Source organism: Niveibacterium sp. COAC-50 (genome assembly GCF_013184235.1).
Taxonomy (GTDB): domain Bacteria; phylum Pseudomonadota; class Gammaproteobacteria; order Burkholderiales; family Rhodocyclaceae; genus Niveibacterium; species Niveibacterium microcysteis.
Window position 1 is genome coordinate 399,060 of sequence record NZ_JABCJM010000001.1, and the last position, 56,504, is coordinate 455,563.

The 56,504-nt window shown below is 65.2% G+C and carries 52 protein-coding genes and 1 pseudogene (2 of these 53 cut by a window edge); 21 read left to right on the plus strand and 32 right to left on the minus strand.

Going from position 1 to position 56,504, the window contains the following annotated elements:
- Positions 1-388, minus strand: partial view of a pyrimidine 5'-nucleotidase gene (locus HH302_RS01765; protein ID WP_172197321.1) — the 5' portion only. 275 nt of this gene lie to the left of the window's left edge; only the first 388 of its 663 coding nucleotides appear in the window; the start codon lies at positions 386-388; its stop codon lies off the left edge, out of view.
- Positions 388-1,284, minus strand: coding sequence for a methyltransferase domain-containing protein (locus HH302_RS01770; RefSeq protein WP_172197324.1), 897 nt, complete (start codon positions 1,282-1,284; stop codon positions 388-390). The genes HH302_RS01765 and HH302_RS01770 overlap by 1 nt, the downstream gene beginning before the upstream one ends.
- 52 nt (positions 1,285-1,336) lie before the next feature.
- Here HH302_RS01770 and HH302_RS01775 point away from each other — a divergent pair, with 52 nt between their 5' ends.
- The 5 genes from HH302_RS01775 to HH302_RS01795 all read left to right on the plus strand — a co-directional run bounded on the left by HH302_RS01775 (position 1,337) and on the right by HH302_RS01795 (position 7,334).
- Positions 1,337-2,206: a LysR substrate-binding domain-containing protein gene (locus tag HH302_RS01775; RefSeq protein ID WP_172197327.1), complete on the plus strand. Its 870-nt coding sequence runs from the start codon at positions 1,337-1,339 to the stop codon at positions 2,204-2,206.
- Positions 2,207-2,239: 33 nt separating this feature from the next.
- Positions 2,240-3,520, plus strand: coding sequence for a glycerate kinase (locus HH302_RS01780; RefSeq protein ID WP_172197330.1), 1,281 nt, complete (start codon positions 2,240-2,242; stop codon positions 3,518-3,520).
- Between the two features lie 108 nt (positions 3,521-3,628).
- A complete protein-coding gene (locus HH302_RS01785; RefSeq protein ID WP_172197333.1) occupies positions 3,629-4,579 on the plus strand; it encodes an alpha/beta fold hydrolase in 951 nt (316 codons plus the stop codon).
- Positions 4,580-4,758: 179 nt separating this feature from the next.
- The gene (locus HH302_RS01790; RefSeq protein ID WP_172197336.1) at positions 4,759-6,765 is read left to right on the plus strand and encodes a diguanylate cyclase; all 2,007 of its coding nucleotides are present in this window, start codon (positions 4,759-4,761) and stop codon (positions 6,763-6,765) included.
- 14 nt (positions 6,766-6,779) lie between these two features.
- On the plus strand, positions 6,780-7,334 hold the full coding sequence (locus HH302_RS01795) for a hypothetical protein (RefSeq protein WP_172197339.1): 555 nt from the start codon (positions 6,780-6,782) through the stop codon (positions 7,332-7,334).
- Between the two features lie 14 nt (positions 7,335-7,348).
- On the opposite strand, the gene bioB is transcribed toward HH302_RS01795, so the two are convergent.
- Positions 7,349-8,338, minus strand: a complete 990-nt coding sequence (bioB, locus tag HH302_RS01800; protein ID WP_172197342.1) for a biotin synthase BioB — start codon at positions 8,336-8,338, stop codon at positions 7,349-7,351.
- 115 nt (positions 8,339-8,453) lie between these two features.
- Between bioB and HH302_RS22650 the strand changes: the two are divergent.
- Both HH302_RS22650 and HH302_RS01805 read left to right on the plus strand, forming a co-directional pair.
- A pseudogene (locus HH302_RS22650) lies at positions 8,454-8,591 on the plus strand (double zinc ribbon domain-containing protein); the annotation flags it as partial.
- 9 nt (positions 8,592-8,600) lie between these two features.
- On the plus strand, positions 8,601-9,113 hold the full coding sequence (locus HH302_RS01805; RefSeq protein WP_305847216.1) for a ComF family protein: 513 nt from the start codon (positions 8,601-8,603) through the stop codon (positions 9,111-9,113).
- Here the strand turns inward: HH302_RS01805 and HH302_RS01810 are convergent.
- The 8 genes from HH302_RS01810 to metG form a co-directional block, all read right to left on the minus strand.
- Positions 9,110-12,172, minus strand: a complete 3,063-nt coding sequence (locus HH302_RS01810) for an EAL domain-containing protein (RefSeq protein ID WP_172197345.1) — start codon at positions 12,170-12,172, stop codon at positions 9,110-9,112. The genes HH302_RS01805 and HH302_RS01810 overlap by 4 nt on opposite strands.
- Positions 12,173-12,336: 164 nt before the next feature.
- Positions 12,337-12,939, minus strand: coding sequence for a peroxiredoxin (locus HH302_RS01815; protein ID WP_172197348.1), 603 nt, complete (start codon positions 12,937-12,939; stop codon positions 12,337-12,339).
- Positions 12,940-13,132: 193 nt separating this feature from the next.
- Positions 13,133-13,423, minus strand: coding sequence for an acylphosphatase (locus tag HH302_RS01820; RefSeq protein ID WP_172197351.1), 291 nt, complete (start codon positions 13,421-13,423; stop codon positions 13,133-13,135).
- The gene (locus HH302_RS01825) at positions 13,420-15,108 is read right to left on the minus strand and encodes a SulP family inorganic anion transporter (RefSeq protein ID WP_172197354.1); all 1,689 of its coding nucleotides are present in this window, start codon (positions 15,106-15,108) and stop codon (positions 13,420-13,422) included. Before HH302_RS01825 ends, HH302_RS01820 begins: the two co-directional genes overlap by 4 nt.
- A gap of 71 nt (positions 15,109-15,179) precedes the next feature.
- Positions 15,180-15,923 (minus strand): LrgB family protein, encoded by a 744-nt coding sequence (locus HH302_RS01830; RefSeq protein WP_343073305.1) that lies wholly within the window; start codon positions 15,921-15,923, stop codon positions 15,180-15,182.
- Positions 15,920-16,282, minus strand: a complete 363-nt coding sequence (locus HH302_RS01835) for a CidA/LrgA family protein (RefSeq protein WP_172197360.1) — start codon at positions 16,280-16,282, stop codon at positions 15,920-15,922. Before HH302_RS01835 ends, HH302_RS01830 begins: the two co-directional genes overlap by 4 nt.
- A gap of 10 nt (positions 16,283-16,292) precedes the next feature.
- On the minus strand, positions 16,293-16,562 hold the full coding sequence (locus tag HH302_RS01840; RefSeq protein WP_172197363.1) for a hypothetical protein: 270 nt from the start codon (positions 16,560-16,562) through the stop codon (positions 16,293-16,295).
- Positions 16,563-16,574: 12 nt separating this feature from the next.
- Entirely contained in the window at positions 16,575-18,665 is a 2,091-nt protein-coding gene (metG, locus tag HH302_RS01845; RefSeq protein WP_172197366.1) for a methionine--tRNA ligase, read from the minus strand.
- Between the two features lie 252 nt (positions 18,666-18,917).
- On the opposite strand from metG, the gene apbC reads away from it, so the two are divergent.
- Complete coding sequence (gene apbC / locus HH302_RS01850; RefSeq protein ID WP_172197369.1) at positions 18,918-20,009, plus strand: iron-sulfur cluster carrier protein ApbC; 1,092 nt, start codon at positions 18,918-18,920, stop codon at positions 20,007-20,009.
- A gap of 45 nt (positions 20,010-20,054) precedes the next feature.
- Here apbC and HH302_RS01855 read toward each other — a convergent pair whose 3' ends face one another.
- The 4 genes from HH302_RS01855 to HH302_RS01870 form a co-directional block, all read right to left on the minus strand.
- Positions 20,055-21,164, minus strand: coding sequence for a hypothetical protein (locus tag HH302_RS01855; RefSeq protein ID WP_172197372.1), 1,110 nt, complete (start codon positions 21,162-21,164; stop codon positions 20,055-20,057).
- A 107-nt stretch (positions 21,165-21,271) separates the two neighbouring features.
- On the minus strand, positions 21,272-22,612 hold the full coding sequence (gene tilS / locus HH302_RS01860; RefSeq protein WP_172197375.1) for a tRNA lysidine(34) synthetase TilS: 1,341 nt from the start codon (positions 22,610-22,612) through the stop codon (positions 21,272-21,274).
- The gene (locus HH302_RS01865) at positions 22,605-23,573 is read right to left on the minus strand and encodes an acetyl-CoA carboxylase carboxyltransferase subunit alpha (RefSeq protein WP_172197378.1); all 969 of its coding nucleotides are present in this window, start codon (positions 23,571-23,573) and stop codon (positions 22,605-22,607) included. Before HH302_RS01865 ends, tilS begins: the two co-directional genes overlap by 8 nt.
- Positions 23,574-23,664: 91 nt before the next feature.
- Positions 23,665-25,137 carry a hypothetical protein gene (locus HH302_RS01870; RefSeq protein WP_172197381.1) on the minus strand — a complete coding sequence of 491 codons (1,473 nt, stop codon included), beginning with the start codon at positions 25,135-25,137 and terminating at the stop codon, positions 23,665-23,667.
- 126 nt (positions 25,138-25,263) lie between these two features.
- Between HH302_RS01870 and HH302_RS01875 the strand changes: the two genes are divergently transcribed.
- From HH302_RS01875 to HH302_RS01885, 3 genes are read left to right on the plus strand one after another with little or no spacing between them, the layout of a single operon-like run.
- Positions 25,264-26,058 (plus strand): thymidylate synthase, encoded by a 795-nt coding sequence (locus HH302_RS01875; RefSeq protein WP_172197384.1) that lies wholly within the window; start codon positions 25,264-25,266, stop codon positions 26,056-26,058.
- Positions 26,058-26,546 (plus strand): dihydrofolate reductase, encoded by a 489-nt coding sequence (locus HH302_RS01880; protein ID WP_172197387.1) that lies wholly within the window; start codon positions 26,058-26,060, stop codon positions 26,544-26,546. Before HH302_RS01875 ends, HH302_RS01880 begins: the two co-directional genes overlap by 1 nt.
- A 20-nt stretch (positions 26,547-26,566) precedes the next feature.
- Positions 26,567-27,139: a DUF4337 domain-containing protein gene (locus HH302_RS01885; protein WP_172197390.1), complete on the plus strand. Its 573-nt coding sequence runs from the start codon at positions 26,567-26,569 to the stop codon at positions 27,137-27,139.
- 59 nt (positions 27,140-27,198) lie between these two features.
- On the opposite strand, the gene HH302_RS01890 is transcribed toward HH302_RS01885, so the two are convergent.
- The 12 genes from HH302_RS01890 to HH302_RS01945 all read right to left on the minus strand — a co-directional run bounded on the left by HH302_RS01890 (position 27,199) and on the right by HH302_RS01945 (position 42,384).
- Complete coding sequence (locus tag HH302_RS01890) at positions 27,199-27,876, minus strand: MarC family protein (protein ID WP_172197393.1); 678 nt, start codon at positions 27,874-27,876, stop codon at positions 27,199-27,201.
- Between the two features lie 46 nt (positions 27,877-27,922).
- A complete protein-coding gene (locus HH302_RS01895) occupies positions 27,923-29,077 on the minus strand; it encodes an ABC transporter permease (RefSeq protein ID WP_172197396.1) in 1,155 nt (384 codons plus the stop codon).
- On the minus strand, positions 29,074-30,249 hold the full coding sequence (locus HH302_RS01900) for an ABC transporter permease (RefSeq protein ID WP_172197399.1): 1,176 nt from the start codon (positions 30,247-30,249) through the stop codon (positions 29,074-29,076). The genes HH302_RS01895 and HH302_RS01900 overlap by 4 nt, the downstream gene beginning before the upstream one ends.
- Before the next feature lie 3 nt (positions 30,250-30,252).
- Complete coding sequence (locus tag HH302_RS01905) at positions 30,253-31,224, minus strand: HlyD family secretion protein (protein WP_172197402.1); 972 nt, start codon at positions 31,222-31,224, stop codon at positions 30,253-30,255.
- Positions 31,221-32,597, minus strand: a complete 1,377-nt coding sequence (locus tag HH302_RS01910; RefSeq protein WP_172197405.1) for a TolC family protein — start codon at positions 32,595-32,597, stop codon at positions 31,221-31,223. The genes HH302_RS01905 and HH302_RS01910 overlap by 4 nt, the downstream gene beginning before the upstream one ends.
- 224 nt (positions 32,598-32,821) lie before the next feature.
- Complete coding sequence (locus HH302_RS01915; protein WP_172197408.1) at positions 32,822-35,914, minus strand: efflux RND transporter permease subunit; 3,093 nt, start codon at positions 35,912-35,914, stop codon at positions 32,822-32,824.
- Between the two features lie 17 nt (positions 35,915-35,931).
- Positions 35,932-37,041, minus strand: coding sequence for an efflux RND transporter periplasmic adaptor subunit (locus tag HH302_RS01920; RefSeq protein WP_172197411.1), 1,110 nt, complete (start codon positions 37,039-37,041; stop codon positions 35,932-35,934).
- A 180-nt stretch (positions 37,042-37,221) separates the two neighbouring features.
- Entirely contained in the window at positions 37,222-37,887 is a 666-nt protein-coding gene (locus HH302_RS01925; RefSeq protein ID WP_172197414.1) for an OmpA family protein, read from the minus strand.
- A 120-nt stretch (positions 37,888-38,007) separates the two neighbouring features.
- The gene (locus tag HH302_RS01930; RefSeq protein ID WP_172197417.1) at positions 38,008-40,251 is read right to left on the minus strand and encodes an arginine/lysine/ornithine decarboxylase; all 2,244 of its coding nucleotides are present in this window, start codon (positions 40,249-40,251) and stop codon (positions 38,008-38,010) included.
- A 275-nt stretch (positions 40,252-40,526) separates the two neighbouring features.
- Entirely contained in the window at positions 40,527-41,093 is a 567-nt protein-coding gene (dcd, locus tag HH302_RS01935; RefSeq protein ID WP_172197420.1) for a dCTP deaminase, read from the minus strand.
- Between the two features lie 104 nt (positions 41,094-41,197).
- A complete protein-coding gene (locus tag HH302_RS01940) occupies positions 41,198-41,749 on the minus strand; it encodes a hypothetical protein (protein WP_216661738.1) in 552 nt (183 codons plus the stop codon).
- 158 nt (positions 41,750-41,907) lie between these two features.
- Positions 41,908-42,384: a hypothetical protein gene (locus HH302_RS01945; RefSeq protein ID WP_172197423.1), complete on the minus strand. Its 477-nt coding sequence runs from the start codon at positions 42,382-42,384 to the stop codon at positions 41,908-41,910.
- A 580-nt stretch (positions 42,385-42,964) separates the two neighbouring features.
- Between HH302_RS01945 and HH302_RS01950 the strand changes: the two genes are divergently transcribed.
- The 3 genes from HH302_RS01950 to HH302_RS01960 all read left to right on the plus strand — a co-directional run bounded on the left by HH302_RS01950 (position 42,965) and on the right by HH302_RS01960 (position 44,972).
- Entirely contained in the window at positions 42,965-43,501 is a 537-nt protein-coding gene (locus HH302_RS01950; RefSeq protein ID WP_172197426.1) for a hypothetical protein, read from the plus strand.
- A gap of 218 nt (positions 43,502-43,719) precedes the next feature.
- Positions 43,720-44,361, plus strand: coding sequence for a glutathione S-transferase family protein (locus HH302_RS01955; RefSeq protein WP_172197429.1), 642 nt, complete (start codon positions 43,720-43,722; stop codon positions 44,359-44,361).
- Between the two features lie 2 nt (positions 44,362-44,363).
- The gene (locus tag HH302_RS01960; protein ID WP_172197432.1) at positions 44,364-44,972 is read left to right on the plus strand and encodes a DUF2238 domain-containing protein; all 609 of its coding nucleotides are present in this window, start codon (positions 44,364-44,366) and stop codon (positions 44,970-44,972) included.
- A gap of 14 nt (positions 44,973-44,986) precedes the next feature.
- Here the strand turns inward: HH302_RS01960 and HH302_RS01965 are convergent, their stop codons facing one another.
- The 4 genes from HH302_RS01965 to HH302_RS01980 all read right to left on the minus strand — a co-directional run bounded on the left by HH302_RS01965 (position 44,987) and on the right by HH302_RS01980 (position 49,407).
- Positions 44,987-45,607 (minus strand): zf-TFIIB domain-containing protein, encoded by a 621-nt coding sequence (locus HH302_RS01965; protein ID WP_172197435.1) that lies wholly within the window; start codon positions 45,605-45,607, stop codon positions 44,987-44,989.
- Positions 45,604-46,212, minus strand: a complete 609-nt coding sequence (locus HH302_RS01970; RefSeq protein ID WP_172197438.1) for a response regulator transcription factor — start codon at positions 46,210-46,212, stop codon at positions 45,604-45,606. The genes HH302_RS01965 and HH302_RS01970 overlap by 4 nt, the downstream gene beginning before the upstream one ends.
- A 59-nt stretch (positions 46,213-46,271) precedes the next feature.
- Entirely contained in the window at positions 46,272-48,212 is a 1,941-nt protein-coding gene (locus tag HH302_RS01975) for a sensor histidine kinase (protein ID WP_172197441.1), read from the minus strand.
- A gap of 61 nt (positions 48,213-48,273) precedes the next feature.
- Complete coding sequence (locus tag HH302_RS01980) at positions 48,274-49,407, minus strand: HPP family protein (RefSeq protein WP_172197444.1); 1,134 nt, start codon at positions 49,405-49,407, stop codon at positions 48,274-48,276.
- Positions 49,408-49,667: 260 nt separating this feature from the next.
- On the opposite strand from HH302_RS01980, the gene HH302_RS01985 reads away from it, so the two are divergent.
- From HH302_RS01985 to HH302_RS01995, 3 genes are all read left to right on the plus strand, one after another.
- A complete protein-coding gene (locus tag HH302_RS01985; RefSeq protein WP_172197447.1) occupies positions 49,668-50,678 on the plus strand; it encodes a TRAP transporter substrate-binding protein in 1,011 nt (336 codons plus the stop codon).
- A 96-nt stretch (positions 50,679-50,774) separates the two neighbouring features.
- Positions 50,775-51,485: a TRAP transporter small permease gene (locus HH302_RS01990; RefSeq protein ID WP_172197450.1), complete on the plus strand. Its 711-nt coding sequence runs from the start codon at positions 50,775-50,777 to the stop codon at positions 51,483-51,485.
- Complete coding sequence (locus HH302_RS01995; protein WP_172197453.1) at positions 51,482-52,768, plus strand: TRAP transporter large permease; 1,287 nt, start codon at positions 51,482-51,484, stop codon at positions 52,766-52,768. The genes HH302_RS01990 and HH302_RS01995 overlap by 4 nt, the downstream gene beginning before the upstream one ends.
- Before the next feature lie 65 nt (positions 52,769-52,833).
- Here the strand turns inward: HH302_RS01995 and HH302_RS02000 are convergent, their stop codons facing one another.
- The gene (locus tag HH302_RS02000) at positions 52,834-53,310 is read right to left on the minus strand and encodes a hypothetical protein (protein ID WP_172197456.1); all 477 of its coding nucleotides are present in this window, start codon (positions 53,308-53,310) and stop codon (positions 52,834-52,836) included.
- A 201-nt stretch (positions 53,311-53,511) separates the two neighbouring features.
- Between HH302_RS02000 and ndk the strand changes: the two genes are divergently transcribed.
- The 4 genes from ndk to HH302_RS02020 form a co-directional block, all read left to right on the plus strand.
- Positions 53,512-53,937 carry a nucleoside-diphosphate kinase gene (ndk, locus tag HH302_RS02005; RefSeq protein ID WP_172197459.1) on the plus strand — a complete coding sequence of 142 codons (426 nt, stop codon included), beginning with the start codon at positions 53,512-53,514 and terminating at the stop codon, positions 53,935-53,937.
- Positions 53,938-54,023: 86 nt separating this feature from the next.
- Entirely contained in the window at positions 54,024-55,136 is a 1,113-nt protein-coding gene (gene rlmN / locus HH302_RS02010; protein WP_172197462.1) for a 23S rRNA (adenine(2503)-C(2))-methyltransferase RlmN, read from the plus strand.
- Positions 55,137-55,138: 2 nt separating this feature from the next.
- A complete protein-coding gene (gene pilW / locus HH302_RS02015; protein WP_371814546.1) occupies positions 55,139-55,933 on the plus strand; it encodes a type IV pilus biogenesis/stability protein PilW in 795 nt (264 codons plus the stop codon).
- Positions 55,930-56,504 carry the 5' portion of a RodZ domain-containing protein gene (locus tag HH302_RS02020; protein ID WP_172197465.1) on the plus strand. Its footprint extends 376 nt past the window's final position, so the window shows 575 of its 951 coding nt (coding positions 1-575); its start codon is at positions 55,930-55,932; the stop codon falls past the right edge of the window. The genes pilW and HH302_RS02020 overlap by 4 nt, the downstream gene beginning before the upstream one ends.

Consider the following 56,504-nt stretch of genomic DNA (forward strand, 5'->3'; position numbering starts at 1 on the left):
CGATGCCGCGAAGTACCGCTTGGGCGTAGGCCGCCGGCGCGTTGGAGAACAACACCTTGCGGCCCGGCAGTTGCCGCAGCCGACCAGCAAGTGCGCGGTTGAAGACGAGCATGCGGCCAAGCTGCGGGAACTGATGTGTCTCGCGGAGGAAGTGGGCCGGATCGGTGCCGTGGTTGCGCATCAGGCCGAGCAGGGTGGCGCCGTAGCGATGCCAGTAGTCCATCCGCAGCGCGTCGGCGGCCGCTTCGTCGAGTTGCAGATGACGCATCAGGTAATCGGTCATCGACCGATTGATGTGCGGAAAGATGTGCGGGCTCGCGTCATGCAGCGTGTTGTCGAGATCGAACAGCCACACACGGCTGGCGGGTGCGTGACGGGTGGCGGCCATCAGCTACCGCTCTCCGGGCGTGGCTTGAACTGGATCACCGAGCGGCCGTCCTCGGTCGTGCGGGGGGCGGCTTTCCATGCGTGGCCGTAGATCACCTCGAAGCTCGCCGGTAGTCGGCCGTTCTGGCGCAGCTGGTCGTACGCCGCGCGTGCGCGCGCCCAGCCCCCTTTGCCGGCGAGACCACGCGGCCGCGCGGTCGAAACATTCGTGGCGCCAGCCCGGCGCAGGTCGGCGAGCAGGCCATCGAGGTCCGCGTAGGTCAGGGTGATGGTTTCCATGTCCATCACCGGTTCGGAGAAGCCTGCCTTGACCAGGCAGTCGCCCAGGTCGTGCATGTCGATGAAGCGGTGCACGCGCTCGCCGGCACCGGCCGGCATCACGGCGCGAAGCTCTTTCAGGGTGTCAGGCCCCAGCGTCGAGAACATCAGCATGCCGCCTACCTCAAGCACGCGATGCATCTCGCGGATCGCGGGCATCGGGTCGGCCAGCCAGTTCAGCATCAGGTTGGACCACACCATCTGAACGCAGGCACGCGCCAGCGGCAGGGCTTCGACATCGCCGCAGATCAGGCGCGGGTCGGTGTCGCGCGCGCCGCCGAGCAGGCGCTGGAAGAAGCTGCGCTCGCCGCGCGCCATGCGCACCAGCGGCAGCGCGTAGTCGACGCCGATGCGTTCGGCCTGCGGGTAGCGCTCGCCCAGCAGCGCGAAGTCCGGCCCGATGCCGCAGCCCGCGTCGAGCAGGCGCCGCGGCTCGTGGCGGATGTAGGTGAGCCTTTCGGCCATGCGTTGTGCGACTTCGCGTGCAAGGAAGCCGGCTTCGTCGGCATGCGGCGCGCTGCGGGCGAAATGGCGGCGGGCGGCCAGGCGGTCGAGCGAAAAATCCTGCGGGATCGTCATGGGGCGGGATTCTACCTGTGCCGCAGCAGCAGCATCGGGCATGATCGGCGCTATGAAATTCCGTCGCCTGCCGCCGCTTGCCGTGCTGCACACCTTCGAGGTGGCATCGAGCCTGTTGTCCTTCAAGGAGGCGGCGGAGGTGTTGCACCTGACGCCTTCGGCGATCAGTCATCAGATGCGTGCGCTGGAAGGCTTTGTGGGCCAGCCCTTGTTCCACCGCTACAACCGCCGTCTGGCGCTGACCGAGGCGGGCGAGCGCTATCTCGCCGAGGTGCGGCGCGCGCTCGAATCGCTGCGGGATGCGACGGATGAGCTGCGCCGCGGCGCCGGCATCGAACGCCTGACGATGTCGGTCGGCACCTTCATCGGCACCGAGTTCGTGCTACCGCGGCTGGCTGATTTCCAGCGTGCACACCCCGAGATCGAATTGCGCGTCGTCGCCGAACAGGCAGAGCGCGATCTGCTGCGCGGCGAGGCGGACATCGCGGTGCGGCTCGCCTACAAGGCGCCGCGTGGCGTGCATGTGACGCCGCTGGCCGGCGTGGCGGTGTTGCCCGTGGTCAGCCCGGCGTTCGACGGCGCGATGCTGGGCGGCGACACCGCGCTGCTGCAGATCGCACAGATGCCGTCGGCGTGGTCTGCCTGGTTCGACTGGGCCGGCATCACCCACGCGTCGCCCCGGCGGGGCCCGAGCTTCGACAGCTATGGTTCGTTGTTGGCCGCCTGCGAGCGCGGGCTTGGCGTGGGGCTCGGGGTACTGCCGGTGGTGGCCGGCTGGCTGGCAAGTGGCCGGCTCAAGGCTTTGCACGCCGAGCCGATGCCGACGCCGTTTTCCTACCTCATGCTGTGTCGCCCCGCGGACGCCCGTCGGCCGGCAATGCAGGCTGTGGCCGATTGGCTGCAGACCTTGTTTGCCGCCTGAGTGCGCGTCGCCGGAACGCAGCCGGAACCGCTCATGAGACCAGTATCGACCACCCCACTTGCGCCGCGTGATCTGCTGCGGCGGATGTTCGATGCGGCGATTGCTGCCGCGCAGCCAGCCCATTGTGTGCCGCCACATCTGCCGGATCGTCCCCGTGGGCGCCTGATCGTGGTTGGCGCCGGCAAGGCTTCGGCCGCGATGGCGCGGGCCGTGGAAGACCATTGGGACGGGCCACTGGAAGGTCTGGTCGTCACGCGGTTCGGGTATGCCGTACCGTGCGAACGGATCGAGGTTGTCGAGGCCGCCCATCCGGTGCCCGACGAGGCCGGCCTCGCGGCGGCCGCGCGTATCGTAGAGCGGGTCAGCGGGCTCACCGCGGACGACACCGTGCTGTGTCTGATCTCGGGCGGCGGCTCGGCCCTGATCCCACTGCCGATCGCGGGCATCACGCTGGCGGACAAACAGGCGATTGCCCGCGCGCTGCTCAAGTGCGGCGCCAGCATCCGCGAGATCAACTGCGTACGACGCCATCTCTCCGCCATCAAAGGCGGGCGGCTCGCTGCGGCCTGCTATCCGGCGCGGGTCGTGAGCCTCCTGATTTCCGACGTACCGGGGGATGACCCATGCGACATCGCCTCCGGGCCGACCGTGGCCGATCCGAGCACCTGCGACGAGGCGCTCGCGATTCTGCGGCGCTACGAGATTGCGCTGCCGGACGCGGTGCGCGCGGTGCTTGCGTCCGGTCGTGGCGAGTCCATCAAACCAGGGGACCCGCGTCTCGCGAATGTGTCGACGACGCTGGTCGCCACGCCTCAAGGGGCACTCGAAGCCGCCGCTGCGGTGGCGAGGGGCGCCGGCATCACGCCCTACATTCTGGGTGACAGCATCGAAGGTGAAGCGAGGGACGTGGCCAAGGTAATGGCGGGGATCGCGCGGCAGGTCGCCCAGCGTGGGCAGCCCTTCGCCGCGCCGTGCGTGCTGCTGTCCGGTGGCGAGACCACCGTCACCGTGCGCGGCGCCGGTTGCGGCGGGCGCAATGTGGAATTCCTGCTGTCGCTTGGGTTGGCACTTGAAGGCCTGCCGGGCGTGCACGCGCTGGCGGGCGACACCGATGGCGTCGACGGCATGGTGGATGTTGCCGGCGCCTATCTTGCGCCAGACACGCTGCCGCGTGCGTGGGCCTTGGGTTTGCGTCCGCAGGCCAGTCTTGACGACAACGATGCCCACCGTTTCTTCGGCGCCCTGGGTGACACGGTCGTCACGGGGCCAACGCTGACCAATGTGAATGACTTTCGCGCGATCCTGATCCTTTGATGGGGTGTTCGCATGAATTGAACTCATGCGAAGCCACGCTCGAACTCGTTTGTCGTCGGCTCAGGGGCCCTCCACACTGCAGGCATCCCCCACGAGAGAGCCACGGCCATGCAGATCGAAGAACGCCGAATCGAAGCGCCCGACGGCCACCCGCTTGCGGTGACCCTATTCCACCCCGACACGCCGGTCGGCCTGTCGGTGCTGATCGGAAGCGCGAGCGGCGCGCCGCGCCGCTACTACGCCAACTTCGCCCGACACTTGGCGGCGCGCGGCTGCACTGTTGTGAGCTTCGACTATCGGGGCATCGGCGACTCGATCGATCCGATGCTGCCGGGCAGCGCGCTGCGCTTCCGCGACTGGGGGCTGCAGGATATGCCCACAGTGTTGAGCATGCTCGACGACATCGCGCCCGCCCATCCGATCGTCGCGGTCGGGCATTCCGCTGGCGGGCAGATGCTGGGCCTGCTGCCCAACAGCCACCGCCTCGCCGCGGCGGTCACGGTGGGCTCGCAACTCGGTTACTGGGGCTATTGGCCCACGCGCAGTTGGCGCTGGCGGATGCGTGCCATCACCGCGCTGAGCATGCCGCTGACGGTGCGCAGCTTTGGGCGGCTACCCGGGGTGTTCATGGGTGGCGTGTCCTTGCCGGCCGGTATCGCGTTGGAGTGGGCCCGCTGGTGCGGCCATCCCGACTACTACCTGGACGAGCGCGGCGCGCCGCACCCGACCACGTTCGCGCAAATGCGCGGACCCGTTCGGCTGTATGCGATATCCGACGACCACTTCTATGCGCCGCTCAGCGCGGTGACCGCCTTGCAGCGACGTTTCACTGCCGGCACGGCGGAGTTGGTGGTTCGCCATCCGAGCGACTGGGCACGAGGTGACGTGGGACATTTCGGCTTCTTTCGAGCATCGATGCCACGCAGCGCATGGGATGAAGTGATTGAGTGGCTCGCCGCCGCTGCGCGTGTTCACCTGCTTGCGGAAACTGATTTGGCGGTGCCACAACGGGGTGCGTCGGATCGTGTGTGGCGGCATCCCCAGGCCCAGCCAGCCTAGCTATAGGCGCGAGAAGGGGGGCTCGGGTGGGACGATAAGCTTGCGGGAATGCCGCTCGTCGGCGATGGGGGTGCTGGACGCCGCACGCGGATCGCGGCACGCTGCGGGCTCAAGCGGACGCCTCGTGGCGCCGATAACTCGACCTCCAGCGCTGCGCGCGAGCCCTCCGCCCACATCTGATGATTCTTCCCCCGGTTGTCTTCCGAACCCTGTTGCGCCTGGGTACGTCGCTTGTCGCCGCGATGCTGTCGGCGCACGTGCTGGCCGGCATCGCGGATGACATCAACGAAATAGAGCGCGCGCACGGTGCGGATTCCGATGTTGTGATCAGCAAGATTGCTGGCATGGAAAGCGCTGCCCGCAAATCCGGCGGTGCGGACTTGCGCGTCTTCCTCGCGGCTTGGGGCTATGCCCATGCAATGACCGGTGGCAGGGCGGTGGCCGAAGCCGCGGCGAGCGAACTGGAAGACCTTGGCGTACGCACGAAGGACAACGAAACCCTCGCTGCGGCCTACGCGCTGCGTGCAAACATACTCGAACTGCAGGGCCGCTCACGGATAGCGCGCGACTGGGTGGTGAAAGCGATGCCGCTGGCCCTGCGCTCGCCCGATCTATCCCTGCGCTATTGGGTGGCGACCACCGCCGGCTTCAGCGCCTACGAGTCGGGTGCGCTTGAGGAAGCGCTGGCGATGTTCCAGTCCGCCTTGAGTGCCGCAGAGGAAACCAAGGACGACCGACGCCAGGCGCAGACACACATCAACATGGTGTCGCTGCTGCTCACGCTCAAGGATGCGGCCGGCGCGCTGCAACACGCCGAGGCCGCCTACCGTTTCGCCGAGACTGGCAATCAGCGCGCGCTGGCGGCCCAGGCCAAGGCGCTTGAAGCGGTGGCGGCGGAAGCGATGGGCGATACCGAACGCCAGCGCAAGGCCACCGAGGCCTCGATCGCGCTGTCGAAGGATGTGGGCGGGCCGGCGGCGCAGCTTGGCGTGTTGCTGAACCTTTCGGACCTGAACCTGCGGGCGCACAACTTTGCCGCTGCGCGCACCCAAGGCGAACAGGCGCTGGCCCTGGCACGCAGCCTCAAGGACGAACCGGGCGAAGCAACCGCCGAACTCAACCTCGGATTCGCGCTGATCGGCCTCGGCAAGATCGCAGATGGCCGACGCATTGCAGACCACGGCGTGGCCTATTACCGCAAGATCGATTCGAAGAGCGATGTGCTCTCCACCCTCAACCAGTACGGCGAGCTACTTGAGCGGGCAGGCGACGCCAAGCATGCATTGCAGGTGGTGCGCGAAGCGCAGGCGATCGAGGACGAGATGCTGCGTGGCGACCGCCAGCGCACCGTGGTGGAGATGCAGCAGCGCTACGAGGCGGAGAAGCGCAGCAAGGAAATCGAGCTGCTCAATCGGGACAACGCCTTGAAAACCGCCGAACTCGGGCGCCAGCAGATGGCGCGCCGTTCGTCGTGGCTGCTCGCCGTGGTGCTGGCCCTGGCTTCGATCGTCGCAATCCTGCTGTATGGCCGGGTGCGGCGTGCCAACCAGCAACTGGCGGCGAAGAACGCGGATCTGGAGTTCATGAGCAAGCATGATCCGCTGACCGGCTTGTTCAATCGACGCCACTTCACCAGCCTGCTCGAAGCGCTGCCGCCCGAACTACCGCATCGACGCGAGGAGGATTCGGCCGACCTCGTGCGTGCGGTGTTCCTGCTCGATATTGATCACTTCAAGCAGATCAACGACAACTTTGGCCACCGCGATGGCGATGCGGTGCTGGTTGAAGTGGCGCGGCGCTTGCGAGAGGCCTTGCGCGATAGCGAGACAGTGGTGCGCTGGGGCGGCGAGGAGTTTCTCGTGCTGGCGCCTGCGATTCGCCGCGCGCATCTCGACGAGTTGGCCACCCGGCTCTTGCGCACCGTCGGCGGTTCGCCGATCGCGACCTACGGCGAAACCCTGCGGGTCACCACCAGCATTGGCTATTCGCCGCTGGAGCTGCCGGGCGACCCGAGTGTGCCGGATTGGGAGCGCGCGCTGCACCGCGCAGACCTCGCGCTGTTCCTGGCCAAACGGCGGGGCCGCAATCAGGCGATCGGCGTGTGCGCCTTCAGCGATGCCGAGGCAATCGAGCAGAACGACGAAGCGGCGCTACCGCCGTCGATTCCGGGGCCGCTCGCGGCCTGACGGCACCATCGCCGATGCTGCGCGACGCCTGGCAAGCCTTTGAAGCGTGGGTCGCCGCACGCGCCTGGGCGCAACTGATCCTGCGCTTGGTGCTGGCCGGCCTGATCGCGTGGCCGATGGTGCGATGGCAGGGTTTGGTCGGTCTGGTGCTCGCCCTGGTGCCGATGGCTGTGTTGATCGCCGTACCCTTGACGCACAGCGGCTTCGATCTGCTGCGCTGGCTGCGCAAGCGCCACCTCAAGCGCTGGAACGGGCGCTGGTATGCCTTCCGCGACTTCCAGATCCGCCTCTTCGAACTGAAGGATCACACTTGGCTGTGCGCCGACGACGTGCTGCGCGCACTCGGCGAGCCGGTCGACCGGGTGGTGCATGAGCGCTATCGAAACCAGTTTGGCGCGCTCGGCTACCGCGAGCCACCGGGCGAAACCTTGATCTGCTTTTCGGAGGCCGCGCTGCGCCGCTTTCTGTCACTGCGCAACGATGCACGTTCGCGTGAATTCGCCCGCTGGCTGGAGCGTGACGTGCTGTTCGCCCATGAAAGACGGCGCCGTGAGGCGCCGTTCTCCTGAGCGTTTGCGCGCAATTACACCGACTTCATGCCGAGGCGTTCGAGCAGCGTGCGGTCGCCCTCGACGTCCGGGTTGCCGGTGGTGAGCAGCTTGTCGCCGTAGAAGATCGAGTTGGCGCCGGCCATGAAAGCCAGTGCCTGGCCCTCGTCGGTCATCTCGCGACGGCCGGCCGACAGGCGCACATAGCTCTTCGGCATCGTGATGCGCGCGGCGGCGATCGTGCGGATGAACTCGAAGGGGTCGATCTTGGGCTGGTCGGCAAGCGGCGTGCCTTCCACTGCAACGAGGCTGTTGATCGGCACCGATTCGGGCGGCGGCTCCATGTTTGCGAGCTGCGCGATCATCGCGGCGCGGCCACGGCGCGATTCGCCCATGCCGACAATGCCGCCCGAGCAGACGTTGATGCCTGCATCGCGTACCTTGTCGATGGTGTCGAAGCGGTCGGCCTGCGAGTGCGTGCCGATGACCTTGCCGTAGAACTCCGGCGCGGTGTCGATGTTGTGGTTGTAGTAATCGAGGCCGGCTTGCTTGAGTTTCTCGGCCTGACCTTCACGCAGCATGCCCAGCGTGACGCAGGTCTCCAGTCCTAGCGCCTTGACCTGCTTGACCATCTCGATCACCGGCTCGAGGTCGCGATCCTTCGGGCCGCGCCACGCTGCGCCCATGCAGAAGCGGCTGGCACCATTGGCCTTCGCCAGCTTGGCTTTCTCCACCACTTCGGCGACCTTCATCAGTTCTTCGCTCTCCACGCCGGTGTGATAGCGCTTGGCTTGCGAGCAATAGCCGCAGTCTTCGGAGCAGCCGCCGGTCTTGATTGACAGCAGCGTCGAGCGTTGCACGGCATTCGGGTCGAAATGCTCGCGATGGACCTGGGCCGCACGGAAGACGAGTTCCATGAAGGGCAGATCGAACAGGGCCTGGACCTCGGCAGTGCTCCAGCGTTGGGCCGCCTTGGGCGCCGGCGCCGTGGTGACTGATTCGGTGACAGTTGCGGACAAGCTCATAGGGATGCTTCCTGCTGCGGTGTGACAATCACCGAATGGTCGGTGAAAGGCGAGAGTTGTGTCAAACCGGATTGTCGCGCTGCAGCAAGCCTGGCGTCGTATCGCGGGCCGCCTGATGCCCCAGGCGTGCTTTGTTTGCGCGGCCCCGGCGGCGGATCAGGTGCTATGCGAAGCATGTCGTGCCACGTTGCCGGCGGTCGCTAGCGCCTGCTGCCCGCATTGCGCGCTCGACAGTCCCGGCGGTGCGGTCTGCGGGCGTTGCTTGAGCCAGCCTCCGCGCTTTGACGCAACGCGGGCGGTGTTTCGCTACGCGTTTCCGGTCAGCGAGCTGGTGCAGGCCTACAAGTTCCAGGCGCGTTTTGGCGTCGGGCGTTATTTCGCCGAGCAGCTGGTGGCGGCTGCACACGGGTTGCAGATCGATGCGGTGATGCCGGCGCCGCTGCACCCGCATCGTTTGGCGACACGGGGCTTCAATCAGTCCGTGCTACTCGCGGAGCCGGTTGCCAAGGCGCTCGGCGTGCCGCATCTGCGCGATGCCGTTCGCAAGGTCCGGCGTGTCGCGCCGCAGGCGGGGCTCACGCTGGATGAGCGGCGGCGCAACCTGCGCGGGGCATTTGCCGTGCAGCGCCGGTTTGACGGCATGCGCATGCTGGTGATCGACGATGTGATGACGAGCGGAACGACCCTCGATGAACTGGCCGGCGCACTCAAGGAGGCCGGCGCCGCGCGGGTCGAGGCCCTGGTGGTCGCCCGAACCCCGGCGGGCCCGGCTTAGCCGATGCTGAGCATCGCGCGATCGGCCTCGGGCGTGATGATGCCGCGATGCAGCATGCTCTGGAATACGCCCGGCGGTACCGGCGGACACCAGTAGTAGCCCTGGGCTTCCGAGCAGCCCTCGCGGCGCAGGAATTCAACCTGCGCGATCGTTTCGGCCCCTTCGGCAATCACGTCGAGCTTGAGCGCTTCGCCCAGCTGGATGATCGCGCGTACGATCGCCGCATCGTCCGAGTCGATCGGCACGTCGCGCACGAAGCTCTGGTCGATCTTCAAGCGATCCACCGCAAAGCGCTTGAGGTAGGAGAGACTTGAATAACCGGTGCCGAAGTCGTCGATCGACAAGCGAACGCCGAGCCCCTTCAGTTGCTGGATCGTCGAGAGCACCTCGCCAGCGTTTTCCATCAGCAGCGATTCGGTGAGTTCGAGTTCGACGCGGTCCGGCTCGTGACCGGTCTCTTCAAGTACCTCGCGCACCATCGCGACGACGTTGTCGCGGCGGAACTGCAGGGCCGACATGTTCACCGCCATCATGATTGGCGGCAGGCCCTGTTTCTCCCAAGCGCGCGCCTGCCGGCAGGCTTCGCGCAGCACCCAGCGGCCGATCGGTACGATCAGACCTGATTCCTCGGCGATCGGGATGAAGCGGGCGGGCGAGATGAAGCCGCGCTGCGGGTGCTGCCAGCGCAGCAGCGCCTCGGCGCCGACCACCATGCCGTCCTTCAGCGACACCTGCGGCTGGTAGTACAGCGTGAGTTCGTTGCGTTCCACCGCCTGGCGCAGCGCGTTTTCGAGCTGCAGCCGTTCCAGCGCGTTGGCGTTCATCGCCTCGGTAAAGAAGCGGAAGGTGTTCCGCCCGCTTTCCTTGGCGTGATACATCGCCGTATCGGCGTTCTTCATCAGGCTTTCAGGGTCGCGGCCGTCGTTCGGATACACCGCGATGCCGATCGAGAACGAGGTGCCGATCCGGTGGGTATCCACATCGAAGGGCTCGGCCAGCGAGCCCAGGATCTTTTCTGCCACGCGCGCAGGTGCGCGGGTGTTGGGCATGTCGTTGAGCACGATGATGAACTCGTCACCGCCCTGGCGGCAGATCGTGTCCGAGTCCCGCACGCAGGTACGCACCCGTTCGGCGACCTGCTGCAGCAGGCGATCGCCGGCGTGGTGGCCGAGCGAGTCGTTGATCATCTTGAAACGATCGAGATCGAGGAACAGCAGGCCGACCATCGTGCGCTCGCGGTGCGCACGGGCCAGCGACTGGGATAGCCGATCCTGCATCAGCGCGCGGTTGGGCAGCCCTGTCAGCGGATCGTGGTGGGCCAGGTAGGCGATGCGGGCCTCGTTCGCCTTGCGCTCGGTAATGTCCGAGAACACCGCGACGTAGTTCGATATCAGACCATCGTGGTCGCGCACCGAGCTGATCGACAGCCAGGCCGGGAACGCCTTGCCGTTCTTGCGGGTGTTCCAGACCTCGCCTTGCCAGAAGCCGTCGCGTTCGATGCTGCGCCAGACGCCCTCGAAGAAGCCGGTTTCATGGCGGCTACCGGTCACATCCGGCAGGCTGTGCCCGATCACGTCGCGCACTTCAAACCCGGTGACGGTGCTGAAAGCGGGGTTCACCCGCACGATGTTGCGGTCCGCCCCGGCGACGACGATGGCTTCGACGCTGTTCTCGAACACCGACGCTGCGAGGCGCAATTCGGCTTCGCCCTGCAGGCGTTGCGTCATATCCGTGACGGTTGTGACCACCGCATACGGGCGGGGGTCGTCCTCGCGATGCAGCGGCGTGGATTTGGTCCAGAGGGTCCGGATCTCGCCGTCGTGGTTGCGGAAGGCGATCATGTCCGCCACCGGTTCGTCACCGGCAAGAGCAAGCATGGGCGGCAGGGTTTCCGCGGCGCGCTGGGAACCGTCCGCGAATACGAATTCGATCTGGCCCGAATCCAGCCGGAAGCGGTAGAACTCCGCCAGCGTCATGCCGTAGATCTTTGCGACCGCCTCGTTGCACACCTCGACGTCACCGGCTGCGTTGCGCATCACGATGCCTTCGTCGAGCGAGCTGATGATGGTGCGCATGCGCGCTTCGCTCTCACGCAGCACCGCTTCGGTCTGCTTGCGGCCGCTGATGTCCTCGATCACGACCATGTACTGGCTCGGATCGCGCGACAAGGCGCGGACCACGCTGACCGTCATGGCGACCCACACCAGGCTGCCATCGCGCCGGCGGATGCGCATTTCGAGCGTGATCACCTCGCGGTCGGATCCGGCGAGGGGCATCAACTGGGCGTCAAAGCGCTGGGCGTCGTCCGCGTGAACCAACTCGCGGAAGTCCATCTGCAGCAGATCCGCTTCGGAATAGCCGGAGATCTCGGTGAATCGGCGGTTGACGCGCGAGTAGCGCCCGGCCAGCGAACACATCGCGATACCTACCGCGGCCTGTTCGAAGGTGGAGCGGAAGCGGGCTTCGCTGTCTTCGAGTGCGGCCTCGGTGGCCTTGTGCACCGACAGGTTGATCAGCAGGCTGCTGATGCGATCGATGCTGCCATCGGGCTTGCGGTGCACCGTCCGCATGTCGCGCACGAAGACGGTCTGGCCGTCGGCATGCAGCATGCGGTACTCAAGTTCATGGTCGTAGCCGAGTTCGGTCTGGGCGCGGAAGAACTCGATGACGAAGCTGCGATCTTCCGGATGAATGTTCTCGCGCCAGAAACCCGGTTGCGTCCAGGCGTTCAGCGGAAACCCCAGTAGCAGCTCAGCCTGGGGCGAGACATAGCTGCACAGGTTGTTGGTGGGGTCGAACTCCCACGCCACGGCATTGGTGCCTTCGATCGTTTTGCGAAAGCGTTCCGCCTCGGTACGCGCCTCATCGCGCAGCTGTTTCAGCGTCTCGGTGCGGCGGCGCGCCTCGATGGCGACCACGATTGCCAGCGCAGCCATGAGGATCGCGATGACCGAGATCCAGATCCACATGCCGGCGCCGCCGCCAGCGTCGCTGGCAAAGGCCGGTGCGGTGGCGGTGACGGAAGCAAGTGCGAGCGGGATGTGGCGTACTGCGTGCATACGGCGAACGAGCCAAGCTCCCGTTTAAGGGCAGACACTCCGGTTTACGGTCAGGGGGCGCAGAACTTGAAGGCATCGTGCGCTGCGCCAGGCGTTGCGCCAAAAGCAAAGGGCCCCGCCAAGGCGGGGCCCTTTTGTCGACCTTTCGGACGAACCGGCGTTGCTTACAGTTCCTTGGCGTGGCTGGCCAGGTACTCGGCGACACCGGCGGTCGAGGCCTTCATGCCGGCCTTGCCCTTGTTCCAGCCTGCCGGGCAAACCTCGCCGTGCTCTTCCGTGAATTGCAGCGCATCGACCATGCGGATCATTTCGTCGACGTTGCGGCCCAGCGGCAGGTCGTTGACGACCTGGTGACGCACGACGCCGGCCTTGTCGATCAGGAAGGAGCCGCGGAACGCGACACCACCGGCGGCTTCCACGTCGTACGCACGGCAGATGTCGTGCTTGATGTCGGCAACCAGGGTGTAGCCGACTTGGCCGATACCGCCGTTGTTGACCGGAGTGTTCTTCCACGCGAGGTGGGTGAATTGCGAGTCGATCGAGACCCCGATCACTTCAACGCCGCGCTGCTTGAACTCTTCCAGGCGATGGTCGAAGGCGATCAGCTCGGACGGGCAGACGAAGGTGAAATCCAGCGGGTAGAAGAAGATCACGCCGTACTTGCCCTTGAGGGCGTCCGACAGCTTGTAGTTTTCAACGATCTCGTTGTTGCCGAGAACGGCGGTTGCGACGAAATCCGGGGCTTGCTTGCCGACGAGAACAGCCATTTGATTCTCCTTGTTGAATGTCCGGGAAGCCGGGAGTCTTGCCGCGCGGAGCCCCGTGATGTGTCCGGTGCGAGCACCGGGCCGGGGTCTGCACTGCTTGCGGGCAGGACGCACTGGCTTCCAAGTGGGTTGGGCGCGGGAGTATTCCCGACACCTTGAAGGGCGTCAAACCTTGCTGTAGCAAACTCTCATTCTAGACCGTCGGGCGCTCGGAAAAACCCCATGTCACCGAATCGTCATCTTCGGCCGGATTGCGCAACACATCGGTGACCCGCGCGGCCGGCGGGCCGCGCCGAGCCCAGGTCACGAGCGCCTCGATGGCCTCTGGCCGGCCGCGCACGAAGGCCTCCACGCTGCCATCGCGGCGATTGCGCACCCAGCCGGCGATCTCGAGTCGTTCGGCCACCTGCACCATCGACCAGCGGTAGCCAACGCCCTGGACGACGCCGGTGATCAGCAGGTGTTCGGTGCGCAGTGTCTTCATGCCAGTTTCCTCAGAAGTCGTGCCTCTTCCACGCCCGCTTGCAGCGTGTCACAGAAGTGGTTGTTGCCAATACGGTCAGCGAAGCCGGAGCGCTGGATGATCGACAGCGGCTGCTTGTTGAGGCCGCACAGCACAAGGTCCGCCTTTGCCTTGCGCAGGTCGCGCAGCAGGTTGTCGAGCATTTCCAGTGCGGTGGTGTCGAGGTTGATCACCTTGTACATGTCCAGCACCACGATTGTGCCTTCGAGTTGCTTCACGTCGAGTTCATCTTCGATCTTGCCGACCGAGCCGAAGAACATCGAGCCGAACAGGTGGAAGGCCGCGATGCCTTCGTTGCTCGCGCCGTCCGGCCCCTGTGCCGGCAGGGCGAGGCGTTCTACACCCGACAGCGTCTGAACCCGGTAGATGAAGAACAGGCTCGCCAGCACCATGCCGATTTCGACCGCCAGCGTGAGGTCGAAGATCACCGTGATCAGGAAAGTCGCCAGCAGCACGACGCGGTAGTTCAGCGAATAGCGCCGCAGTTCGCGGAACTCATGCCACTCGCCCATGTTGATCGATACCAGCACGACGATCGCCGACAGGGTTGCCAGCGGCACATAGGCGGCCGCCGGCGCGGCGATCAGCACCACCAGCAGCAGGGTGATCGAGTGGGCGATGCCGGCAACCGGCGTGCGGCCACCGCTGCGCACGTTGGTTGCGGTGCGGGCGATGGCGCCAGTGGCGGCAAAGCCGCCGAACAGTGGCGCCGCCAGATTCGCGAGCCCCTGTGCCATCAACTCCTGGTTGGGGTCATGGCGGTCCTCGATCGCGGCATCCGCCACCCGTGCCGACAACAGCGATTCGATTGCGCCGAGCAGCGCGATGGTGATGGCCGGCGAAATCAGGCGGCCAAGATCGGAGAGCGTCAGCTCGGGCAGGCTAATCGGCGGGATCGCCTGGGGGATGCCGCCGAAGCGACTGCCAATGGTTTCCACCGGCAGCTTCAGCACGGCGTTGGCCGCCGTTGCGATGACCAGCACCGCGAGCGGGCCGGGCACCCGCGCCATCCATGCCACACGCTTTGCCATGCGGTTCCAACCCAGCAATACGCCGAGCGATGTGAAGGCGAGGAGCACCGTGGGCACATCGGCATGTGGGACCGCATAGAACAGCGTGCGGACCTTGGCGAAGAACTCGGCCGGCAGGTTTTCGATCGGCAGGCCGAGGAAATCCTTGATCTGTGCGAGGAAGATCACCACTGCGATGCCGTTGGTGAAGCCGATCACCACGGTGCGCGGGATGAAGCGGATCAGGCTGCCGAGCCGCGCGAGCGCGAGGCCAACGAGGATCGCACCGGCCAGCATCGTCGCGATCAGCAGATTCTGCACGCCGTAGTGCGCGACGATGCCGTAGATGATCGGGATGAAGGCGCCGGTCGGGCCGCCGATCTGTACGCGTGAGCCGCCAAGGGCTGCAATCAGCAGGCCGGCGACGATGGCGGTCCAGATGCCTGCGGTGGGCGACATGCCGCTGGCAATCGCAAAAGCCATCGCAAGCGGCAGCGCGAGCACGCCGACGGTCAGGCCGGCCGAGAGGTCTTGTGTGAGTTGTTGCCGGCTATAGCCGGGCAGGGTGACGAACAGTTTCGGTTTGAAGTTGATCACGGTGAAGCGCTCCAATGCATTGACGGTAGGTGGGGTCATGCATGGCGCAGGCGCCGGGGCCGACCCGGTGCTGCGTGATCCAGCGTTTGGTACGGGTCAACGGCATCGCGTCACACCAGCTTCAGCCACAGTGCAACGATCAGCGGAATCAGCATTGCCGCGACCAGCCCGTGGATGCCGAGCGCGAGGCCCGCGAAGGCGCCGGCCTCCGGGTGCTCCTGAAAGGCCCGCGCGGTGCCGATACCGTGCGCCGCGGTGCCCAGCGCAAAGCCCCGCACTGCGGGGCGATGCACGCCGAAGTTGTCGAGCAGGCTGGGGCCGGCCACGGCGCCGACCACACCGGTGAGGATGCAGAACACTGCAGTCAGCGATGGCGGCCCGCCGATCTGTTCGGTGATGCCCATCGCGATAGGCGTGGTGACGGACTTCGGAATCAGGGCCAGCAGCGTTTCGTGGCTGGCGCCCAACGCCCACGCGGTGAGCACCGCACTGGCGGCACCGGCCGCGCCGCCGCCGATCAGGCCCACCGCAAGCGCGAGGCGGATGCGCCGCATGCGCGACCACATCGCGGCCATCGGCACCGCGAACGCCACCGTAGCGGGGCCGAGCAGGAAGTGCACGAACTGTGCACCTTCGAAGTAGCGCTGATAGTCCTCGCCAACGAGCGAGATGCCGGTCGCCAGCAGCACGATCGTGATCGCGACCGGGTTGGCCAGCGGATGGTTGTTGAGGCGGCGCGCCAGCGCCAGCGCCAGCAGGTAGGCGCCCAGCGTCGCGCTCAGCGCGAACAGTGGCGAGGCCGATAGATAGACCCACAGCCGGAAGATGTCGTCGCGGATCGGCAGCACCGTCACGATTCGTCCTCCTGCGGCGACTCCGGCTCGGGCGCCAGCCGGTGCGCGACCCAGGCCGTGACGACCAGGCCAACCGAGGTGCTGACCAGCAGCGCGACGACAATCGGCAGCCATTCGGCCCGCAGCCGCGGCAGGAACATCACGATACCCACGCCGGCTGGCACGAACAGCAGCGCGAGATGGCCATGCAGCATTTCTGCCGTCGGCCGCAGCCGTTCGATCCAGTGCGGCCGGGCGCGCAGCACCGCGAAAAGCCCCAGCAGGCCGAGCACCGGGCCGGGGATCGGCAGATGCAGCAGGCGCGCAAGCCCCTCGCCCACCAGTTGAAATACGAGCAGGGCGAGCAGGCCTTCCAGCATCAGCGTGTCATCAAGGTTGGGTTGTCGATCCGTCCTGCGGCATTTGCTTCAGGACTTCGGCGAGCATCTTCACTGCAGCGACCAGGATCGTTGCAAGGCCGCCGAAGGTGAAAACCAGCGCCTGCAGCGTCGAGCCCGGAACGTTGTTGAAGAAGAAGCCAGGACCATGCACCAGGTAGCCGGCGCCCAGAGCGAGCGCCAGCACGCCCGCCACGTCCACCAGGGCCCACATCATGATGGTGGGCGTCGGGCGGACGCGGCGTTTGGGGCGGTTGAGCATCGCTGCGTGGCCTCAGCGGACCCGCATGCCGGGCGTTGCGCCCGAATCCGGCGACAGAATGAACAGGCCCGGCGTGTTGCCGGTGTCATCCGATGCGGCGAGCACCATGCCTTCGCTCATGCCGAACTTCATTTTGCGCGGCGCGAGGTTGGCTACCATCACCGTGAGGCGGCCGACCAGCGTGGCCGGGTCGTAGGCCGACTTGATGCCGGCGAAGACCTGGCGCGGCTTCTCTTCGCCGATATCCAACTGCAGCTTCAGCAGCTTGGCAGCGCCTTCGACATGCTCGGCCGAGACGATCTTCGCGATGCGCAGATCGACCTTGCCGAAGTCGTCGATGCTGATGAAGGGCTCGAACTCGTCAGCCTTCTTCGCTTCTTCCACCGCTTCGTGCGTCTGGTGCTGGCTGTGGCGCTGGGGCTGCTCCGGCGCCGTCGGCGGGATGTTTTCCGGCGGCGGGAACAAGGCCTCGAGTTGCTTGGGATCGACGCGGGTCATCAGATGCTCGTAGGGGTTGATCGTTGCCAGCAGGCTGCTGTCGTCCCAACGCGAGAAATCGCAGTTGAACAGACGGCCCACCTTGCCCGCCACGGCAGGCATCACCGGCGCCAGCATGCGGGTGAGGCGCGCGAAGGCGTTCAGCGCCACCGAGCAGACGCGGTGCAGGTCCGCTTCGCGGCCTTCCTGCTTCGCCAGTTCCCACGGGGCATTGGCATTGACGTATTCGTTGGTGCGATCGGCCAGTGCCATGATTTCGCGGATCGCCTTCGAGTACTCACGGCCTTCGAGGAAGTCGCCGACCGGGCCGGCTGCCGCGGCGATGGCCGACAGCAGCGCGGCACCCTCGGTGCCGAACTCGGTCGAGACCTTGCCGCCGAAGCGCTTGGTGACGAAACCGGCGCAGCGGCTGGCGATGTTCACGTACTTGCCGATCAGGTCCGAATTGACGCGCGCGAGGAAATCCTCGGAGGTGAAATCCACATCCTCGACGTTGGCGTTGAGCTTGGCGGCGATGTAATAGCGCATCCACTCGGCGTTCATGCCGAGCTCCAGGTAGCGCAGCGGCGAGATGCCGGTGCCGCGGGACTTGCTCATCTTCTCGCCCGACACGGTCATGAAGCCATGCACGAAGACGTTGTTCGGCACCTTGTAAGGCGTGCCGGCGAAATGCAGCATCGCGGGCCAGAAGAGGCAGTGGAAGTAGACGATGTCCTTGCCGATGAAGTGGATCTGCTCGGTCTGCGTGTCCGCGAGGAAGGCGGCCATGTCACCGCCGAGCTTGTGGAAATGGTTCTTCAGGCTCGCGAGATAACCGATCGGCGCATCCAGCCAGACATAGAAATACTTGCCCGGCGCATCGGGGATCGGAATGCCGAAATAAGGTTCGTCGCGCGAGATGTCCCAGTCCGCGAGCCCGTCACCGGACTCCAGCCACTCCTTCGCCTTGTTGGCGATCTGCGGCTGCAGCCGGCCGTCCTGGGTCCAGCCGCGCAGGAACTCGACGCAGCGCGGGTCCGACAGGCGGAAGAAGAAGTGTTCGGACTGCTTGATCACCGGCGTGGCGCCCGAGAGCGCCGAGTACGGGTTCTTCAGCTCGGTCGGTGCGTATACCGCACCGCAGCTCTCGCAGTTGTCGCCGTACTGATCCTTCGCGCCACAGCGCGGGCACTCGCCCTTGATGTAGCGGTCGGGCAGGAACATCGACTTGACCGGATCGAAGAACTGCTCGATCACCTTGCGGTCGATGAAGCCCGCTTCGCGCAGTCGCACGTAGATGTCCTGCGACAGTTCGACGTTCTCCGGCGAATCGGTCGAGTGCCAGTTGTCGAAGCGGATATGGAAGCCGTCGAGGTACTGCGGGCGGCCAGCCGCAATGCCGGCGACCAACGCCTGCGGCGTGATGCCCTCGGCCTCGGCCTTGAGCATGATCGGCGCGCCGTGCGCATCGTCCGCGCAGACGAAGTGCACTTCGTGACCGCGCATTCGCTGATACCGCACCCAGATGTCGGCCTGGGTGTATTCCATGATGTGGCCGATATGGAAGGCGGCGTTCGCGTAGGGCAGGGCGGTCGTGACGAAGAGCTTGCGATGTGGCGCGGTCATGTGCGTTCCGGGACAGCGGGGAAAACGTGAATTCTAGCAAGCGGCGCGCGCTTCGGCCGCGCCAGTACTGGAATTCGTGGGTTTCATGCACGAGGTCAGCGCCCTCGTCGGCGCTTGTCTGTGCTGCGCGGCGGCCGCAGCGACGCGGTTATTGGAGATCGAGTGCGCGGAGTCACCCGTTTAGCCGTGATAAACTTGAGCAAATCAGTCGGGTTTGCGCCCGGGTTTGTTCCGTTTCCAGCGAGTGCATCGATGAGTCTCAGCCAGCAACAGCTTCTCGAACACGTCGGCAGCCTGACCGACCCTAACACCGGCAAACCCTACGCCGCAGCCAAGGCCGTGAAGGCCGCATCGATCGATGGCGGCCGCGCCAAGGTAACGATCGAGCTTGGTTACCCGGCCAGCAGCCAGTTCGCTGCGATTCGTGCGCAAATCGAGACCGCAGTGAAGGCGCTGCCGGGCGTCGAGTCGGTTGCTGTGGAAGTCAGCAGCCGCATCGTGCCGCACACGGTTCAGGGCAATGTGAAGCTGTTGCCGGGCGTGAAGAACATCATCGCGGTGTCGTCCGGCAAGGGCGGCGTAGGCAAGAGCACGACGGCGGTGAACCTCGCGCTGGCGTTGGCCAGCGAAGGCGCGCGGGTCGGCATTCTGGATGCCGATATCTACGGCCCGAGCCAGCCTCAGATGCTGGGTCTGAACGATGCGCGGCCCGAGAGTGAAGACGGCAAGACCATGATTCCGCTGCAGGCTCATGGGCTGCAGGCGAATTCGATCGGTTTCCTGGTCGATGTCGAGCAGCCGATGGTGTGGCGTGGGCCGATGGCTACGCAAGCGCTGCGCCAGTTGCTGATGGATACCAACTGGGACGATCTCGACTACCTGGTGATCGACATGCCACCGGGCACCGGCGACATCCAGCTCACCCTGGCGCAGATCGTGCCGGTGACCGGCGCGGTGATCGTCACCACCCCGCAGGACATTGCGCTGCTCGATGCCCGCAAGGGCCTGAAGATGTTCGAGAAGGTCGGCATCCCGATCCTTGGCATCGTCGAGAACATGAGCATCCACATCTGCTCGAACTGCGGGCACCAGGAACACATCTTTGGCGCCGGTGGTGGCGAGAAGATGTGTGCCGATTACGGCGTGCCCTTCCTTGGTGGCCTGCCGCTGGATATCCGCATCCGTGAGCAGACGGATTCGGGCTCGCCGACCGTGGTGGCCGATCCGACCGGGCCGCTGGCCGACGCCTACCGCGGCATCGCACGCAAGGTGGCGATCTCGATTGCGGAGCGTCAGCGCGACATGCGCTTCAAATTTCCGAATATCGTGGTGCAGAACACCTAAGAAAAAACGCCGGCACTGCCGGCGTTTTGTTTTGGTGCGAGGTGGTCAGCGTACCGAGACCCACCAGACCAGCAGCGCGACGACTGCGGCGCCGCCCAACAGGGTGGCGATCAGCCGGACGCGGGCGCCGCCGTCGCCGACCGGCGTCGAGGGCACCGGCGTATCGCTGTCCGGCCCCATCACCATGATGGTCGTCGCCGCATGCTGGTTCGGCATGACGGTGGGCGGGTCCGGCAGCCGGTTGACGCGCGGCGGCGGAGCGATCGGCGTAACCGTCGCCGGGCCGGGAATGTGACGCGGCACATCCTGCAGGCGTGCGGCAGCGCGCTGCGGCGTTGGCCGATACTCGTCCGGCAGCACGGGTGGTGGTTCGTCGTCGGTCGCGTCGTCGTGTGGTTCCGACGTGAGCGACTGGATCGATTCCAGGTACGTGGCGACCATGCTGTGTTCGGCCGCCGCATCGGTCGGCATGTCGGCGAGGGCCTCGGCGATTTCGGGTTGCGCAGGCGCTGCACGCCGCGCCGACGGCGGCACGATCATCGTCGGCATCACCGAATGGTCTGCGGTATCGACATGGCGCGCGTCGAAGCTGTGCTGCACCCCTTCGGTTCGTTCGAAGGTCGGGTGTGGTTCAGCGACCAAGGCCGGCGAGGCGAGGTGGGTACGCTCTGGATCGAACGGCTCGGCCATGCCGGCGCTGCGTTCGGGTTCCGGCGTGTTCATGTACGACGGCGTCAGCGTATCCGGCAAGCTGACCGGAGCCAGCACATCGGCGGGTTGCGTTGCCGCTGCGACGGGTGCGCTGGGGGCGCTCGCCGGTGTGGCGGCAGGCGCGACGACAGGCGCAGCGGTCACCACCGGTTCTGCCGCTGCGGCGACCGGGGCTTGCGCGGCCGGCGCGGGTGCGGGGGTCACGGTGGCATCGGGCATCGGCTCTGCGTAGGCCTTCATGCCGATGCGCGCGAGCACGGCGACGTAGCGCTGGGCGCTGACCGGGTCGAGCCCCTTCTTCAACACCGCAAGGCGCCCGGAGAACATCAGGCCGGCTTGTTCGATCGTGGCGCCAAGCCGCTCGGCGGCGGTCTGCATGACCTGTTCGCGGACATGTCCATCGAGCACTTCACCCCGGAATGTGATCCGGTAGCGCGTTTCCATCGGGATACCTGGCCTTTCGGTGTAGTCGTATTGGACCGGCGGGGGCCGGAAAACCTTGAATGATAGACGGGTAGCGATGCCCTGACAGCCTCAGCCTTCCCGCCGAATCAGAATTTTGCGTTGGGGCGGCGAATCGTGATGTGCCATCCGTCACTGCCGCGCAGACCGGCGTCCCATATTTCACCCCAACCGACCACTTGGCCGGCTTGGCGGAACACCGGCAAGGCTGTGCGCCACCATGGCGGCACGCGCGCGTCGCGGCCCAGGGTTTTCAGGTCGCGCGCCGGGCGCGCTGCGTGCGGCCGCAGACGTTCGCCGCCACGGCGCGCCGAGAGCGTCAGGTCGCCGGGTGTCAGCTGTAGGCCCGCCGTGCTCGTTTGCTCGAAGTGCAACTCGACGCAACCCCAATGCAGGAGCGCCTCACCCTGCCAGACGCAATCCGGGCCGGCATGGGGGCGGGGCGCGCGCTCGAACCAGATGTCATCGTCTTCGACACACAATGCCCAGGCGCCAAAACCGGCACGCCAGGGGCTCGTTGCGCAGCGCAACTGGCGCAGCGCTTCGGTGAGTTGATCGGTGTCGGGGGCTGCGTAACCCTGTGCGGCAAGCCGCGCGCGCAGCAGGTTGCGCAGGCGCGCATCGCTCAGGGCGAGCAAAGCCGCGCGCGATGCGCCGCGAGTGCTTGCAACATGCGCGTGGTCGATGGCGGCGAGTTCGTCGAGCAGGCCGGCAGCTTCGTCGAAATGCCCCGCCGCCCGCGCGAGTGCCGCCTCGGCCCCGGGAAAGCGGGTGCTCAGCGGGGCGAGCAGCGCATGGCGGATGAAATTGCGGCTGAAGTGCGTGTCGGCGTTGCTCGGGTCTTCAATCCAGCAGAGTTGTTCCGCTTGCGCCCAGGCGAGCAGTTCGGAACGCGGGGTGTCGAGCAGCGGACGCAGAAGGCCGGGCGGGCCGCCGCGCTGATCCGCTTCGCGCATCGCGGCAGCGCCGTGTACGCCCGTGCCGCGGCTCAGGCGGTGCAGCAGGGTCTCGGCTTGGTCGCCGCGATGGTGTGCTAGCACCAGCCAGTCGCCGCCGAGTTCGCGCAGCGCGGCGTGGCGGGCTGCGCGGGCTGCGGCCTCGATGCCGATGCCCTGTGTGGTATCGACCTTGACTCGCAGGGTCGTCAGCGGCACGCCCAGCCTGTCGCAAACGTCGCCGCAGTGCGCGGCCCATGCGTCGGCGCTGGCTTGCAGGCCGTGATGCACATGGGCGGCGCGCAGCGTGAGCCCGAGCGTGGGCGCCCAGCGTGCGAGCAGATGCAGCAGTACGGTGGAATCAAGCCCGCCACTGAATGCGGCGGTGAGGGTTTGGCCGGGCTGTGTAAGCCGGGCCAGGCGGAAGCGAAAGTGTTCGACAAGCGGCACGGCGCCCGGAGTGCCGGGCGCCTTTGGCCGCTCTGGATCAGGCAACCGCCTGCTCCTTGAAGCGGCCGTAGCTCATGATCTTCTGGTAACGCTGTTCCAGCAGTTCATTGGTCGGCAGGTCAGCGACTTGGCGCAGTGCATCGGCCAGCGCGCGCTTGAGGCTCTGCGCCATGGCGCGGTGGTCGCGGTGGGCGCCGCCGACCGGCTCGTTGACGACCTTGTCGATCAGGCCGAGCGACTTGAGGCGCGACGCGGTGATACCCATGGTCTCGGCGGCGTCGGGCGCCTTGTCGGCGCTCTTCCAAAGAATCGACGCACAACCCTCGGGCGAGATCACCGAGTAGGTCGAGTACTGCAGCATCAACAACTGGTCGCCCACTGCGATGGCCAGCGCACCGCCCGAGCCACCTTCACCGATGATGGTGGCAATCAGCGGCACCTTCAGCTCGGCCATCACATAGAGGTTTCGGCCGATCGCCTCGGACTGGCCGCGCTCTTCCGCGTCGATGCCAGGGTAAGCGCCGGGGGTGTCGACGAAGGTGAAGATCGGCAGGCCGAACTTTTCGGCGAGCCGCATCAGGCGCTCCGCCTTGCGGTAGCCCTCGGGGCGCGGCATGCCGAAGTTGCGCAGGATCTTTTCCTTGGTGTCGCGCCCCTTCTGGTGGCCGATCACCATGCACGGCGTGCCATTGAAGCGTGCCATGCCGCCGACGATTGCCTTGTCATCGGCAAAGTTGCGATCGCCGTGCAATTCCTTGAAGTCGGTGAACAGGTGCTGCACGTAATCCAGCGTGTAGGGGCGCTGGGGGTGGCGCGCGACCATCGCGATCTGCCAGGGCGTGAGCTTGGCGTAGATGTCCTTGGTCAGCGCTTGGCGCTTGACTTCAAGGCGGGCGATTTCCTCGGAGATGTCCACCGCGGAGTCGTCCTGTACGAAGCGCAACTCTTCGATCTTGGTTTCAAGCTCCGCGATCGGTTGCTCGAAGTCGAGGGCAGTGATTTTCATGCCATACCGCTTTTTGAAAGGTGGGCGATTGTACCCGATGGGCTCGCAGGGATATTCCGTTGCTGCTGAAGCAGTTGATTTGGTGCCGCTTTCAGGAGGCGGCCACCTGGTAGCTGCGGATTTCGTGGTCGGCGCCGCGTTCGATCAGCTCGCCGGGCAGCAGCTTGAGGGCCTTGTTCTGCCCCAGCAGGAAGAGTGGCGCGCCCGGCCGTACGCCGGGCAGGGGCACCGCAAGGCGGATCGTGGCGTCGCGGTGCAGGGGGTCGAGCAACAGCACCCGCACGTTTTGCGCGCCATCGTCGGCATGTGCAGCCATCGGATGCCAGGAAATGACTTCGACGCCGACGTGCAGCGTGTTGTCCGACAAATGCTGCATCCGCCGGACGATACCGGCGAGCCAGCGCGTGCCGTCGTGCGAGTGCAGGCCGAGCAGCGCGCCGACGCGCAGGCGGCTGCGTTCGTCGACCGGCAAGGTCAGGCCGATGCCGTGCAGGCTGGCGTCGCGCTGTTCCCACAGGCTCATCTGAGCGCTGGCCTTGCCCGACAGAAGTTCAGCGAGCGGTTCGAGGCCCTCGATCACATGCAGCTGGCCCGGCAGGGCGTGGCGCCGATGGCGCCGCACAGGCGGCTCTTCCGACCAGTGGCGGGCAAAGTGGCGCAGCAAGGGGCCGAGGTGCGGCGCGTCATCCGGTTCGACGCCGAGGGCCGGCGGCAGCGTACCGCCGCGCACCATCAGCTCCATTTCGAACAGCGCGTCGAGTGTTGAGCCGCCGCTGAAGTAGCGCACAGTCGGGCTTGCTTGCGGCTGCCGAGCCATCCGCACCGGGCTTTGTGCCAGCGCCGGGTCCACCCAGAAGACGCTGTCGCGCTCGGGTGTTTCGGTCAGGCGAAGCGTGCCCAGCACGTAGTGGATTACGTGGCCGGCGAGCAGGATCTGGCGCTCGTCCAGTTCGTCCATCGCGGCGGTGGCAAAGGCAACCGTGCGCAGGTACTCGCGTGCCGTGGTTGTTTCGGTTTGCCGGTTGCTGCGCAGCCGCACCGGTTGTTCAAGCAGATTGTGCTGGGCCGCGGCCAGATAGGCCTGGCCGCAGCGCCGCCAGTGGTTCGGATCATAGGGGCCATAACGAAGCGCATCCCAGCGCTGGGCGGCGCTGGCTGCCCGCAGCAAGCGCACTGCGACGTCGGCGGTGAGTTGCACATAGGGCTTGCGGCCATTGCCGAGCAGGCGCAGCAGGTCTTCGTAGCGCTCGCACAGCAGGTGCAGGAAGGCGCGTGTTGCCTGCCAGCGGGCGGTCGAGCTTGGCGACCATTTCAGGCGGCTTTCGACATAGCGGTCGGCCAGCGCGCGGGCGTGCGGCTGCATTGCCTCGTCGAAGCTCACGAGCAGGCGCAGCAAGGCGGTCGGGTCGCTGCCTTCTTCCGGTGCGCCAACCGTCTCAAGCCAGCCGGTCGCCTCGCGCAACGCGTCGTCCGGCGTGTGCGCGCCGATTTCCGTGACCGCGCGCTGCAGTTCGCGCAAATCGGCCAAGGGGTGATCCGGGCGGGAAGGGAATAGCTTGAGCATGCCGATTCTCTGTGAATTCCGTCACGATTCTACGCTGTGGTGGCGGCGCGTCTCTACCTTCTTAATCAGCCGTGCAAGCGCGCCGCCACCGGTACAATGACGGCTTTTTCCGGCCGGGCTTTACCCATGCGGCAGTATCACGAACTCATGCGCCATGTGCTCGAACGCGGTCATCGCAAGTCCGACCGCACTGGCACTGGCACCCTCTCGGTCTTCGGCTGGCAGATGCGTTTCGATCTGGCCGAGGGCTTTCCGCTCGTTACAACGAAGAAGTTGCACCTTCGCTCGATCATCCACGAACTGCTGTGGTTCCTGCAGGGCGATACGAACATCCGCTACCTGAAGGAAAACGGCGTTTCGATCTGGGATGAGTGGGCCGACGAAAACGGCGAACTCGGCCCGGTGTATGGCAAACAGTGGCGACGCTGGGAGACGGCGGACGGCCGTACGGTCGACCAGATCACCCTGCTTGTCGAAGGGCTTAAGAAGAACCCGGATTCGCGCCGCCACCTTGTGTGTGCATGGAACCCGGGCGAAGTGGACAAGATGGCGCTGCCGCCCTGTCACGCGCTGTTCCAGTTCTACGTCGCAGACGGCAAGCTCTCCTGCCAGCTATACCAGCGCAGCGCGGATATCTTCCTCGGCGTGCCGTTCAACATCGCAAGCTATGCGTTGCTGACGCTGATGATTGCGCAGGTCTGCGGCTACCAGCCGGGTGACTTCGTGCACACGCTGGGCGACGCGCATCTGTACTCAAACCATCTGGATCAGACCCGCCTGCAGCTCTCGCGTGAGCTGCGTCCGCTGCCGACGATGCGCCTGAACCCCGAGGTGAAGGATTTGTTCGCCTTCCGCTTCGAGGATTTCACGCTTGAAGGCTACGACCCGCATCCTCACATCTCTGCGCCGGTGGCCGTGTAATGACGAAACTTGCCCTGATCGCCGCAGTCGCGCGCAACGGCACGATCGGCCGTGACAACGCGCTGCCATGGCGCCTGCGGGATGATCTCAAGCGTTTCAAGTCGCTCACGCTCGGGCACCCGATCGTGATGGGCCGCAAGACCTGGGACTCGCTTGGGCGCCCCTTGCCGGGCCGGCGCAACATCGTGGTCACGCGCCAGCGCGATTTGCAGCTCGAGGGTGCCGAGGTCGTGCATTCGCTCGACGAAGCGCTGGCGCTTTGCGGCGCTGTCGAGCGCGCCTTCGTGATTGGTGGTGCGCAGCTGTACGCCGAGGCGCTGCCGCGCGCCGACGAGCTGTGGCTGACCGAGGTGCAGGCGGAGGTCGACGGTGACGCCCACTTCCCGGATTGGCGGGATGCGGGCTTTACGGTGGTTCGCCGCGAGGGGCACCCGGCCGACGAGGCCCACGACCACCCCTTTGATTTTGTTGATTACGTTCGTTCCTGAAAACTGCAACGCAGAAGACCATGTCCGGAGATCATTTCCACGTCCACGGGCCGCATGACCATGCGGTCGAACACGCTGGCCACGGCGGCGACAATTTCTCGTCGCAAATCGCCGTGATGACCGCCATCCTGGCGACCGTCGGCGCGCTATTCAGCTACGAAGGCGGCGCCACGCAGAACGACGCGATGCTGCACAAGAACCAGGCTGCGATCCTCAAGACCGAAGCCGCCAACCAGTGGGCTTACTACCAGTCCAAGGGCAACAAGCAGAACCTTGCCGAGCTGGGCAGTGCGCTGAGCGCCGAGGACAAGCGGCCCAAGTTCGAGGCAGACGCCGCGCGCTACAAGGCCGAGAAGGAAGAGATCAAGAAGAAGGCCGACGAACTGGAGGCTCGCGTCAAGGAAGAAGACGAACTGAGCGAGCAGGCGATGCATGTGCATCATCGCTGGGCGCAGGCCATGACTGCGATCCAGATCGCGATTTCGCTTGCTGCGATCACTTTGCTGACGCGCAAGAAGTGGCTGCAGTACGGCGCCTGGGGCACGGCCGCATTCGGCTCGGCGCTGGCGGCGCTGGCGCTTGCCCACATCTGAGCGGCACGCTCAGCAAACAAGAAAGGGCCCCGCGGGGCCCTTTCTTTTGTTGGGTGGTACTAACGACGATGCAGAACGAGTGGTTCCAGCAGGTCGGATGCGCCGCCCCAGAAGATCTCTATGCCGATGCACAGCAACACGAAGGCTGTGAGGCGCAGCATCACGGTAGTGCCGGTCTTGCCAAGCAGGCCGACGATGCGGTCGGCGAAGCCGTAGCAGAGGTAGATGATGATCGCGACGATCAACACCGCGAGCAGAGCGCCGAGCGGGGCGGCGATCGGGCGTTTGCCACCCTGGTAGACGCTCGCGCCCAGCGTCAGCGCAACCGCGATCGAGCCGGGCCCGACGGTGAGCGGGAAGGTGTGCGGATAGAAAGCGCGGCTTTCCGCGACCGGGCGGCTCCATTCGATGTGCGAGCCCGCGTCGTCATGGTGGGCGTCGTCCGTCTGCAGCATCTTCCAGCCGATCGAGGCGACCAGCATGCCGCCCGCCACCTTCACTGTGGCGGCGGAGATACCGAAGTACTCCAGCACATACGAGCCGATGAACATTGCCGCGAGCAGCAGCAGCGAGGCGTTCCATGCCACTTGCCGCGCGAGGTAGCGGCGAGTGTCGGCCGACGCGCCACGGGTCAGTAGCAGGAAGATCGGTGCGCCACCCGGTGGGTTGATGATTGGCAGCAACGCGGCGAGGATCAGCGCGGTGTTCTTGACTGCGTACTGAAAGATTTCGAGCATCGGGCCGGCACCTGCGGGGCAAAGCGCGATTGTGCCGCAAGCCGCCTTATTGCGGCGCCCAGCGGCGGCGGAACAGCCATGCGGCCGCCGCGCCCCAGCCGACGATCTGTGCGGCCAGCGCGAGCAGTTCCGTCGCGATCGAGGTAAACGGCGCGCCCAGCTGGTTCACCGCGAGCGATGCCTGAATGCCCGGCGTGCTGGGAAGCAGCCAGCGCAGCGTGGCGATCGGCTCCGGCAATGATTCGGCTGGCCACGGAAAGCCGGAGACGAACAGCATTGGGATCGACGAGAACAGCAGCAGTTGCATGCCGCGCTCACGCACGTCGAAAAACTGCCCGAGGCACAGTCCAAAGGCACTGCTTGCCAGGGCGAAGAGCGCAGCCAGCGCAAGCATTTCGACCAGACGGGGCGCCTGCGGGTAGCCCTGGAAATGGAACACGAAACCGAAGAAATACAGCGCGTTGAGCAGGCCGATCGCCGCGAATGCCGCCCACAGCCCGAAGAAGCCTGACCAGGGGCGAGCCTGCAAGCGGGTGGGCAGCGGCGCGAGCCCAGCGCGTCGTTGTTCAGCCCACAAACCCAGCAGCAAGGACATGCCGATCACGAGCGTCTGTTGCACGATCAGCGGTGCCACCCCGGGCACGACGTAGCTGCCATAGCCTTCATTGACGTTGAACGCTGGTCGCGCGATGTAATTCACCGGCATCGCGGCGTCCAGCGCCTGCTGCATGGACGCGCCATGGCTGGCGAAGCGGCGCACATCTATGCCGGCTGACAGCGTGCCGGCGGCTGCCGCAAAGCCACTCAGCACCGTTTTGTTGATCAGCGCGTAGGCGGCGTTGCCGGCGATCTGCACCTCCACCCGTTTTCCGCGCTGCAGGTCGGCCTTGAAGCCGGCGGGAATCAGCGCAAGGCCCAGCACCTCGCCGCTTGCGAGTGCCGCCTGTGCCGCAGGCAGATCGCGGCCGATCTGCCGCACGGCGAGTTGCGGACTGGCCATGGCGAACCGGATCAGCTGTCGCGAGAGCGGTGAATCGTCCTGATCCACGACTGCCACTGGCACGCGTTCGACGGTCTCGCGCTCGTACGGCAGCGGGTAGAAGAAGGAATACGCTACGCAGGCACCGAGCAAGAGCAGCACCGCGCCTGCGTCGGCGAGCACCGCTCGCCAGGTTGCCAACATCGCGCGCACGAAGCTCATCGGGCGCCCCAGCGCTCAGGCTGCGATGCGACACGCCGCAGCGCGAGCACGCTGCCAAGCGCGCCAATCGCGAGCATCAGCAGCAGCGCCGAAACGGGCTTCGCCGATGCGGCGATCGGCACATCCATCAGCCAGTGCTGGTTTTGCAGTTGAATCCACCAGGTCAGCGGCAGGATCGCCGCCCAGGCTTTTGCGGCCGCCGGCATCGCCATCAGCGGAAACGCCTGGCCGACGTAGGCGAAGGCTGGCGCGGTGTAGAAGCCCACCACGCTGAGTGCGCTGCGCAGGTTGGCGGTGGCGGCGGCGACCAGCGCACCCAGCAGCAGGTAAGCCGCCACCATCACCAGCATGCCGCTCAGTAGCAGTGCGCGCGAGGCGGCGGCGACCTCGGCCCTCAGCAGCCCCCAGGCGAGCAGAAAGATCACGCCCCAGGCGCTGAATGCGATGAAGGCGGGCAGTAGCTTGCCCAGCAGCGCCGAGGCGTGGTGAGCGTCGGCCGCAGTAAGCCATTCAGGCACGCTGCGGTCGCGGATCTCGCGACCCACGGCGCTGGCACCCACGACCATGATCAGGATCTGCAGGATCGCCGGCACCAGTGCGCCACCGAGAAAGGTCTGGTAGTCGATCGACTCGTTGTAGAGGCTCGTCAGGCGCAGATTGATCGCTTGCACGCTGTCGCGCACGGCGATCGCGGATTCGCCGCGCTTCTCGCGCGCGACCATGCGGATGCCGGCGGCGAAGGTCATCGTTGCAGCCTGTACATCCTTGGCGAGGATGCCGGCTGCCGTCGCGAACTGTGCGTCGTAGAAGAACAGCACATCGCCTTGCTCGCCGCGCTTGATCTGGCGCTCGAAGCCTTGCGGGATCTCGATCACGCCGTAAAGCGAGCGGCTGCGCATGGCCTGCATCGCGGCCGTGTGATCAGCCGGGTTGGCGGCGATACGAACACCGGGCGCCGCGTCGATCAGGCGCGCCAGCTGGCGCGAAAGAGGTGTGTGATCGGCATCGATCAGACCGACCGGCAGTTCGCGGATCTGCCCGGCAGAGAAGATCGCGGCGATCATCAGACAGGTCAGCAAGGGCAGCCATAGCAGCAGCGCTTGGTCCCAGCGGTCGTGTGCCAGGTGCGAGAGCTCGCGCCGCAGGCTGCGGCGGAAGGCCGACGTGGCCATGCCTCAGGGGCGCACGATCACGCTCATGCCGGGCCGCAGATCCGGCGGCGGCGCGAGCGGCTTTGCGCGGACCTCGAAGGTGCGCAGGTCTACCCCTTGCGTACCCCGCACATTCTTCCAGGTCGCGAAATCGGGCAGCGGTGCCAGCCAGGTGACTTTCATTCGCAGGGCCTTGCCGAGCGCGGGCAGTTCTGCGTCGAATTCCGCTCCTTGCTTGAAGCGAGCGAGTTGGTCTTCGCGCACGTTGAGCACCGCCCAGCTGTCACCCCGGTCCACCAGCGACACCACCGCGTAACCCTGCGGCGCGATCTCGCCTGCGCGGATCTGCACCTTCGCGACTTCGCCCGCCGCCGGCGCGAGGATGCGCGTTTCACGCCGATAGGCTTGCACCTCTGACATCGCACCGGCCGCCTGCCGCACTTGTGCCGCCGCCGCCGCCTTGTCCTCGCTGCGCGCGCCGTTGCGGGCCATGTCGTACTGCGCGCGGGCGGCGTCGGCCTGCGCACGGGCCGCATGCGCCTGGGTTTGCGCCTCGTCGTGCTTCTGCTGCGCGATCAGGCCCTCGCGGTAGAGCGAGGCCACGCGCCGCGCGGTGGTCTCGGCGAGCTCGGCACCCGCAACGGCGCGCTGCCAGTTGAGCTCCGCCATGCGGATCTCTTCGCTGCGCGCGCCGCTCTGCGCCTTGGTGCTGACGGACTCTGCGGCGTCGTGTGCCGCGGTGGCCTGCGCGAGCTTGGCGTCGAGTTCTGGGCTTTCCAGTTCGAAGAGAGCCTGCCCCGCGCTAACGCGTTGTCCTTCCTCGATCAGCACGCGGGCAACCCGGCCCGGCACCTTGCTGGCGACGTCGACGGTGCGCGATTCGATCTGCCCCTGGATCGGCAAGGGGGCCGGGTGCGTGGCGGCCCAAACGCCCCAGGCGACAAGCCCTAGCGCGGCGATGCCGGCGATTGCGGCGACAAGTGGTTTGCTGTTCATGGTTGGCGACCCGCGGCAGGGTTGGGGCGTTCGATCCGTATGTCGGCGTGTGCGGCGTATTCGGTAAAACGCTCGCTTTGGCCGCTGGCTTCCAGCAGCTCGGCGAGTGCAACGACATAGTCGCGGGCAGCCTGAGCGCGGTCGATTTCGGCGCGTGACAGCGACAGCCGTGCGTCGACCAGATCCAGCGAGGTGCTGAGCCCCTCACCGAAGCCGCGCTCGCGCAGTTGTACGTTCTCCTTCGCCAGCGCGATGCTCGATTCGAGCAGCAGGTAGCGCTGGCGGGCCTGTTCGAGTTCGCGCCAGCGTTTCTCGATCAGCGTGGCGATGTCGTCGCGCGCCTGTTCTGTGTATGCAACGACGCCCGCACTCTGGCGCTGGCTCGCCGCAATCATGCTGCTGCGATCAAGGCGGTCGAACAGCGTGAAGCGCACGCCGACGCCGACGATCCAGTCCGGTTCCACCGGTGTCAGCACTTCTTTGTTGAGCTGGTAAGTGCCGAAGGCGAAGACCTCGGGCAGCAACGCCGAGCGGGCGATGGTTTCGAGCTGCGCAGTCTGCTGGCGCTTGGCGTCAAGTAGCGCGAGGCCGGGGTGCGCGGCGAGCCCGTGCTGGGTCCAGGTCTCGATCGGCTCGACCGGCGCGCTGCGCACGAAGAGCGGCGAGGACGGCACCACATCCTGTGTGGCGGCGAGCATCCGGTTCAGTGCAATCTGCGCGAGTGCGCGATCGTCCTGCGCCTTGAACAACTTGCGCTTCGCTTCGTCGTAGGCGACTTGTGCGTGCAGGCGGTCGGCCCGCGCGATCAGGCCGGTCTTCTCGAAGCGTTCGGCCTGGTGCAGGTGCTGGGTCAATGCGTCGAGCACGGCGCTGCGGACTGCGACCGCATGCTCGGCGAGTTGCAAGCCGTAGTAGTACTTCACCAGCTGAGTGGTGAGCGCTTCCTCGGTATGGCGCACCTCGGCGCCGGCCTCGGCGGTGCGCGCGGCGGCGAGATCCTGCGTGGCGCTGATCTTGCCGCCGGTAAATAGCGGCCAGTTGAAACCGAGGATCGGCCGCACGCCTTCGTTCTTGTACTTGTAATCGAGCGTGGCGGGCAGCGCCGGCAGCTTCACGCCGGTGGCGCCGCCGATCGCACCGACTGCCTGGTTCAAAGCGCCGGTAATCGGCGCCACATCGACTTCGTAGTTGCGCTCCAGTTTCGAATACGCCACCGTTGCATTTACCTGCGGTAGCGATAGCGAGCGGGTGGCTTCGGCTTCGAGTTCGCGTGCCTCGCGGTTCAGCCGCGCTGCACGCAGCGTGCCGGACTTGTCGGCGAGGCGCAGCTGGGCCGCGTCGAAGCTCATCGGTTCGGCGTGCACGCTTGCCATACCGATGCTCAGGATGAGGCCGGCGAGCGGGCGCCAGGCGCCTGTGCGGAGAAAAGGCGGGCCTGCAGTGCGGGCGGGTTTGAACACGTTGGCTTCTCGGTTCAGCGGAACCGCATGTTAGCCCTCGCATCACTGCTCAGGCAATTGCGGAAGTAGGCGGCGGCCATGGGTTCGACGGCCGCCGGTTTCAGCCTTGTGCCGCAGCTGAAACCGGCGCGGCCAAACTACGCAGTCTTGGTCGTGGCGTTTGCCGGGTGGTGCTGGCGGTGTGGCAGGACGCGCTTGATCAGGTTGATGCCATCGTCGACAAACGTGAATACCACCGGGATCACCAGCAGGCTCAGGAAGGTCGAGGTGATCAAACCGCCGATCACGACGATCGCCATGGGCGCGCGGAAGCTCGGGTCTACGCCAAGGCCGATGGCGATCGGCAGCATGCCGGCACCCATCGCGATGGTGGTCATCACGATCGGGCGTGCGCGTTTGCGGCAGGCGTCAAGCAATGCGTCCCAGCGCGACAGGTGATGCTCGCGGCGGGCCATGATCGCGTATTCGACGAGCAGGATGGAGTTCTTCGTGGCCACACCCATCAGCATGATCAGGCCGATCATCGAAGGCATCGACAAGGCCGTGTGCGTGATGAAGAGCGCCAGGAATGCGCCCGGCACCGATAGCACCAGCGCCGCAAGGATCGTCACCGGTTGCACGAAGTCGTGGAAGAGCAGCACCAGCACGATGTAGATGCACAGCACGCCGGTCAGCATCGCCAGCCCGAAGCTGGAGAACAGCTCCGCCATTGCTTCCGCGTCGCCAACCGTGGTCTGCGTAACGCCGGGTGGCAGATTGGCGAGGCTCGGCAGCTTCAGCGCCTGGGCGGAAACCTCGCCGAGTGGCTGACCGTTGAGTTCGATCTCGAAGTTGATGTTGCGGGCGCGGTCATATCGGTCGATCTGCGCCGGGCCGCTATCGACCGTCAGCGTTGCGATGTTGCCGAGCATCACCGGCCCCTTGGTGCCGGGCACCGAGAGCCGTGCGATCAGATCGAGGTTCTCGCGTGCGTCAGCCTTCAGGCGCACGACAACCGGTACCTGCCGTTGCGACAGATTGAGCTTGGCGAGCCCCTGGTCGTAATCACCAGAGGTGGCGATGCGCAGCGTATCGGCGATCGCGGCGGACGTCACACCGCGCTCCGCGGCCTTCGTGAAGTCTGGCCGCACGATCACTTCCGGGCGCACAAGGCTGGACGTCGAGGTCACCGCGCCGATGCCGGGAATCGTGCGCAGTTCGCGCTCCACCTTGGCCGCATGGGCCGCCAGTAGGCGACCGTCTTCGCCCGCCAGCACCAGCACGTACTTCTCGTTGGCCCCTGCGAGGCCGACCTTGATGCGCGCGCCGGGGATCACCTCGAGCGCCCGCCGCAGTTCGCCCTCGATCGACTGTTTGCTGATACCCGGCCGCTGCTTGCGTGGCGTCATGTTGATCGTCAGGGTCGCTTTGCGAACCTCGGCAGCGCCCGCAGATGCGAAGGGGTCGCCACCGGCCAGGCCGCCGCCGACTGCGGTGTAGACGAGCTTCACATGCGGGTTCTTCTCGACGATCAGGCGTGCCTGCTCGGCCAGCGCAAAGGTCTGCCGGAAGGTGCTGCCGGGCGGCAGTTCAAGCGTCACCTGTGTTTGCGACAAATCGTCCGGCGGCATGAAGCCTGTGGGCAGGAAAGGCACCATCGCAAAGGAGCCAAAGAAGAACACCGCCGTGGCGGCCATCGTGAGCCATCGGTGCTTCAGGCAGGAGGTGACCCAGTTCGTGTAGGTCGCCAGCCAGCCCGGCTCGCGGTGATCGTCACGCGGCGGCTTGAGCAGATAGGCCGCCATCATCGGTGTCAGCATGCGCGCCACAACCAGCGACGCGAACACCGCAATTGCGGCTGTCCAGCCAAACTGGACGAAGAACTTGCCCGGCACCCCGCCCATGAAGGCGGTGGGCAGGAAAACCGCGATCAGCGTGAAGGTGGTGGCGATCACGGCGAGCCCGATTTCGTCCGCGGCTTCCATCGCCGCCTGGTAAGGCGTCTTGCCCATGCGCAGGTGGCGGGTGATGTTTTCGATCTCGACGATCGCGTCGTCTACCAGAATCCCGACCACGATCGACATCGAAAGCAGCGTCACCACGTTGATCGAGAAGCCGAGCAGGTGCATTCCCGCGAACGCTGGGATGATCGAGAGCGGCAGCGCGGTGGCCGACACGAAGGTGGCGCGCCAGTCGCGCAGGAACAGCCACACAACCAGTACCGCGAGGATTGCGCCTTCGAACAACAGGTTCATCGAGCCGCTGTAGTTCTCCGCAACCGGATCGACGAAATTGAAGGCCTCGGTGATGACCACATCCGGATGCTTGGCTTTCAGTGCCTTGAGCACCTCCGCGACGCCCTCGGCAACTTCCACCTCACCGGCACCGCGGCTGCGGGTGATCTCGAAACCGACCACCGGTTTGCCGTTGAGCAGCGCGGCGGACCGCACTTCGGCCACGGTGTCGCGTACCGTGGCGACTTCGTCGAGGCGGATGCGGCGGCCATCGGACAGCGGAATCTCCATCGCCGCGAGTTCTTCGGCCGACGCGACCGTAGCGATCGTACGCACCGACTGCTCCGAGCCCCCGAGGTCGGCTCGCCCGCCCGAGGCTTCCTGCTGCACCTGGCGCAGCTGGCGCGAGATGTCGGCGGCGGTTGCCTTCAGGGCAAACAGCCGATCCGGATCCACCTCGATCCGCACCTCGCGCGTCACACCACCGACACGGGCGACGGCGCCAACGCCGCGCACGCTCAGCATCGCCTTGGTGATGTCGTGATCGACGAACCATGACAGCGCTTCGTTATCCATCCGGCTCGACGCGATCGTGTAGGTCAGGATCGGCATGCCGGCGAGGTCCACCTTGGCGATGACGGGGTCGCGCAAATCGCCCGGCAGGTCCGAACGCACGCGTGAAACCGCATCGCGCACATCATCGACGGCGTCCTGCGTGGCCTTCTCGAGGCGGAACTCCACGGTGATCGTGGCCGTGCCGTCCTGGATCTTGGTGTAGATGTGCTTGACGCCTTGCAGCGTCGCCATCGCGTTCTCGAGCTTGCGTGCAACCTCGGTTTCCAGCTGTGCAGGCGATGCGCCGGGCAGGCTGGCGGTAACCACGACCATCGGAAGATCAATGTCCGGGAAGTTCTGGATCTTCATCGCGCGGAATCCGACGATGCCCGCGGCGGTCAGCAGCACGAAGAAGAGCAGGGCCGGAATCGGATTGCGAATCGACCAGGACGAAACGTTCATGGTGGCCATCTTCGCGCTCAGTTCTGGGCGGGCGCGACGCGCACCGTGTCGCCGTCGGCAAGGAAGGCTGCGCCGGCTGCAACCACGGCGGTGGTCGGTTGGAGGCCGGCCAGGATCTCGACGCGGTCGCCGTTGCGGCGGCCGGTTTCCACTTTCTGTTCGCGCACACGTGTGCCGTCCAGCGCCAGCACGTAGCTGAATCCGTCGCGCAACACGACGGCGCTCTGCGGCAGCGTGAGCGCTGCCCGTTTGCCCAGTACGAACTGCCCGCGCGCGAACATGCCGGCCCGCGCGGGGCCGGGTTCGGTGAGGTCGACATAGGCGAGACCGATCCGCGTTTGCGGGTCCACCGTCGGCGCCAGCATGCGTAGGCGCCCTTCGGCGGCGCCGCCGCCGGCGAGTGTCAGGTGCACGAGCGTGCCGGGCGGCACCGAGGCCATCTCAGCTTCGGCCAGCTCGCCGCGCCATTCGAGGCGGCCGCCGCGAATCAGGTGGAACAGTTCGCCCTGAGCGATCGAGCCGGCGGTGGCGTTGCGCGCGGAAATGATGCCGTCGTCAGGTGCCACGACGCGGGTCTGCGCGAGGCGTACATCCTCAGCCCGCAGGCGTGCGCGCTGCGCCTCGACACGCGCCTGCGCGGTATCGACCGCGGTTTCGGCCTGTACCAACTGCTGGGCGCTGGCCATGCCCGCCGCGCGCAGCTGGCGCGTGCGTTCAAGGTTGGCGCGGGCTTCGTTCAGGGTGGCTTCCGCTTCGATCACGCCGGCGCGGGTTTGTGCATGGTCGGCCGCGACCGTTTCATTCGCGAGCTTGGCGAGCAGTTGGCCTTTCTTAACCTGATCGCCAACGTTGACGAGAATCTCGGTAATGCGCAGTCCGGCGATCTCTGCACCGACGGCGGCTTCTTGCCATGCCGCGATGCTGCCGTTCGCGCTCAGCGTCTGCGGCCACTCGGCCTTTTGCGGCTTGACGGTCTGTACCGTCAGCGCGGCCTTGTTTTGCGCCCCGGTCGCGGCGTTGGCCGGTGCAGTGTTGGGGGCCTTGTTACCCTTGACGGCCAGCGAGATTGCGATGGCGACGACGAGCACCACCAGGCCAATCAGGAGGATGCGTTTTCGGACTTGCATGGGAACCTCGGGGGGATTCGGATAGGCCGGCCGTCCGGCCGGTGGCAATCAGGCGTTAATCGGCGCTTGTGTTGCTTGCAGCGTGCATTATCGGGGTATCGTCGCCCGCATGCTGGTCCGGCATGTATCGCCGTGCGGGCGCCTGCAGCGATGCGCGCCTGCACTTGGCTGCGAGCCGGGTCAGCGGGCGGCAGCCTCCGCGACGAAGATCTCGACGCGCCGGTTGCGGGCGCGCCCTTCGGCGGTGTCGTTGCTGGCGATCGGGTTGCGCTCGCCGCGTCCGTCGATGCTGATGCGGCTGCTGGCGACGCCGCGGTCGGCGAGGTAATCGCGCGTGCTGGCGGCGCGGTTCAGCGAGAGCGGGTCGTTCACCGCGTCGGAGCCGGTGTTGTCGGTGTGGCCGATGATGCGGATGTGCGTTGCCCGGTTCTCGTTCAACGTGGTCGCAAAGCGGTCCAGCACCGGGCGCATGTTCGGCTTGATGTCGGCGCGGCCGGTGTCGAAGGAGAAATCACCCGGTACTTCGAGCTTGAGCTGGTTGTCGCTGGTTTGCGATACCGATACGCCAGTGCCGGCGGTGGCCTTCTCCATTTCGCGCTTCTGCTTCTCCATGTGCGACGACCAGATGTAGCCGCCGGCCGCACCGACCGCTGCGCCGATGGCGGCATCGCGGCCGACCTTGTCGCTGCCGGTGACCGCGCCGATCAGTGCGCCTGCGGCAGCACCGCCGAGCGCGCCCAGGCCGGCGCCCTTGGCCTTTTCCTGTGAGCTCTCGTCCATCGTTGCGCAGGCGCCAAGCGCAATGCTCGCGGCAGCGAGCAGACAGGTCAGTCGGGTGGGTTGCATGCGGGTACTCCAGTCAGCCGAGTCAAGCCGCGAATTTTGCGCCCGCTGCGGCGGAATCGCACCCGCAGAAATGCGAAAAGCCGCTTTCGCGGCTCTTCGATGATGGCACGGTGGGGCTGCTCAACCCTGGCGTACGCAGTCCACGTAATACTTCTTCTTGCCGTCCACCACTTCGCTGACGAGGCCGTGCACGTCGGTCTCGAAGCCGGGGAAGCGTTCGTTGAACTCGCGCACGAACTTCAGGTAGTTGCAGATCGTGGCGTTGAAGCGCTCGCCCGGAATCAGCAGCGGGATGCCCGGCGGGTAGGGTGTCACCAGCATCGCGGTGATGCGGCCTTCGAGTTCATCGATCGACACGCGCTCGATCTCGCGGTGGGCCATCTTCGACCAGGCGTCGGTCGGGCGCATCGCCGGCTCCATGTCCGAGAGGTACATCTCGGTCGTCAGGCGCGCGACGTCCTTCGCGGCGTAGAAATCGTGGATCTGCTGGCAGAGATCCTTCAGGCCGATCTTCTCGTAGCGTGGCTGCTTGGCGATGAATTCCGGCATCACGCGCCAGAGCGGCTGGTTGCTGTCGTAAGCGTCCTTGAACTGCTGCAGCTCGGTCACCATGGTGTTCCAGCGGCCCTTGGTGATGCCGATGGTGAACATGATGAAGAACGAGTAGAGACCGGTCTTCTCGACGATGATGCCGTGCTCGGACAGGTAGCGCGTGAGGATGCTCGCGGGGATGCCCCAGTCCGAGAAGTGGCCTTCAACATCCAGCCCCGGCGTGATGATCGTCGCCTTGATCGGGTCCAGCATGTTGAAGCCTTCGGCCAGCTTGCCGAAGCCGTGCCAGTGGTCTTCGGCACGCAGCATCCAGTCCTCGCGCAGGGCCATGCCGTCGTCGGCGAGGTAGTCCGGGCCCCAGACCTTGAACCACCAATCCGCGCCCCATTCTTCGTCGACCTTGCGCATGGCACGGCGGAAGTCGAGCGCTTCGGCGATTGATTCTTCGACCAGCGCGGTGCCGCCCGGCGGTTCCATCATCGCGGCCGCCACGTCGCACGAGGCGATGATTGCGTACTGCGGCGAGGTGGAGGTATGCATCAGGTAGGCCTCGTTGAAGCTCGCCAGATCGAGCTGACGGTTCTCCGAGTTCTGCACCAGGATCTGCGAAGCCTGCGACAGCCCAGCGAGCAGTTTGTGCGTGCTTTGCGTCGAGAACATCATCGACTCCTTGCAGCGCGGGCGATCGGCGCCGATCGCGTGGTAGTCGCCGTAGAAGTCGTGGAAGGCGGCGTGTGGCAGCCAGGCTTCGTCGAAGTGCAGGGTGTCGATCTTGCCGTCGAGCTCCTGCTTGATCTCCTCGACGTTGTAGAGCACGCCGTCGTAGGTGCTCTGCGTGATCGTCAGCACCCGCGGCTTGGCGTTCTTGTCGGTGATGAACGGGTTCTTCGCGATCTTCTTCTGGATGTTCTCCCAGCTGAATTCGCTCTTCGGGATCGGGCCGATGATGCCGAAGTGGTTGCGCGTCGGCATCAGGAAGACCGGAATCGCGCCGGTCATGATGATCGAGTGCAGGATTGACTTGTGGCAGTTGCGGTCCACTACCACGATGTCGCCCGGCGCCACGGTCGAGTTCCACACGATCTTGTTCGAGGTGGACGTGCCGTTGGTGACGAAGAACAGGTGGTCGGAATTGAAGATGCGCGCGGCGTTACGTTCCGACGCCGCGACCGGGCCGGTGTGGTCGAGCAGCTGGCCCAGCTCATCGACCGCATTGCAGACGTCGGCGCGCAGCATGTTCTCACCGAAGAACTGGTGGAACATCCGGCCGACCGGGCTCTTCAGGAAGGCAACGCCGCCTGAGTGTCCCGGGCAGTGCCAGGAATACGAACCGTCCGCCGCGTAGTGCACCAGCGCACGGAAGAAGGGCGGCGGCAGGCTGTCGAGGTAGGCGCGGGCCTCGCGCACGACGTAGCGCGCGATGAATTCCGGCGTGTCCTCGAACATATGGATGAAGCCGTGCAGCTCGCGCAGCACATCATTCGGGATGTGGCGGCTGGTGCGCGTTTCGCCGTGCAGGAAGATCGGGATATCCGGGTTGCGGAAGCGGATTTCCTGTACGAAGGCACGCAGTTCGCCGATCGTCTCTTCAGCCTCGTCCGACGTCAGCTCCTCGTCATCCACCGACAGGATGAAGCCCGACCCGCGGCTCTGCTGCTGTGCGAAGGAGGTCAGGTCGCCGTAACTGGTGACGCCCAGCACTTCCATGCCTTCTTTCTCGATCGCCTCCGCCAATGCACGGATACCGAGGCCCGAGGCGTTTTCCGAACGGAAGTCCTCGTCGATGATGATGATCGGGAAATCGAAACGCATGGCGGATTCTCCGCGAAGCCAAAAGAGAAAAACGGGGCCGGTGCGGTGGCACCCCCCGTCGGAAAGGCGCGAATGATAACAGTGTCAGGCTGCAGGGGAAGTGGCTTGGCACAGCTTGTGTCGCGGATGCGGAAAACTGTGTCGTGGCCTTGTGAAAAAGGCTTTTCGATCAAGTGCTTGCGGTGTTCGCCAGCAGGGCGCCATCCGTGCGGCCTCTGATCCAAAACAAACGGCCCTGCAAATCTGCAGGGCCGTCTGGGTGCGCAAGCGCGGGTTCAGATCTTCGGCAGCGTCACACCGGTCTGGCCCAGGTACTTGCCGCCGCGATCCTTGTACGAGGTTTCGCAGATCTCGTCGGACTCGAAGAACAGCATCTGCGCCACGCCCTCGTTGGCGTAAATCTTCGCCGGCAGCGGCGTGGTGTTCGAGAACTCCAGCGTCACATGGCCTTCCCACTCGGGCTCGAGCGGGGTCACGTTCACGATGATGCCGCAGCGCGCGTAGGTACTCTTGCCCAGGCACACCGTCAGCACCGAGCGCGGAATGCGGAAGTACTCCACCGTGCGGGCCAGGGCGAACGAGTTCGGCGGGATGATGCAGTAGTCGCCGGTGAAGTCCACGAAGGTCTTGTCGTCGAAGGCCTTGGGGTCAACGATCGTCGAGTTGATGTTCGTGAACACCTTGAATTCGTTGGCCACGCGCACGTCGTAGCCGTAGCTCGAGGTGCCGTACGAGACAATCTTGTTGCCATTGACCGAACGCACCAGTTCGGGCGCAAACGGCTCGATCATGCCGTGCTGTTCCGCCATGCGGCGGATCCACTTATCGGATTTGATGCTCACGGTTCGAGCTTCCAGCGAAAATTTAAACCGCCCATTCTACCTGTCCGCCTCGATTTCGTAATGCGGAGGCCGGCAAAGCGCCGGCTTTCCGCACTGGTAGGCGCTTACAGGCTGGTCTTTTCGGCCGCGGCCTTGTCTTCAGGTGCGGCGTCTTTGGGGGCTGCTTCGTCTTCGATCTTGTAGCTCGGGTCGCCTGCCCAGCGGGAAAGGTCTTTAGCGAGCGCCACTGCGCAGCGATCCAAGATCGAGCAGGTGCCCTTGAAGCCGCCCCACATGCCACCGGTGGACCAGCGATTGGCGCGCGTCTTGCGCACGACCTTGCCGTTCTCAAGCAACTCGACCTGCACCGTGATCGCCTTCGGGCCGCTCCAGCCGCCGCCGCCAACCCCCAACACATGCGAGACCTGCATGCGCATCACCTGCGCACCGTTGGCCTCGGTTTCCGAACTGATCGGGCTGCCGCCGCCGTATTTCTTGTTCAGCGCCGAGCTCATCGCACGGGCGACCTGTTCTTCTGGGCGGCACTCGTCCTTCACCTTCTGGACGATGCTTGAATCCTGCGTATAGGTCACCGGTGCGAGCAGCACGACGCGGTCAGCGGCGAATGTAGGAGTTGCCAGGACAACTGCGAATACGGTGGAGACGATGCGTTTCATTGAGGGAACCCAATCGAATCTGACTGTGTTGGGAGAGCCCGCGCCAATGCGATGTCGGCCCGGGCGGAAAGCGCCGAACGCTAGCACGACACGGCCATTGCGACCGTGAGATCTGTCGTGTGCGCGCTGCGCCCGCCTTCTCGACTCCGGGGCGTCCGTTACTTCCTTCCGCCTGCAGCGCTTTGGGGCTGCGCCGCAGCACTGCACTCGATCGCCATTTCTTGGCAGATTCGCAGCACGGCCTTGACGGCGGTCGAACTGCCAGACTCCTGTGACGGCGTAGTGTTGGAGACGATCAGCAGTTGGCTCAGGCGTTCCTCAATCGGGGTGACCTGTATTCCGGCGATGCGCTTCCCGTCGGATATCTCGAGCGTCAGCGTACTGTCGGTCTGCCGCGTGAGATGAAACTCCTTGCTTGCTTTGGCAAGCTCGACCGCTTTCCGATAAACGTTCTCTGCGCGTGCGTTAAGCATCACCGTCGCCGAGTCGTACCCGGTACCTTGTCCGTTTTCGGCCTCGCCCGCCATTTGGCGAACCACGCCGACGGCCTTTCTTGCGACAAACACCCATTGGGCCTGAGCGACACCAGCGGAGGATAAGAGCACGACCAACACCGCAGCGATGCAACGAGACATTCCCCGCATGATTCACCTCACGCTTGTTGTCCTGAGTGATGCAGCGACGCGCCGCATCCTTGGTTCGAGGCCGTAGAACTGCTCGGTCCAGTTTGCCACGATCTTGGAGGCGACGCTGGGGGAGTCTATGCCCCCCGTTCACCCTCTGGATGAATGGGCTCAGACTGACACTGTGCGCGGCGAACGACACGCCACTAACTGTCGTATGCAACGCCGGACCTGCTCCTATGCCTGCGCTTGGTGACCGTATCGGCCGCAAAACCCCGGGCGTACAGCGACGCCCAATCGTTGCTGGGTTTGAGTCGCCTTGTCATTCAGTACGGAGCAGCTTGACCGCTCTTCTTCGCGCAAAGGCGATAGGTTGGAACGGTGATCTTTCACACACAACCGAGTGAGCGTGCCTGCGGCAAATTGCCTGTGACCGGCCAATCGTCGTCTCGATGGATTTGAACTCCACGGTAAATTAGGAGACTGCCCTGGCCGCTAAACAATATGTGGCATTCGCCCGGCCTGCCAAGGTGATAACCGACTACGGGCGAATCCTTTCCCAGACGCTCATCATTCCCAACGTATGGCTGACATGAAGATCCGATTTAATTCTCTTGATTCCCGCTCCCGTCAGGTCGGCATATCGCTTGTCGCTGTGCTGCTCGTTATTGCGGTGCTTGTGGTTATTGCGTCTGGGTTACAACGCCACAGGGCCGCACAGAAGCGAACTGAGTTGGCGAAGCGCGAGGAGTTGGAGCGGAAAGAGGTGGCACGGCGTGCGGCGTCAATTGCCAGGCTGTCTGAGCAGAAGGACAAAGTGTTCTCGATCTTGGCAAAGTGGGACGACGCAGTCGGGCTCGCGAAAATAACGACGCGCTCCAAGGTGACCGGCCCAGTCGACCGAATGCAGGCGATTCGGCGCGAAATGGGGCAGGTCATTGGCAACGATTGCATCAACAGTGCTACACGTCAGATGTCGGCAGGAATGGACGACGCCATCTTCGCTTTTGAGATGTTCGTGAAGTATCCAAGGAGCCAAAGTGCGTCCGACACTTCGAAAGAATACCTTGATCGATCGAGCGACAAAATTGCGGCGGGAACAGACGATCTGATGAAATGCACGCAGTAGAGCGCAACAGCGGGGCCCGGGGCGTCGAACGCCTTCCCAAATTGTCCGCAACGGCTTAACTGCCCGCAAAAAGTGCGCGGGGAGGCTGCGGGGCGGGCCTCTCGATACCGCAAGTGTTGCGAGAGCCTTTTAGGCGCTTATCCCCGTTAACCTGGGAAAGTCGCGTACGCTCGTCGTCGGCCTAACCAAACTGGAGCGCCCGCTGAAGAGGATGTTTCATGATTGAACTGCACTACTACCCGAGCAACGCGAGCCTGGCGCCGCACATGCTGCTGGAAGAGATGGGCCTGCCGTATACGTTGCGCCTGGTTGATCGCGAGCACGGCGCCCACAAGTCGCCCGAGTATCTGAAGCTCAACCCGAACGGATTGATCCCCGTGCTGGTGGATGGCGATCTGGTGCTGTACGAGACCGCCGCGATCTGCCTGCATCTGGTCGATACCCACCCGGGTGCGGGCCTTGCGCCGGCGCTGGGTACCGCGCAGCGCGCGCACTTCTACAAGTGGATGAGCTGGCTGACCAACACCCTGCAGGCCACGCTGATGATCTACTACTACCCGGAGCGCTGGGCCGACGCGCCGGACGCGGTGGCGCAGGTCCAAGCGCACGCCGAAGCGCGGATCGGCGAACAACTGAATCTGCTCGATGCCGAATTTGCGCGCCACGGCGGCGACTGGTTGCTGGGCGATCGCATTTCGGCGGCGGATTTCTTCGCGTTGATGCTGTGCCGCTGGACTCGCGGCTTTGCGCGGCCCGCACGCAGCCTGCCGCACCTTGGGCCCTTCATCGCAAGAATGCTGGCGCGGCCCGCGGTTGTCCGCACCTTCGAGCAAGAGGCCTTGCCGCAACCATGGGCCTGAACATGTCCGGCAACCGCGGCGTCGCGGCGCTCTACCTCGGTGTGCTTGTGGCCTTTGTGGCGTCGGCGATCCGCCCGCACGACTACCCGACCTGGCTGCTCGAAACCCTTCCGGCCATGATTGCCTTGCCGCTGCTCTGGGCCACGCGCGAGCGTTTTCCGCTGACGACCCTGCTGTATGTGCTGATCGCGCTGCATGCGCTGGTGTTGATCGTGGGCGGCACCTGGACCTATGCCGAGGTGCCGGCGGGCTTCTGGGTGAAGGACTGGTTCGGGCTGTCGCGCAATCCCTACGACAAGCTGGGTCACTTCATGCAGGGTCTGGTGCCGGCGTTGCTGGCGCGCGAGATCCTGCTGCGCAAAGGCTACGTCACGCACCGCGGGATGGCGGCCTTCCTGTCGCTGTGCGTGGCCGAGGCGATCAGCGCCTGGTATGAACTGATCGAATGGTGGACTGCGCTGGCCTTGGGGCAGGGGGCTGACGCGTTTCTCGGCACCCAAGGCGACCCGTGGGATACGCAATCGGACATGTTCATGGCCGGCATCGGCGCCGCGGTGGGCCTGCTGATTCTGCGCCGCCTGCACGACGCGCAGATCGCGCGTCTCGCTTAGCCGGCAGACTGCCGTCAACGGTCGTTGAGCGCGGCGATCAGGCGTTCGAGCGCGGCGTCGTGGTCGGCGGCCTGGCGGGCCTCGAAGTCTTGTCGCTCGCGGTCGTGGCCGGCAAGACTTTCCACGGCACGCTCGATGTCCAGCATCACGACCGGTGCACCGCAGTACGGACAATTGCAGTCGTTCAGCGCGTGCAACGGTGCGCCGCATTGCCGGCATGAGAGCGCCATCAGGCGGTTGCGCTGCGCGAGGTCGGCCTCAGTTACATCGCGCAGCAGGCCTTTCTCGGCGAGGAACTGCGCATGCGTCACCGCGTGTCCGTCTGCCTTGCGGCATCGGTAGTGGATCATGCGGCCGTAGCGGCTCATGTTGTGGATGCGATCCAGCGGGCCGGTGCAGCGCGGGCACTGCAGGCGCTCGCCAAGTGGCAGCTCGGTCGACGGCTCGGCCGCGGCGATCAGGCGGAAGAGTTCCAGCAAGCCGTCGCGTGCGAGGTTGGCGGTTTCCATCTGGTCAAACCAAAGCAGGCGGCAGGCTGCGCAATGATCGATCTCGACGACGGCGCCGTAATGTGCGGCAAGCGAGATGCGCGCCATTGCGCTCGCGCAGTTGGGGCAGGGTGCAACCAGGTTCATGTCGGTTTGCGCAGCGGGCTCAGCAGTTGCGACAGTTCGACCGCCGAGCGGACGCCCATCTTGTCAAAGATCCGCGCACGATGGACTTCCACTGTGCGCATCGAAATATCCAGCGTATCGGCGATCTGCTTGTTGAGCTTGCCTTCGAGAATGCGGTTCATCACTTCCTGCTCGCGCGGCGTGAGCGCGGCCAGGCGTGCTTCGATGTTGGCACGCGAACCTTGGTCGGCGCGGTTGCGGGCATCAAAGGCAAGCGCTTCCTGGACGAGGTCCACCAGCTCGTTGTCGTTGCACGGTTTTTCCATGAAATGCCAGGCGCCGCGACGCAGTAGCTGCACCGCCATCGGCACATCGGCGTGCCCGGTGAGAAAGAGCACCGGCAGCGTCACGCCGCGTTCGAGCATCTGCTCGAAGCATTCCGGCCCGCTCATACCGCCAAGGCGCACGTCGAGCACGACGCAGCCGCGCATCGACGCGTCCAGCGACGCGAGGAAGTCTTCGCCACTCGACCAGGTGCGGCATGCCAGGCGGCGGCTCTTGAGCAGCCAGGCCAGCGCGTCGCGGATTGCTTCGTCGTCATCAACGATGTGAACCAAGGGTTCCATGTCAGTCTCCGGCGGCCCGAGAACAGGCAAGCAGGTTGGGTGTGGTGCGGCGGCGCATCCTAGACCTTGATCGGCAGGGTCAGGTGAAACAGGGTGCCGCCTTCCGGGTTGGCTTCAAACCACAGCCGCCCGTGGTGCAGTTCGGCGATCGAGCGGCAGATGTTAAGCCCCATCCCCATGCCTTCCGCCTTCGTGGTGAACAGGGCTTCGAAGAGGCGTTCGCCGACTTCGGGCGCGATGCCGCTGCCGTGGTCCGCAACGGATACGCGCACCCAGCCTTCAACCAGCGCCGTGCGCACGGTCAGCACCCGGCGGCCTGGCGGGGTGTCGCGCATCGCGTCGAAGCCGTTGCGGATCAGGTTAACCAGAACCTGCTCGAGCATCACCGTATCGGCATGCACCGGCGGCAAGTCGGGCGACAACTCCGCGATCAGGCGCACGGCGCGGCGGCGCGCTTCCGATTGCACCAGCTCGAAGGCCTCCTTCACGGCGGCGTTGATCACTGCTGGGCGGAAGTTCGACTCGCGCTTGCGCACGAAGTCGTGCACCCGCCGGATGATCTGACCTGCGCGCGTCGCTTGCTGTGCGAGCTTTTCGATCGCCGCTTCGATCTCGCTCTGCGGCAGGCTGCCGGTGCGCAGTGCGTTGAGCGCGCCGGTGGCGTAGCTGGTGATCGCGGCCAGCGGCTGGTTTAGCTCGTGTGCCAGCGATGAGGCCATTTCGCCCATCGTGACGAGGCGGGCATTCGATTGCAGCTTCTCCTGCTGCTGGCGGGTCAGCTCTTCGGCGCGACGCCGCTCGGTGATGTCGAGCACCGAGCCCATCCAGCCGGTGTGCTTGCCGTCGGCATCGATCAGCGGCGCTTCGTAGATCAGCACATCGAACTTCTCGCCGTTCTTGCGCCGGAAGCGCAGTTCCACGCCTTGCGAGGGGGCGTCGCCCGCGAGGATGCTGTCATGCACCGCGCGGGTGCGGTCGAATTCATCGGGTAGCCAATACGGCATCGGCGGGGCCATGCCGACCAGTTCTTCCGCGCTCCAGCCAAACATGCGGCAGAACGCCGGGTTCACGTAGGTGATGCGGCCACTGAGGTCGCGCGCGCGCAGACCGGTCAGCAGCGAATCTTCCATCGCCTGTCGCACCGCCATTTCGCGTCGCAGCGCCTGCTCGGCAAGCTGCCGCCGCCGCATGTGCCGGCGCAACATCCAGAGGCTCCATACGGTGGCTGCGGCGAAGACGATCACCGCGCCGGCGAAGGCCAGCGGCACCAGGCGGGTGCCGCTTCGGTAGCCTTCAACCTTCAGTGCGAGCCCGTGCCCGGGCGGATCGAAGGGGACTTCGTAACTCAGCTCCCCGGCGAGCGGGGCGACTTGCGATTTGGCTGCGACGACGGCGCCGCGCTGATCCAGGATCGAAAGCCGGTAGCGTTCAGAGAACCACCACGGCACCTGCGTCGAGAGCATCTGCTGGAAGCTGTAGACCGCGACAACGTAGCCGACGAGGCTATGGCCATCGTGCCACGGGGTGGCCACGGCAAAACTCGGTTCGCTCGGTGGGCCGGGCAGGTAGGCGTAGCCGGCGCGGCCGAAGGCGCGCGACATGTCGGCCGCCTCCTGCACCAGCTCAGGGTCCTCGGGCCGCAATTCGGGCGGCCAGGCGCCGCGTGCCGACAGCCGCGCATCCACCCACAGCACGCGCACCACGCCGCTGTCGCCACCGGTGAGCTGCCGCAGCCGCGCGATGGTCTGCTCGCCGGGCGTCTGCGATATGAACAAGTCCGGCGCCAGTTGGCGCAGCACGCCTTCGTTACGCTCGAGCTGGAAGCGCAGGTTCTGCTCGATCCACAGCACGTCGGAGACGAGCGTCGCGCGTTGCTCGTCACGATCCTGCCGCAGCGTGAGCGCGACGAAGCCGGCGATGCCCGCCACCAGGGCGATCAAGGCCAGCGCGGGCAGGCGCCAATACCAGTCGCTGGTGTGGTGGGAGGGGGCGGTCGGCATGCTCACGCCGATACTCTAGCTGCGATGCCGCGAGCTGGGCGAAGCGTGCCGCGGCATCGCCTCAAGCCTCGCGTGCCGGCGGCTCGGCGAGCCGCCCCTGGTAGAGCGCGGCCACCATGTCGCTCTGCGTGACGATGCCGACGAGCCGGCGTTCGTCATCAACCACCGGGATGTGGCTGTGCCCGCCGCCCGAGAGCAAAGGCACAAGCGTGACGAGGTGCATCTCCGGATGTGCCGTTTGTACCGGGCTGCTCATCAGTTGGCCGACGACCTCGGGCTTGTCCGATGTCATGCTCGCGGTGCGGCGGATCAGCGCCTTGAGGCGTTTGTCGAAGCTCGGGTACACATCGAGATCGAGCTGCTTCATGAAATCCACTTGCGTGACGATGCCCGTGACGCGACGCGCCCGATCAACCACGGGCAGCGCCTTGATCCGATGTTGCCGCATCAAGGACCAGGCGTCCTCCAGTTCGGTGCCGAACTCGGCCGAGATCACGTTGCGCGTCATGATGTCGCCAATCGTGATTTCCCCCATGCGGCGCCGGTAAGCGTGTGCCTCGGCCTGCTGGAACATCGACTGCAGGTCGTCGCGGTCAATATCCAGCACCTGGTTGTACTCGCGCAGCACTGCGTCGAGATCCGCTGCGACGAAGCCCAGTCGCTCCGGTGGGGCGTCCGCGCCCCTCGTTGGCGGATGCCGATGCGGATACGGCCGGCCGGAGAGGTTGTTGAACGCGAGTGCCACGGCCAGCAGCGCGGCTGAGTTGAGCAGAACCGGGGCAAGCGCGAAGCCGAAGCCCAGTGCATGGACTGCCGGGCCGCCCAGAACGGCGGTCAGCGCGACGGCGCCACTGGGTGGATGCAGGCAACGCAGGACAAACATCGCACCGATCGCGATGGATACCGCGAAGGCGCCGGACATCAGCGGATCGTGAAAGACCTTCCAGCTTGAGACGCCGATCAGCGCGGCGACCAGATTGCCGCCAATGATCGACCAGGGTTGGGCAAGCGGGCTCGACGGCACGCCGAACAGCAGCACGGCGGACGCACCCATTGGCGCAATCAGCAGCGGCAGTTCGCTGGCCTTCCCCAGTACCGCGTGGGTAATCAGGCCGGTCAGCAGAATGCCCAGCAAGGCACCGGCGCAGGCGCGCAGCCGCTCGGTCGAGTTGGCCGTGAGCGGGGCCGGGATCATGGCCCTGAGCGCTTGCAGGAATCGGTGGTTGCGGAATCGCATCGGTCTGGGCGTTGGGGGCGTTGGGGGCGTTGGGGGCGTTGGGGGCGTTGGGGGCGCGGGAGGCGCATGGTAGCGCAGCGGCTGGCGGCGGTCCGCGCGTGCTTGGTTGTGGAACTCCACAATGGCCCGATGGGCCGCGTCGCCCTAAAACTCCATTATCCGCAGCTCGATCTGCGGTGCAGCGCCGACTAATCGTAATCGCCCGAGGAGACACCACCATGCAACGTCGAACACTTGCTGCATCCCTGCTGGTCGCGCTTGCAGCCTGGTCGCTGCCCGCGGCCGCGCAGCAGCAGATCGTGATCAAGTTCAGCCATGTCGTGGCACGCAACACGCCCAAGGGCGAGGCCGCCGAACGTTTTGCCCAGCTCGCCGCGGCCAAGACTGGTGGGCGGGTCAAGGTCGAGGTCTATCCCAACAGCCAGCTCTACAAGGACAAGGAAGAGATGGAGGCGCTGCAACTGGGTGCCGTCCAGATGCTCGCGCCGTCGCTGGCCAAGTTTGGGCCGCTGGGTGTCAAGGAATTCGAAGTCTTCGACCTGCCGTACCTCTTCGATAGCTACGACCAGCTCCATCGCGTAACCAACGGCCCGATCGGCAAGGATCTGCTCAAGCGTCTGGAGCCCAAGGGCATCGTCGGTCTGGCCTACTGGGACAACGGTTTCAAGGACTTTTCGGCGAACAAGCCACTGAAGACGCCGGCGGACTTCAAGGGTCTCAAGATGCGGATCCAGTCGTCCAAGGTGCTCGACTCGGAGATGCGGGCGCTCGGCGCCAATCCACAGGTCATCGCGTTCTCCGAGGTCTACCAGGCGCTGCAGACCGGCGTCGTGGACGGCACCGAGAACCCGCCCTCCAACTTCTACACCCAGAAGATGCATGAGGTGCAGAAGTTCGTGACCCAAAGCGGCCACGGCTACCTCGGCTACGCGGTGATCGTGAACAAGAAGTTCTGGGAAGGTTTGCCGGCCGACATCCGCGCCCAGCTGGAGGACGCGATGGTGCAAGCCACGCGCTATGCCGACGCGGTGGCGCAGAAAGAGAACAACGATGCCATGGAGGCCGTGAAGAAGTCAGGCAAGACGCAAGTCGTTGCCCTGTCGCCCGCAGAGAAGGCCGAACTGAAGAGGGTGCTGCTCGCGGTGCATAAGGAGCAGGAGTCGCGTGTCGGCGCCGAGCTGATCAAGGCGATCTACAAGGAGACCGGGTTCAACCCGGCCAAGCCCTAAACCCGTTTCGGGGTGGCGCGTGGCGGTTCGGGGGGACTGCCGCGCGCCCGCTGCCCGCCCGGCCGTATCTGGCCGATTCTTATCCGGAGACATCCAATGAAGATCCTCGATCACATCGAGGAATGGTTGATCGCGACCCTGATGGGCGCGGCCACGGTGATCATCTTTGTCGCCGTGCTGCATCGCTACCTGTCCGGCTTTGCCATTCCCGGCCTGCAGGACTGGCTGCTGTCGATCAACCTTTCCTGGGCACAGGAGCTGTGCATCATCATGTTCGTCTGGATGGCCAAGTTTGGCGCCGCCTATGGTGTGCGCACCGGCATCCATGTTGGCGTGGATGTGCTGATCAACCGACTCGATGATCGGAAGCGCGCGAAGTTCGTGCTCTTCGGTCTGTGCGCCGGTGCTTTCTTCACCGGCATCGTTGCCACGCTGGGGGCGCGCTTCGTGTGGGAGAACGGTTTCCATCACGCGTTGTTCACCAAGCTGGGCATTCCCGGTGACACCTTTGAAGGGCCGACCACGCCAGACCTCGAGTGGCCGACCTGGATCGTCTACTCGGCGATCCCGCTTGGCTCCGGCCTGATGTGTTTCCGCTTTCTGCAGGTAGCGTGGGCCTTCGTGAAGACCGGCGAGTTGCCGCACCACGATCACGGTCACGTCGATGGGCTGGAGGATGAGCCCGACGAGAAGCTGCCGTCGGTTGGCGAAGCTTTTGCGGAAGGGGAGGACATCGCCCATGGCTACGGCGGCTCGCGCCGTTTCAAGGCGGCCCACCAACGCGACGACGAGGAGGGCAAGCAATGAGCGCGCTCATCATCTTCGGCCTGCTGCTGGCCTTGATGCTTACCGGCATGCCGATCTCGATCTCGCTCGGCCTGACGGTGCTGACCTTTCTCTTCACGATGACCACGGTGCCGATCGAATCGGTTGCACTGAAGCTCTTCACCGGCATCGAGAAGTTCGAAATCATGGCGATTCCGTTCTTCATCCTGGCCGGCAACTTCCTCACGCACGGTGGCGTCGCGCGGCGGATGATCAATTTCGCCACCTCGATGGTCGGCCACTGGCACGGCGGCCTTGGGCTTGCGGGCGTGATGGCCTGCGCGCTGTTCGCCGCGGTGTCTGGCTCGTCGCCGGCGACGGTCGTGGCGATCGGGTCGATCCTGCTGCCGGCCATGGTCAAGGCTGGCTTTCCGAAGCGCTTTGGCGCAGGTGTGATCACCACCTCGGGCGCGCTGGGCATCCTGATCCCGCCGTCCATCGTGATGGTGATGTACTCGGTCGCGACCAACACCTCGGTCGGCGCGCTGTTCATGGCGGGCGTGGTGCCGGGCCTGATGCTGGCGGGTTTCCTCGGCTTTACCACCTGGTACCGTGCGCGCAAGTTCGGCTACCCGCGGCAGGCCAAGGCAAGCTGGCCCGAGCGGTTCAAGGCGTTTCGCGAGTCGATGTGGGGGCTTTTCCTGATCATCGTCGTGATGGGCGGCATCTACACCGGCATCTTCACGCCAACCGAGGCGGCCGCGATGAGCGCGGTGTATGCCTTCATCGTCGCGGTCTTTGTTTACAAGGACATGCCGCTTGCCGGCGTGCGCAAGGTGCTGCTCGACTCGGCGAACATGAGCGCGATGCTGCTCTACATCATCACGAACGCGGTGCTGTTCTCCTTCATCATGACCAACGAGAACATTCCGCAGCAGCTCGCCGATTGGCTGTTGGCTCAAGGCCTGGGCCCGATTGCCTTCCTGCTCGCGGTGAATGTGCTGCTGCTGGTGGCCGGGAACGTGATGGAACCCTCGTCGATCGTGCTGATCATGGCGCCGATCCTGTTTCCGGTGGCGGCCAAGCTGGGCATCCATCCGGTGCACTTCGGCATCCTGATCACCGTGAACATGGAGGTCGGCATGTGCCATCCACCGGTGGGGCTCAACATGTACGTGGCCTCTGGCATCACGAAGATGGGCATTACCGAGCTGACGGTGGCGGTTTGGCCCTGGCTGCTGACGATGCTGGTCTTCCTTGGTCTGGTGACCTATGTGCCGACGCTGTCGCTGTGGTTCCCGCGCATGCTGGGCATGCTCCAGTAGCCTGCTGCGGTTGAAGCAAAAACGGGCGCCAGCGGCGCCCGTTTTCTTTGTCGCTGCGGTGCGGGTTATTGCGCGAGCGGGATCGTTGCCGCCTGATCAAAGCGCAGCAACGCGTCGATCTTCGCTTCGATCTGCATGAAACGTGCTGCCTTGGCGGCCGGAATCACCTTCGACATCTTGTCGAAGTAGGTCACGCGGAGCTTGATCAGGTCACGCTCGGCGCCGTTGATTTCGCCGATCAGACGCTTGGCGTTGGCGTTGGTGAGCTTCGCATCCACAGCGATGAAGTCGATCATCGCGAGCGTCAGCCGTTGGCGGATCGTCGTGCCTGCCTTCTCGTACTGGTCATAGAGCGGCCAGAATTTGTCTGCCTCAGCTGCCGTCAGCAGCATGTTGTCAGCGACCAGCTTCTTCTTGTCTGTGCGGATCTGATCGCGCAGCGCCTGGACTGCTGCCGGATCCGGCGCGGCCGGCGTGGCGGCCTCGGCAATCGGGGCGAGCAGGGCGGTGGAACAGATGAGGGCGGCTAGAAGGTGCTTCATCATGCGTCCTTTAGGCTGGGAAAACCGCGAGTTTAGGCGTTTGAGGTGCCGCCAGACTATCGAGCGTGCGCCAGAAAATGTGCCTAATTGACAGCCTCTGGCGCCGTTTCGTTTTGGCACAAGATGGCTGAGGTCCAGCAAATTTTCCCTGATATAATCAAAAGTTAGCTTTTTTGCACCCAACAATCGTGGAGTTTGAACATGGCTATCGAACGCACCCTATCGATCATCAAACCGGACGCCGTCGCGAAGAACGTGATCGGCAAAATCTATCAGCGTTTTGAAGACGCGGGTCTGAAGATCGTTGCCGCCAAGCTGGTGCATCTGTCCGAGCAGGAAGCCGGCCAGTTCTACGCAGTGCACAAAGAGCGTCCCTTTTTCAAGGATCTGGTCAAGTTCATGACCTCCGGCCCGGTGATGATCCAGGCGCTTGAAGGCGAGAACGCGATCGCGAAGAACCGCGAGCTGATGGGTGCCACCGACCCGAAGAAGGCTGCGCCGGGCACGATCCGCGCCGACTTCGCCGAGTCGATCGACGCCAACGCCGTGCACGGTTCGGATGCCCCGGAAACCGCCGCCGTTGAAGTGGCGTTCTTCTTCCCGGGCATGAACGTCTACTCCCGCTGAGCGAGGCGTAGCGATCCTACGGATTCGCCAGCGGGAATTTGAACCCCCGCTGGCGGTCTGAACGGTCTCTGCCCCCGGAGACAAACATGACGACAGCACAAGAAAACCGCGTCAACCTGCTCGATTTCGATGCGCAGGCGATGACAGACTGGTTCGCCGCGCAGGGCGAGAAGCCGTTTCGCGCGCGCCAGGTGCTGCGCTGGATTCACCGCTTCGGGGAGACCGATTTCGAGGCGATGACCGATGTCGCCAAGAGCCTGCGCGCCAAACTGCAGGGCTCGGCCTGCATCGTGCCGCCCAATCCGATCCGCGACAGCATCTCCACCGATGGCACGCGCAAGTGGTTGTTCGATGTGGGCAACGCCAACGCGGTCGAGAGCGTGTTTATTCCGGAAACGACGCGGGGCACGCTGTGCATTTCCTCGCAGGCCGGCTGCGCGCTGGACTGCTCGTTCTGTTCGACCGGCAAGCAGGGCTTCAACCGCAACCTGACGGCCGCCGAGATCATCGGCCAGCTGTGGATGGCGAACCGCCTGCTGGGTGCGGACCCGGACGGCGAACGCATCATCAGCAACGTCGTGATGATGGGCATGGGCGAGCCGCTGGCGAACTTCGACAACGTGGTGTCGGCGCTGAACCTGATGCTCGACGATCACGCCTACGGCCTTTCGCGCCGTCGCGTTACGGTGTCGACTTCGGGCATCGTGCCGGCGATGGATCGCCTCCGCGACGCCTGCCCGGTGGCACTCGCCGTGTCGCTGCACGCGCCCAACGACGCGCTGCGCGACGTGCTCGTACCGATCAACAAGAAGTACCCCCTGGTGGAACTCATGGCGGCTTGCCGGCGCTATCTCGAGCGCGCGCCGCGTGACTTCATTACCTTCGAATACGTCATGCTCGACGGGGTCAATGACCAGGACGAGCATGCCCGGCAGCTCATCGCACTCACGCGCGATGTGCCGTGCAAATTCAATCTGATTCCGTTCAATCCGTTCCCGAATTCGGGCTACGAACGCTCACCGGCACCTCGGATCAAGCGTTTTGCCCAGATTCTGATCGATGCCGGAATCGTGACGACCACCCGCAAGACCCGCGGCGACGACGTCGATGCCGCCTGCGGTCAGCTCGCCGGGCAGGTCATCGATAAAACGCGCCGCACTACGCGGCGCACCATTTCGCTTACGGAGGTCAGATCTTGATCGTGGCTCGTTCGCTCATGCTTGTGCTCGCGACTGCGGCGGCAGTATCCGCCTGCAGTACCCCTTCGTCGCAAGGCGGAGCCGGCGTTGCTGACCGACCCTCGACCGATCAGCCGGTCGCCACCGAGGCGCGAAAACGCTCGCGGGCCCACGTCGAGTTGGGCAATGAGTACATCAAGGCGGGCCGCCTAGGGGTTGCGATGGAGGAGGCGCGGATTGCGGTCCAGGAGGACCCGAGTTACGCCGCTGCGCATCACCTGCAGGCGCTGGTGCACATGTATCTCGACGAGCAGAAAGCCGCACAGTCGGAGTTCGAACGCGCCTTGTCGCTAGCGCCAGGTGACCCCGAAATCAACAACAGCTACGGCTGGTTCCTGTGCAACGGTGGACAGGAGCAGCGCGGTCTTGAGTTGCTCGCGAAGGCAGCCCAGAACCCGTATTACGAAAACCCGACCCGCCCTTATACCAATTCGGGCCTGTGTTACCTGAAGCTCAAGAACGAGGATGCGGCCCGCGGGCAGTTCGCTCGCGCCTTGGCGCTCGACCCGAATAACGCAACCGCGCTCTACAACCTTGCGAACATCGCATACCGCAAAGGCGAGATGCAGAAGGCGCGCGACCTTGTGGCCGATCTGAACCGTGTTGGCGAGCCAACCGCGGCCTCAGTCTGGTTGGGCTTGCGTGTTGAGCGGAAGCTGGGCAACCGGGAGGCCGAAGCCGCTTACACCGCCCAGCTGCGCCGCCGCTTTACCAGCTCGCAGGAATATCAGGACTATTTGCAGGAGCGCTTTGATTGAGCGCTACGTCGATGGAATCACACAGCTACGCGAATGCCCCCGGCGTTGCTGCGTCGGGCGTTGCCCTGAAGCAGGCACGTGAGGCTCGCAATCTTGGTATCGCCGAAGTCGCTTCCACGCTGAAGCTGACCCCTCGCCAGATCGAAGCGATCGAGAGCGAGGCTTTCGATCAGTTGCCGGGCAGTGCCTTTGCGCGCGGCTTTGTCCGCAACTACGCGCGTTATCTCGGTCTGGATCCTGCACCGCTGCTTGAACGCATGGAGCAGCCCGCACGTGGCGAGGATCTGAAGCTCGCGCCAGAGTCGAATGCCGAAGGCTCCGTACCGCGCCGGCCGTCGGGCTATCGGTCGGCCTCCCCGTTGCCAGCCGTCATGGTGGTGGGCGCGATTGTCGTGCTGGGGCTGGTGTGGTCGAGCTTCAATTGGTTTGGCCGTGGGGCCACTCCGGGTGTTGAGCGTGGGGTGAGCCAGTCTGCGGCCGTCGCGGCGTCCGAGCCGATCTTCCCGCCGCACACCGAAGAGACGGCCGTTGTCACCGCGCAGGTCGAGCCTGCCGCGAGCGCGTCCGAGCC

Coding starts and splice junctions, on each gene's coding strand:
- HH302_RS01785 (WP_172197333.1), top strand. CDS start 3,629: ATGCAGATCGAAGAACGCCGAATCGAAGCGCCCGACGGCCACCCGCTT.
- HH302_RS01875 (WP_172197384.1), top strand. CDS start 25,264: ATGCGGCAGTATCACGAACTCATGCGCCATGTGCTCGAACGCGGTCAT.
- HH302_RS01970 (WP_172197438.1), bottom strand. CDS start 46,212: ATGGAACCCTTGGTTCACATCGTTGATGACGACGAAGCAATCCGCGAC.
- HH302_RS01770 (WP_172197324.1), bottom strand. CDS start 1,284: ATGACGATCCCGCAGGATTTTTCGCTCGACCGCCTGGCCGCCCGCCGC.
- HH302_RS01855 (WP_172197372.1), bottom strand. CDS start 21,164: ATGGAAACGCGCTACCGGATCACATTCCGGGGTGAAGTGCTCGATGGA.
- HH302_RS01790 (WP_172197336.1), top strand. CDS start 4,759: ATGATTCTTCCCCCGGTTGTCTTCCGAACCCTGTTGCGCCTGGGTACG.
- HH302_RS01885 (WP_172197390.1), top strand. CDS start 26,567: ATGTCCGGAGATCATTTCCACGTCCACGGGCCGCATGACCATGCGGTC.
- HH302_RS01920 (WP_172197411.1), bottom strand. CDS start 37,041: ATGCAAGTCCGAAAACGCATCCTCCTGATTGGCCTGGTGGTGCTCGTC.
- HH302_RS01825 (WP_172197354.1), bottom strand. CDS start 15,108: ATGACCCCACCTACCGTCAATGCATTGGAGCGCTTCACCGTGATCAAC.
- HH302_RS01975 (WP_172197441.1), bottom strand. CDS start 48,212: ATGCCGACCGCCCCCTCCCACCACACCAGCGACTGGTATTGGCGCCTG.
- HH302_RS01775 (WP_172197327.1), top strand. CDS start 1,337: ATGAAATTCCGTCGCCTGCCGCCGCTTGCCGTGCTGCACACCTTCGAG.
- HH302_RS01925 (WP_172197414.1), bottom strand. CDS start 37,887: ATGCAACCCACCCGACTGACCTGTCTGCTCGCTGCCGCGAGCATTGCG.
- HH302_RS01815 (WP_172197348.1), bottom strand. CDS start 12,939: ATGGCTGTTCTCGTCGGCAAGCAAGCCCCGGATTTCGTCGCAACCGCC.
- HH302_RS01795 (WP_172197339.1), top strand. CDS start 6,780: ATGCTGCGCGACGCCTGGCAAGCCTTTGAAGCGTGGGTCGCCGCACGC.
- HH302_RS01940 (WP_216661738.1), bottom strand. CDS start 41,749: ATGAAACGCATCGTCTCCACCGTATTCGCAGTTGTCCTGGCAACTCCT.
- HH302_RS01995 (WP_172197453.1), top strand. CDS start 51,482: ATGAGCGCGCTCATCATCTTCGGCCTGCTGCTGGCCTTGATGCTTACC.
- HH302_RS01820 (WP_172197351.1), bottom strand. CDS start 13,423: ATGAAGACACTGCGCACCGAACACCTGCTGATCACCGGCGTCGTCCAG.
- HH302_RS01930 (WP_172197417.1), bottom strand. CDS start 40,251: ATGCGTTTCGATTTCCCGATCATCATCATCGACGAGGACTTCCGTTCG.
- HH302_RS01950 (WP_172197426.1), top strand. CDS start 42,965: ATGAAGATCCGATTTAATTCTCTTGATTCCCGCTCCCGTCAGGTCGGC.
- HH302_RS01905 (WP_172197402.1), bottom strand. CDS start 31,224: ATGAACAGCAAACCACTTGTCGCCGCAATCGCCGGCATCGCCGCGCTA.
- HH302_RS01910 (WP_172197405.1), bottom strand. CDS start 32,597: ATGGCAAGCGTGCACGCCGAACCGATGAGCTTCGACGCGGCCCAGCTG.
- HH302_RS01960 (WP_172197432.1), top strand. CDS start 44,364: ATGTCCGGCAACCGCGGCGTCGCGGCGCTCTACCTCGGTGTGCTTGTG.
- HH302_RS01835 (WP_172197360.1), bottom strand. CDS start 16,282: ATGCTGGAAGGCCTGCTCGCCCTGCTCGTATTTCAACTGGTGGGCGAG.
- apbC (WP_172197369.1), top strand. CDS start 18,918: ATGAGTCTCAGCCAGCAACAGCTTCTCGAACACGTCGGCAGCCTGACC.
- HH302_RS02000 (WP_172197456.1), bottom strand. CDS start 53,310: ATGAAGCACCTTCTAGCCGCCCTCATCTGTTCCACCGCCCTGCTCGCC.
- HH302_RS01980 (WP_172197444.1), bottom strand. CDS start 49,407: ATGATCCCGGCCCCGCTCACGGCCAACTCGACCGAGCGGCTGCGCGCC.
- HH302_RS01915 (WP_172197408.1), bottom strand. CDS start 35,914: ATGAACGTTTCGTCCTGGTCGATTCGCAATCCGATTCCGGCCCTGCTC.
- HH302_RS01865 (WP_172197378.1), bottom strand. CDS start 23,573: ATGAAAATCACTGCCCTCGACTTCGAGCAACCGATCGCGGAGCTTGAA.
- HH302_RS01870 (WP_172197381.1), bottom strand. CDS start 25,137: ATGCTCAAGCTATTCCCTTCCCGCCCGGATCACCCCTTGGCCGATTTG.
- HH302_RS01955 (WP_172197429.1), top strand. CDS start 43,720: ATGATTGAACTGCACTACTACCCGAGCAACGCGAGCCTGGCGCCGCAC.
- HH302_RS01965 (WP_172197435.1), bottom strand. CDS start 45,607: ATGAACCTGGTTGCACCCTGCCCCAACTGCGCGAGCGCAATGGCGCGC.
- HH302_RS01985 (WP_172197447.1), top strand. CDS start 49,668: ATGCAACGTCGAACACTTGCTGCATCCCTGCTGGTCGCGCTTGCAGCC.
- HH302_RS01900 (WP_172197399.1), bottom strand. CDS start 30,249: ATGGCCACGTCGGCCTTCCGCCGCAGCCTGCGGCGCGAGCTCTCGCAC.
- HH302_RS01840 (WP_172197363.1), bottom strand. CDS start 16,562: ATGCTCAACCGCCCCAAACGCCGCGTCCGCCCGACGCCCACCATCATG.
- rlmN (WP_172197462.1), top strand. CDS start 54,024: ATGACGACAGCACAAGAAAACCGCGTCAACCTGCTCGATTTCGATGCG.
- HH302_RS01780 (WP_172197330.1), top strand. CDS start 2,240: ATGAGACCAGTATCGACCACCCCACTTGCGCCGCGTGATCTGCTGCGG.
- HH302_RS01895 (WP_172197396.1), bottom strand. CDS start 29,077: ATGAGCTTCGTGCGCGCGATGTTGGCAACCTGGCGAGCGGTGCTCGCC.
- HH302_RS01880 (WP_172197387.1), top strand. CDS start 26,058: ATGACGAAACTTGCCCTGATCGCCGCAGTCGCGCGCAACGGCACGATC.
- metG (WP_172197366.1), bottom strand. CDS start 18,665: ATGACCGCGCCACATCGCAAGCTCTTCGTCACGACCGCCCTGCCCTAC.
- HH302_RS01990 (WP_172197450.1), top strand. CDS start 50,775: ATGAAGATCCTCGATCACATCGAGGAATGGTTGATCGCGACCCTGATG.
- HH302_RS01810 (WP_172197345.1), bottom strand. CDS start 12,172: ATGCACGCAGTACGCCACATCCCGCTCGCACTTGCTTCCGTCACCGCC.
- HH302_RS01890 (WP_172197393.1), bottom strand. CDS start 27,876: ATGCTCGAAATCTTTCAGTACGCAGTCAAGAACACCGCGCTGATCCTC.
- bioB (WP_172197342.1), bottom strand. CDS start 8,338: ATGAGCTTGTCCGCAACTGTCACCGAATCAGTCACCACGGCGCCGGCG.
- ndk (WP_172197459.1), top strand. CDS start 53,512: ATGGCTATCGAACGCACCCTATCGATCATCAAACCGGACGCCGTCGCG.
- HH302_RS01945 (WP_172197423.1), bottom strand. CDS start 42,384: ATGTCTCGTTGCATCGCTGCGGTGTTGGTCGTGCTCTTATCCTCCGCT.